This is a genomic window from Ornithinibacillus bavariensis, from assembly GCF_050433565.1.
GTDB classification, from domain to species: domain Bacteria; phylum Bacillota; class Bacilli; order Bacillales; family Amphibacillaceae; genus Ornithinibacillus; species Ornithinibacillus bavariensis.
Genome location: NZ_JBNPWZ010000008.1, coordinates 1 through 57,671, shown reverse-complemented (window position 1 = coordinate 57,671; position 57,671 = coordinate 1). Strand labels below are relative to the sequence as shown.

At 36.1% G+C, this 57,671-nt stretch carries 60 protein-coding genes (1 of these 60 running past the window's edge); 5 read left to right on the top strand and 55 right to left on the bottom strand.

What is annotated here, in order from left to right:
- A protein-coding gene (parE, locus tag HNR27_RS13695; protein WP_429340159.1) for a DNA topoisomerase IV subunit B crosses the window boundary here: on the bottom strand, nt 1-1,089 show its 5' portion. Its footprint begins 864 nt before the window's first position; 1,089 of the gene's 1,953 nt are visible here — the first part of the coding sequence; it begins with the start codon at nt 1,087-1,089; the stop codon falls past the left edge of the window.
- Nucleotides 1,090-1,304: 215 nt separating this feature from the next.
- On the bottom strand, nt 1,305-1,721 hold the full coding sequence (locus tag HNR27_RS13690; RefSeq protein WP_429340158.1) for a CoA-binding protein: 417 nt from the start codon (nt 1,719-1,721) through the stop codon (nt 1,305-1,307).
- 223 nt (nt 1,722-1,944) lie between these two features.
- Between HNR27_RS13690 and plsY the strand changes: the two genes are divergently transcribed.
- The 3 genes from plsY (at nt 1,945) to yidD (ending at nt 3,847) form a co-directional block, all read left to right on the top strand.
- Nucleotides 1,945-2,526 (top strand): glycerol-3-phosphate 1-O-acyltransferase PlsY, encoded by a 582-nt coding sequence (gene plsY / locus HNR27_RS13685; RefSeq protein ID WP_429340157.1) that lies wholly within the window; start codon nt 1,945-1,947, stop codon nt 2,524-2,526.
- A 143-nt stretch (nt 2,527-2,669) separates the two neighbouring features.
- The gene (folE2, locus tag HNR27_RS13680) at nt 2,670-3,587 is read left to right on the top strand and encodes a GTP cyclohydrolase FolE2 (RefSeq protein ID WP_429340156.1); all 918 of its coding nucleotides are present in this window, start codon (nt 2,670-2,672) and stop codon (nt 3,585-3,587) included.
- Between the two features lie 20 nt (nt 3,588-3,607).
- Nucleotides 3,608-3,847, top strand: a complete 240-nt coding sequence (gene yidD / locus HNR27_RS13675) for a membrane protein insertion efficiency factor YidD (protein ID WP_212919742.1) — start codon at nt 3,608-3,610, stop codon at nt 3,845-3,847.
- Between the two features lie 17 nt (nt 3,848-3,864).
- On the opposite strand, the gene HNR27_RS13670 is transcribed toward yidD, so the two are convergent.
- The 7 genes from HNR27_RS13670 to HNR27_RS13640 form a co-directional block, all read right to left on the bottom strand.
- On the bottom strand, nt 3,865-4,164 hold the full coding sequence (locus HNR27_RS13670; RefSeq protein WP_429340155.1) for a hypothetical protein: 300 nt from the start codon (nt 4,162-4,164) through the stop codon (nt 3,865-3,867).
- Nucleotides 4,164-4,589, bottom strand: a complete 426-nt coding sequence (locus HNR27_RS13665) for an acyl-CoA thioesterase (protein WP_429340154.1) — start codon at nt 4,587-4,589, stop codon at nt 4,164-4,166. Before HNR27_RS13665 ends, HNR27_RS13670 begins: the two co-directional genes overlap by 1 nt.
- Nucleotides 4,590-4,688: 99 nt before the next feature.
- A complete protein-coding gene (gene tlp, locus HNR27_RS13660; RefSeq protein ID WP_212919739.1) occupies nt 4,689-4,913 on the bottom strand; it encodes a small acid-soluble spore protein Tlp in 225 nt (74 codons plus the stop codon).
- Nucleotides 4,914-5,083: 170 nt separating this feature from the next.
- On the bottom strand, nt 5,084-5,266 hold the full coding sequence (locus tag HNR27_RS13655; RefSeq protein WP_429340153.1) for an FbpB family small basic protein: 183 nt from the start codon (nt 5,264-5,266) through the stop codon (nt 5,084-5,086).
- A 41-nt stretch (nt 5,267-5,307) separates the two neighbouring features.
- Complete coding sequence (locus HNR27_RS13650) at nt 5,308-5,898, bottom strand: TlpA family protein disulfide reductase (RefSeq protein WP_429340152.1); 591 nt, start codon at nt 5,896-5,898, stop codon at nt 5,308-5,310.
- A gap of 251 nt (nt 5,899-6,149) precedes the next feature.
- Entirely contained in the window at nt 6,150-8,855 is a 2,706-nt protein-coding gene (acnA, locus tag HNR27_RS13645; RefSeq protein WP_429340151.1) for an aconitate hydratase AcnA, read from the bottom strand.
- Nucleotides 8,856-9,090: 235 nt separating this feature from the next.
- Nucleotides 9,091-10,191: an ATP-binding protein gene (locus HNR27_RS13640; RefSeq protein ID WP_429340150.1), complete on the bottom strand. Its 1,101-nt coding sequence runs from the start codon at nt 10,189-10,191 to the stop codon at nt 9,091-9,093.
- A gap of 254 nt (nt 10,192-10,445) precedes the next feature.
- Here HNR27_RS13640 and HNR27_RS13635 point away from each other — a divergent pair, with 254 nt between their 5' ends.
- Nucleotides 10,446-10,925, top strand: a complete 480-nt coding sequence (locus HNR27_RS13635; protein WP_429340149.1) for a DUF2621 family protein — start codon at nt 10,446-10,448, stop codon at nt 10,923-10,925.
- A 10-nt stretch (nt 10,926-10,935) separates the two neighbouring features.
- Here HNR27_RS13635 and HNR27_RS13630 read toward each other — a convergent pair whose 3' ends face one another.
- From HNR27_RS13630 to HNR27_RS13575, 12 genes are all read right to left on the bottom strand, one after another.
- Nucleotides 10,936-11,412 carry a CcdC family protein gene (locus HNR27_RS13630; protein WP_429340148.1) on the bottom strand — a complete coding sequence of 159 codons (477 nt, stop codon included), beginning with the start codon at nt 11,410-11,412 and terminating at the stop codon, nt 10,936-10,938.
- A 29-nt stretch (nt 11,413-11,441) separates the two neighbouring features.
- Entirely contained in the window at nt 11,442-11,813 is a 372-nt protein-coding gene (locus HNR27_RS13625) for a response regulator (protein WP_212920045.1), read from the bottom strand.
- A 35-nt stretch (nt 11,814-11,848) separates the two neighbouring features.
- Nucleotides 11,849-12,283 carry a Na(+)/H(+) antiporter subunit B gene (locus HNR27_RS13620; protein WP_212919733.1) on the bottom strand — a complete coding sequence of 145 codons (435 nt, stop codon included), beginning with the start codon at nt 12,281-12,283 and terminating at the stop codon, nt 11,849-11,851.
- A gap of 53 nt (nt 12,284-12,336) precedes the next feature.
- Nucleotides 12,337-13,041, bottom strand: coding sequence for a cytochrome c biogenesis CcdA family protein (locus tag HNR27_RS13615; RefSeq protein WP_212919732.1), 705 nt, complete (start codon nt 13,039-13,041; stop codon nt 12,337-12,339).
- Between the two features lie 286 nt (nt 13,042-13,327).
- A complete protein-coding gene (locus HNR27_RS13610) occupies nt 13,328-13,489 on the bottom strand; it encodes a hypothetical protein (protein ID WP_429340147.1) in 162 nt (53 codons plus the stop codon).
- Between the two features lie 14 nt (nt 13,490-13,503).
- Entirely contained in the window at nt 13,504-14,322 is an 819-nt protein-coding gene (locus tag HNR27_RS13605; RefSeq protein ID WP_429340146.1) for a FliH/SctL family protein, read from the bottom strand.
- Nucleotides 14,262-14,609: a YHYH domain-containing protein gene (locus tag HNR27_RS13600; RefSeq protein ID WP_429340145.1), complete on the bottom strand. Its 348-nt coding sequence runs from the start codon at nt 14,607-14,609 to the stop codon at nt 14,262-14,264. Before HNR27_RS13600 ends, HNR27_RS13605 begins: the two co-directional genes overlap by 61 nt.
- A 355-nt stretch (nt 14,610-14,964) precedes the next feature.
- The gene (locus HNR27_RS13595; protein ID WP_212919731.1) at nt 14,965-15,186 is read right to left on the bottom strand and encodes a YneF family protein; all 222 of its coding nucleotides are present in this window, start codon (nt 15,184-15,186) and stop codon (nt 14,965-14,967) included.
- Between the two features lie 52 nt (nt 15,187-15,238).
- Nucleotides 15,239-15,691: a sporulation inhibitor of replication protein SirA gene (sirA, locus tag HNR27_RS13590; protein ID WP_429340144.1), complete on the bottom strand. Its 453-nt coding sequence runs from the start codon at nt 15,689-15,691 to the stop codon at nt 15,239-15,241.
- Between the two features lie 282 nt (nt 15,692-15,973).
- On the bottom strand, nt 15,974-17,974 hold the full coding sequence (tkt, locus tag HNR27_RS13585) for a transketolase (RefSeq protein WP_429340143.1): 2,001 nt from the start codon (nt 17,972-17,974) through the stop codon (nt 15,974-15,976).
- 109 nt (nt 17,975-18,083) lie between these two features.
- Entirely contained in the window at nt 18,084-18,320 is a 237-nt protein-coding gene (locus HNR27_RS13580) for a DUF896 domain-containing protein (RefSeq protein ID WP_212919727.1), read from the bottom strand.
- A 101-nt stretch (nt 18,321-18,421) separates the two neighbouring features.
- The gene (locus HNR27_RS13575) at nt 18,422-19,081 is read right to left on the bottom strand and encodes a YneB family resolvase-like protein (RefSeq protein ID WP_212919726.1); all 660 of its coding nucleotides are present in this window, start codon (nt 19,079-19,081) and stop codon (nt 18,422-18,424) included.
- A 270-nt stretch (nt 19,082-19,351) separates the two neighbouring features.
- On the opposite strand from HNR27_RS13575, the gene lexA reads away from it, so the two are divergent.
- Nucleotides 19,352-19,975 carry a transcriptional repressor LexA gene (lexA, locus tag HNR27_RS13570; protein ID WP_429340142.1) on the top strand — a complete coding sequence of 208 codons (624 nt, stop codon included), beginning with the start codon at nt 19,352-19,354 and terminating at the stop codon, nt 19,973-19,975.
- 223 nt (nt 19,976-20,198) lie between these two features.
- On the opposite strand, the gene HNR27_RS13565 is transcribed toward lexA, so the two are convergent.
- The 34 genes from HNR27_RS13565 to HNR27_RS13400 form a co-directional block, all read right to left on the bottom strand.
- A complete protein-coding gene (locus tag HNR27_RS13565) occupies nt 20,199-20,573 on the bottom strand; it encodes a PH domain-containing protein (RefSeq protein ID WP_429340141.1) in 375 nt (124 codons plus the stop codon).
- Between the two features lie 339 nt (nt 20,574-20,912).
- Nucleotides 20,913-22,244 (bottom strand): type I glutamate--ammonia ligase, encoded by a 1,332-nt coding sequence (glnA, locus tag HNR27_RS13560; protein WP_212919723.1) that lies wholly within the window; start codon nt 22,242-22,244, stop codon nt 20,913-20,915.
- Nucleotides 22,245-22,289: 45 nt separating this feature from the next.
- Complete coding sequence (locus HNR27_RS13555; protein ID WP_212919722.1) at nt 22,290-22,688, bottom strand: MerR family transcriptional regulator; 399 nt, start codon at nt 22,686-22,688, stop codon at nt 22,290-22,292.
- 145 nt (nt 22,689-22,833) lie between these two features.
- Nucleotides 22,834-24,069: a methionine gamma-lyase family protein gene (locus HNR27_RS13550; RefSeq protein WP_429340140.1), complete on the bottom strand. Its 1,236-nt coding sequence runs from the start codon at nt 24,067-24,069 to the stop codon at nt 22,834-22,836.
- A 3-nt stretch (nt 24,070-24,072) separates the two neighbouring features.
- Nucleotides 24,073-25,314, bottom strand: coding sequence for a GTPase HflX (gene hflX, locus HNR27_RS13545; RefSeq protein ID WP_429340139.1), 1,242 nt, complete (start codon nt 25,312-25,314; stop codon nt 24,073-24,075).
- Between the two features lie 52 nt (nt 25,315-25,366).
- Nucleotides 25,367-26,302 carry a stage V sporulation protein K gene (spoVK, locus tag HNR27_RS13540; RefSeq protein WP_429340138.1) on the bottom strand — a complete coding sequence of 312 codons (936 nt, stop codon included), beginning with the start codon at nt 26,300-26,302 and terminating at the stop codon, nt 25,367-25,369.
- A gap of 167 nt (nt 26,303-26,469) precedes the next feature.
- Nucleotides 26,470-26,694 carry an RNA chaperone Hfq gene (gene hfq / locus HNR27_RS13535; RefSeq protein WP_212919718.1) on the bottom strand — a complete coding sequence of 75 codons (225 nt, stop codon included), beginning with the start codon at nt 26,692-26,694 and terminating at the stop codon, nt 26,470-26,472.
- Nucleotides 26,695-26,735: 41 nt separating this feature from the next.
- Nucleotides 26,736-27,668: a tRNA (adenosine(37)-N6)-dimethylallyltransferase MiaA gene (miaA, locus tag HNR27_RS13530; protein ID WP_429340137.1), complete on the bottom strand. Its 933-nt coding sequence runs from the start codon at nt 27,666-27,668 to the stop codon at nt 26,736-26,738.
- A 21-nt stretch (nt 27,669-27,689) separates the two neighbouring features.
- The gene (locus HNR27_RS13525) at nt 27,690-28,139 is read right to left on the bottom strand and encodes a Dps family protein (RefSeq protein WP_212919716.1); all 450 of its coding nucleotides are present in this window, start codon (nt 28,137-28,139) and stop codon (nt 27,690-27,692) included.
- Nucleotides 28,140-28,289: 150 nt separating this feature from the next.
- Nucleotides 28,290-30,149, bottom strand: coding sequence for a DNA mismatch repair endonuclease MutL (gene mutL / locus HNR27_RS13520; RefSeq protein WP_429340136.1), 1,860 nt, complete (start codon nt 30,147-30,149; stop codon nt 28,290-28,292).
- A 15-nt stretch (nt 30,150-30,164) separates the two neighbouring features.
- Nucleotides 30,165-32,768, bottom strand: a complete 2,604-nt coding sequence (mutS, locus tag HNR27_RS13515) for a DNA mismatch repair protein MutS (RefSeq protein WP_429340135.1) — start codon at nt 32,766-32,768, stop codon at nt 30,165-30,167.
- A 137-nt stretch (nt 32,769-32,905) separates the two neighbouring features.
- Nucleotides 32,906-33,484, bottom strand: coding sequence for an outer spore coat protein CotE (cotE, locus tag HNR27_RS13510; protein WP_429340134.1), 579 nt, complete (start codon nt 33,482-33,484; stop codon nt 32,906-32,908).
- Between the two features lie 287 nt (nt 33,485-33,771).
- The gene (locus tag HNR27_RS13505) at nt 33,772-34,200 is read right to left on the bottom strand and encodes a YlbF/YmcA family competence regulator (RefSeq protein ID WP_429340133.1); all 429 of its coding nucleotides are present in this window, start codon (nt 34,198-34,200) and stop codon (nt 33,772-33,774) included.
- Nucleotides 34,201-35,769 carry a tRNA (N6-isopentenyl adenosine(37)-C2)-methylthiotransferase MiaB gene (gene miaB / locus HNR27_RS13500; protein WP_429340132.1) on the bottom strand — a complete coding sequence of 523 codons (1,569 nt, stop codon included), beginning with the start codon at nt 35,767-35,769 and terminating at the stop codon, nt 34,201-34,203.
- A 216-nt stretch (nt 35,770-35,985) separates the two neighbouring features.
- On the bottom strand, nt 35,986-36,246 hold the full coding sequence (spoVS, locus tag HNR27_RS13495; protein WP_010093295.1) for a stage V sporulation protein SpoVS: 261 nt from the start codon (nt 36,244-36,246) through the stop codon (nt 35,986-35,988).
- A gap of 121 nt (nt 36,247-36,367) precedes the next feature.
- Entirely contained in the window at nt 36,368-37,165 is a 798-nt protein-coding gene (locus HNR27_RS13490) for a TIGR00282 family metallophosphoesterase (RefSeq protein WP_429340131.1), read from the bottom strand.
- Nucleotides 37,166-37,317: 152 nt separating this feature from the next.
- Nucleotides 37,318-38,886, bottom strand: coding sequence for a ribonuclease Y (rny, locus tag HNR27_RS13485; protein WP_373306325.1), 1,569 nt, complete (start codon nt 38,884-38,886; stop codon nt 37,318-37,320).
- A gap of 251 nt (nt 38,887-39,137) precedes the next feature.
- The gene (recA, locus tag HNR27_RS13480) at nt 39,138-40,184 is read right to left on the bottom strand and encodes a recombinase RecA (protein WP_212919708.1); all 1,047 of its coding nucleotides are present in this window, start codon (nt 40,182-40,184) and stop codon (nt 39,138-39,140) included.
- A 176-nt stretch (nt 40,185-40,360) separates the two neighbouring features.
- Complete coding sequence (locus HNR27_RS13475) at nt 40,361-41,605, bottom strand: competence/damage-inducible protein A (protein WP_429340130.1); 1,245 nt, start codon at nt 41,603-41,605, stop codon at nt 40,361-40,363.
- Nucleotides 41,605-42,183, bottom strand: a complete 579-nt coding sequence (pgsA, locus tag HNR27_RS13470) for a CDP-diacylglycerol--glycerol-3-phosphate 3-phosphatidyltransferase (protein WP_212919707.1) — start codon at nt 42,181-42,183, stop codon at nt 41,605-41,607. Before pgsA ends, HNR27_RS13475 begins: the two co-directional genes overlap by 1 nt.
- An 83-nt stretch (nt 42,184-42,266) precedes the next feature.
- Nucleotides 42,267-43,208 carry a helix-turn-helix domain-containing protein gene (locus HNR27_RS13465; protein WP_429340129.1) on the bottom strand — a complete coding sequence of 314 codons (942 nt, stop codon included), beginning with the start codon at nt 43,206-43,208 and terminating at the stop codon, nt 42,267-42,269.
- 17 nt (nt 43,209-43,225) lie between these two features.
- Nucleotides 43,226-44,017, bottom strand: a complete 792-nt coding sequence (locus HNR27_RS13460) for a DUF3388 domain-containing protein (protein ID WP_212919705.1) — start codon at nt 44,015-44,017, stop codon at nt 43,226-43,228.
- 171 nt (nt 44,018-44,188) lie between these two features.
- Nucleotides 44,189-44,449, bottom strand: coding sequence for a DUF3243 domain-containing protein (locus HNR27_RS13455; RefSeq protein ID WP_212919704.1), 261 nt, complete (start codon nt 44,447-44,449; stop codon nt 44,189-44,191).
- Between the two features lie 93 nt (nt 44,450-44,542).
- Complete coding sequence (gene ymfI / locus HNR27_RS13450) at nt 44,543-45,259, bottom strand: elongation factor P 5-aminopentanone reductase (RefSeq protein ID WP_429340128.1); 717 nt, start codon at nt 45,257-45,259, stop codon at nt 44,543-44,545.
- 11 nt (nt 45,260-45,270) lie between these two features.
- Complete coding sequence (gene yfmH, locus HNR27_RS13445; protein WP_429340127.1) at nt 45,271-46,554, bottom strand: EF-P 5-aminopentanol modification-associated protein YfmH; 1,284 nt, start codon at nt 46,552-46,554, stop codon at nt 45,271-45,273.
- On the bottom strand, nt 46,547-47,842 hold the full coding sequence (yfmF, locus tag HNR27_RS13440; RefSeq protein WP_429340126.1) for an EF-P 5-aminopentanol modification-associated protein YfmF: 1,296 nt from the start codon (nt 47,840-47,842) through the stop codon (nt 46,547-46,549). The genes yfmH and yfmF overlap by 8 nt, the downstream gene beginning before the upstream one ends.
- A 183-nt stretch (nt 47,843-48,025) precedes the next feature.
- Nucleotides 48,026-48,979: an ABC transporter permease gene (locus tag HNR27_RS13435; RefSeq protein WP_429340125.1), complete on the bottom strand. Its 954-nt coding sequence runs from the start codon at nt 48,977-48,979 to the stop codon at nt 48,026-48,028.
- The gene (locus HNR27_RS13430) at nt 48,980-50,029 is read right to left on the bottom strand and encodes an ABC transporter permease (RefSeq protein ID WP_429340124.1); all 1,050 of its coding nucleotides are present in this window, start codon (nt 50,027-50,029) and stop codon (nt 48,980-48,982) included.
- A complete protein-coding gene (locus HNR27_RS13425) occupies nt 50,016-51,557 on the bottom strand; it encodes an ABC transporter ATP-binding protein (protein WP_429340123.1) in 1,542 nt (513 codons plus the stop codon). Before HNR27_RS13425 ends, HNR27_RS13430 begins: the two co-directional genes overlap by 14 nt.
- 214 nt (nt 51,558-51,771) lie before the next feature.
- A complete protein-coding gene (locus HNR27_RS13420) occupies nt 51,772-52,872 on the bottom strand; it encodes a BMP family lipoprotein (protein ID WP_429340122.1) in 1,101 nt (366 codons plus the stop codon).
- A 111-nt stretch (nt 52,873-52,983) separates the two neighbouring features.
- Entirely contained in the window at nt 52,984-53,709 is a 726-nt protein-coding gene (locus HNR27_RS13415) for a GntR family transcriptional regulator (protein WP_429340121.1), read from the bottom strand.
- Nucleotides 53,710-54,007: 298 nt separating this feature from the next.
- Nucleotides 54,008-56,299, bottom strand: a complete 2,292-nt coding sequence (locus tag HNR27_RS13410) for an FtsK/SpoIIIE family DNA translocase (protein WP_429340120.1) — start codon at nt 56,297-56,299, stop codon at nt 54,008-54,010.
- 119 nt (nt 56,300-56,418) lie between these two features.
- Nucleotides 56,419-56,625, bottom strand: a complete 207-nt coding sequence (locus HNR27_RS13405; RefSeq protein ID WP_429340119.1) for a YlzJ-like family protein — start codon at nt 56,623-56,625, stop codon at nt 56,419-56,421.
- A complete protein-coding gene (locus HNR27_RS13400) occupies nt 56,622-57,368 on the bottom strand; it encodes a ClpP family protease (protein WP_429340118.1) in 747 nt (248 codons plus the stop codon). Before HNR27_RS13400 ends, HNR27_RS13405 begins: the two co-directional genes overlap by 4 nt.
- Between the last annotated feature and the right edge of the window lie 303 nt (nt 57,369-57,671).

The window sequence follows — 57,671 nt, the reverse complement described above, 5'->3', positions numbered from 1 at the left end:
AAGGAAGAAATTTAATTTTTCGGATACGACAGCATCAACTGCAGAGCGAGCTTCTGAAGTGCCCAATTTACCTTTCGTTTGACCTTCAAATTGAAGCTTTCCCTCTGGAATACGAACAGATACTATCGCTGTTAATCCTTCACGAATATCTGTTCCCTCTAGATTCTTATCCTTTTCTTTTAACGCGTTAGTTCTTCTAGCATAATCATTGAATATCCTCGTAATTGCAGAGCGTGCACCAGACTCATGTGTTCCCCCATCCTTTGTGCGGACATGGTTAACAAATGAAAGCATGTTTTCTGCGTATCCATCATTAAATTGAAAAGCAAATTCTACTTCAATTCCTTGTTGCTCTCCCTCAAAGAAAATAACCTCATGAAGTGGATCTTTGTCTTCATTTACGTATTGTACAAATGATTTTAAACCATCTGGATATTCATATACCTCTTTCTCCTCTATTCGCTCATCCGTTAATACAATCTTAAGTCCCTTTAATAAAAATGCTGATTCACGCAACCGTTCTGAAATGGTTTCTAGATTAAATACCGTTGTCGAAAAAATAGCAGGATCAGGTTTAAAATGAATTAGCGACCCCGTTTTTTTAGTGTTTCCAATTTTTTTAATCTTTCCTACTGGAATACCTCCGTTTTCGAAACGAAGAAAATAAGATTCCCCATCACGATGTGTGGTTACTTCTAACCATTCAGATAATGCATTTACAACAGATGCCCCTACACCATGCAAACCTCCACTAGTCTTATAACCACCTTGGCCAAACTTACCACCGGCATGGAGGACGGTAAAAATAACTTCCAACGTTGATTTACCAGTACTATGCTTTCCGGTTGGCATCCCCCTACCGCTATCTTCAACTGAAATACTATTATCCTTATGTATTGTTACATGAATAACATTTCCAAAGCCCGATAAGGCTTCGTCAACCGCATTGTCAACAATCTCAAAAACTAGATGATGTAGACCACGATGATCTGTACTCCCGATATACATTCCGGGCCTTTTTCGAACAGCCTCAAGACCTTCTAATACTTGGATGGAGTCATCTGAATAGTGTAAAGATGTCTTGTCCAAAATTAATTGCTCCCTTCACCGATAAATCAAATTACTACATTTATTCATAGTAGAACATGTGTTTGTTATTGTAAAGATTGTAAGGAATTATAACCAAAATAAATAATGTATAAATGGCAATATCTTAATTAGTATACTACAACCTTTTTAAAAAGGTAAGAAAATCTAGTAAGCACAGTCCGATAGGAAAAGGATGACCAGAAGCCATCCTTTTCTCATTTCTTATTTACTAGAACTGCATGTGCTACTTTAATACATAAATCCATAATAACAGTAAAACCACGCTCTTGTAAGTAATTATAGGCTTCCTCATTAACAATTCCTTGTTGCGCCCAGAAAACCTTGCAACTCGTTTGAGCTGCTTCTTTAGCTACTTCCGGCAAGTACTCAGGACGACGAAATACATTAATAATATCAATAGGTTCTGGAACGTCAACTAAGGATTTATATGCCTTTTCACCTAATACTTCATCAATAGTTGGATTGACAGGAATAATTCGGTATCCAACTTCTTGCATAATTTTTGAAATTTGGTAAGATGTTTTTCCGGGGTTATCCGATAAACCAACCACCGCTATGGTTTTTGATGATTCTAGGAGATCTTTAATAATATTATTACTCGGGTTTTGCATGTAGGTAACTCCCTTCCATTTAGCTTATACTTATAATAATGTAGCATGTCCATTGAAATCATACCGTTTTTTTAATTTAATAGCCATCATTTCACACAGCTATGGCCTTTGTAATAAAAAAAGAAATAAGTTTATTAGTTTTAGTACCTTCTATTAATACTTCGTGTTAAAATAAAAAATAAGCTTACATATTGTGATAATAACAAGGAAAGTAGGAATTTTTATGGAATTTGCGCTCTTTGCAGTAATTGCCTATCTTCTTGGTTCTATTCCTTCAGGTCTCATTGTCGGTAAACTCGGTTACAACATTGATATACGACAGCATGGAAGTGGGAATTTAGGTGGAACGAATACCTTTAGAGTGCTAGGTGTAAAAGCAGGCATCATCGTAACACTCGCTGACATTCTTAAAGGAACTCTTGCAACATTACTTCCTCTATTTTTTGATGTCGAGGTTTACCGACTTGGAATTGGGATTTTTGCTGTTTTAGGTCATACTTACCCACTTTTCGCTAAATTTAAAGGTGGCAAAGCAGTGGCTACTTCAGGTGGGATAATTCTAGGTGTTAGTCCAATATTATTTGGTGTAATGGTGTTAACCTTTTTAATCACTCTATACATTTCTAAATATGTGTCACTTTCATCTATGATTACTGGTATTATTTCATTTATCGTTTCCCTTTTTATTGGTGACATCGGATTAAGAATTGTAATTGCTGCACTTACTCTATTTGTCATTTTAAGGCATCGCGCAAACATTAAACGGATTATTAATAAGACGGAACCAAAAATTACATGGATCTAAGACGGGATAATTGAAAAATAACAATAACATGACTTATACTTTGAGAGTAGTGATGTTATACGAGAACTTGGCGTTCGCTTATTGCGGATGCCTTCATTGTATATAACATAATTGTTGGGGACAGAAAAGAAAGGGATTATTTTATGAATGTAAAAGACAATTCGCAAAAAATTTTACCAAATAAAATAGAAAGACTTAAGCTGTTTGGTTCAGTTGAGCCTGGGCCAAAACATAAACCTACAGAAAAGGATAAAATGTCGGATTTGCAAAATTTAGAAAAGGACTTTCTATTTGAGCTAGATGCAGTAGGAATAACGAATGTAAAATATCCGGTCATCCTAAAGAGCAAGTTAAAGCCCTATACACAGAACAGCATTGGTACCTTTACCTTCACCTCAAGTATCAAACAAACTAGTAAAGGAACGAATATGAGTCGTTTTATGGAACAACTCGAGTTGTATAGTAAAAACGGGTTTATTATCGAACTTCATACACTAAAAGAATTTACAAAAGAGCTCGCTGAACGACTTGGACAACGGGATGCTACCGTTGAAATAAACACCACCTGGTTCTATGAACGTAAAGGGCCAAGTAGTCAAATTGCTGGACTAAACCATGCAGACATAAATCTAATCGTATCCTATCATCAAGATTCGGGTTACAAGGTAAGTGCAGGACTTTCAGTATTCGTTACAACACTTTGCCCTTGCTCCAAGGAAATCAGTGAATATAGTGCACATAATCAGCGAGGCAATGTTTCGATTCAGGTCTCGCTTACAGAAGACTTTAACGAAGATGAATTTGATTGGAAATATGCGCTATTAGAAGCAGCTGAAAGTAATGCTAGTTCAAGGCTACATCCAATTTTGAAGCGCCCTGATGAGAAGATGGTCACAGAAGGAGCATATGAAAATCCTAGATTTGTTGAAGATATGGCACGACTTGTAGCAGCTGATTTATATGAATTACCTTATGTGAAAAGCTTTGAGGTTACTTGTCAAAATGAAGAGTCAATTCATATGCATGATGCTATTGCAACAATACGTTATACGAAAGAATAACGTTAAAGAAGGGTACTAAAATGAAATATATTTTTATTGGAATTATAAAGTTTTATCGGAAGGCTATTAGTCCCTTGACACCCCCTTCTTGTCGCTTTTATCCAACTTGTTCGGAATACGGACTTGAAGCGATACGAAGATTTGGAGCATTTAAGGGTGGGTACTTAACGATTAAAAGGATTAGTAAATGCCATCCATTTCACCCTGGTGGTGTCGATCTAGTTCCAGAAAAAAAGGTTAAAAATAAGCGTTCAGAATGAATATACTGAACGCTTATTCACAATTTAAATCTATTTATTTGTTCCCACTGTCCTTCATTCGTTAGTATTTCTTTTTGTCTTTCTCCAAATAAATCAAAGTGAGGATATTTTTCATCACGATGGATCCAACTAGGCTGCAAGCCATATTTTTTACCCCAAGCAACTAAGGCATTAATATCTTTACAACCAACTTTTGTAACAGTGGTACAGCCTGGGAAACGATCATCGAGCCAATAATGGGTTATGAATGCTATCTCACCACTATCAATACTCGCCTTCCATTTTTTCACATCTTGTCTTTTTAAACCGAAAGCCACTATTTTTCACCTTCAACATTCTTTAAATATAGTTCATGCCATGTTGGAAAAGCTTTTCGCAAGGATAAAGGTCGGAAATTGTCCTTTTTTACTATTACATGCTTAGTAGACCCAGTCACGTAAACCTCACCTTGACTATCAATGATTTGATAACCATAAACAGTTCGAATTCCGTCATATTCTGCTAACCATGTTTCGACGAATACCTTTTCCCCATAGCGCACCGGTTTTTTATAGGAAATATGCGCATCTAATACAGGTGATACTATATTATTCTTTTCCATTTCTATGTAGTTTAAACCTAAATGTTCAATGAATTTAGTCCGTCCAATTTCAAACCATACTAAATAATTCGCATGATAAACGACACCCATCTGATCGGTTTCTTGGTATCTAACTTCTATTGGTGTTTGCACGCTTTTCACAATTACTTCCCCCTATCAACTATTGGTAAGTTTATCATATTCTCTTTATTAATTCATAAATTAGGCCTCAAATCTATTTAGATTTGAGGCAATTTATTCCTATTGCTGGTCACGAACTTCATCTTTAATCTCTGCACGAAAACCTTCAATCGCTTCCTCACGGCGTTTATTCTTCTCTACAATCTTTTGTTTTTCTTCACCAGAAGTAATCTGCATGGTTTCATGTGCAGCTTCAATATTTTCAATGGTATCTTGAATCATATCCTGAAGCTTTTCTACATTATCACTACGGTCATCTGGCTTTGGTGAATATTTATCAGTCACTTGACATCCTCCTTGAATCATTGTTGCCAAAGGCAATGTTATTTTTTGATATTACTTCAAGCTCTATACTCAAATAACAACAATTCAAAAAGGAAAAACCTCATTAATATGTAATAAAATGGTTACATTTTAATGAGGCTTACATGTAATTGGATAGGATTATACCTGGACTATGCTTCTCGACGCTTTGATAATTCATCCCTTGCTCGTTTTTCTAAATTTTCCTCAATTCGGTCCAAGAATTCACGGTCTTCTAAAATTTGTTGGCGATTGGCTTGAACCAGCTCTTCAAAAGTAAGAAGTTTCTTTAAAGAAATGGTAATCACTCCCTTTTTACAACTAAGTATTACCATCTCTTATTCTTTTTATAATAATTTTTGCAAAATTATAACCGTTAATTTAAGGAGTTCAGCATGTCAACCATAAAATCATAGGTCATTGGACCAACATGTCTTGGTACTTGTATGACCCCATCTGAACCAATAAAATAGGATGTTGGAATAGTCATTGCCAAATACTGATCAGTTATTTTATTATTCTTATCAATACCTACCGGGAACGTGTAGTCTTTTTCCTCAAGAAAATTCCTTACTACTTGCTCATTACGCTCAGAACCAGTTGCATTTATTGCAATAATTTTAATTTGATCTCCATACTCCTCATAAAATCGCTGTAATTCCGGCATCTCCTCCTTACAGGGTGGACACCATGTAGCCCAAAAGTTCACAAGTACCTTTTGACCTTTTAAATTGGAAAGCTTAATCCTTTCACCATCAATCATTGGAACCTCAAAATCAGGTGCCAGGTCCCCCTCGTTTAGAAATTTAGCATTCGGTGAAACAATGGAAACACCTTTGACTGAGGTATCACCTGTTACGTCAACCAAATTTGGACCAGACTCCTTTTTATTTAAGTCAATTACATTTATGATAAGGATGACTGCTAAAGCTATCATGACAATTATGGCAATATTTTTTTTCAGCATATGGTTAAACTCCCTATAAATTATTGTATATGTTTATAATATACATCTTAGAAGGTATTTATAAAGTGTTTGTACTTTTATTCATAGAGATTTCACATTTGGAAACGATATCTTCAAATAAAAAAATCATTGTAATCATTTACATAGAAAATTTAAGTGCTTTCATAAAAAAAACGAGCCCTGTTAGGAACTCGTTTTTCTTATCATTTGGAGCTAGTGGCCGGAGATTCCGCAACCTCACGATCCCGAGCTTAGTTAGCCAATTTATCACGTAATACCATCTGTAAGATACCACCGTGACGATAATAATCAATCTCAACTTCACTATCAAAACGAACTACTGCTTTGAATTCAGTTATTTTACCATTTTCATCAGTAGCAGTTACTCTTACAAGATCATGTGGTTTAACATTTTCACCTATTTCAAGATTGAATGTTTCTTTACCTGTCAAACCTAACTTGTCAGCGCTTTGCCCTTTTTCAAACTGTAATGGTAGAACACCCATCATTACTAGGTTAGAACGGTGAATACGCTCGAAGCTTTCAGCAATTACCATTCTAATACCTAATAGGTTAGTACCTTTAGCTGCCCAGTCACGGGATGATCCCATACCATAATCTTTACCAGCAAGTACTACTAATCCAGTATTATCTTGCTGATACTTCATAGCAGCATCATAAATAGGCATAACTTCACCAGTTGGCCAATAAGTTGTGTAGCCACCCTCTGTTCCAGGAGCTATTTGGTTACGGATACGGATGTTTGCAAATGTTCCGCGCATCATGACTTCATGGTTACCACGACGTGATCCGTAAGAGTTGAAGTTTCTTGGTGAAACTCCTTTTTCCTGTAAATATAAGCCTGCTGGCATATCTTTAGCGATTGCACCAGCTGGTGAAATATGGTCCGTTGTTACTGAATCCCCAAATTTTCCGATAACACGTAGGTTACTAAGTGCTTCAACCTTACCTGGTTCTTTTGTTAACCCTTCAAAGTAAGGTGGGTTTTGAATATACGTTGAGTTCTCATCCCATTCAAAAATAGGTTCATCAGTTGTTTTAATTTCATTCCATTTATCATTAGAGCTGAATACATTTTCATACTCTTTACGGAAGATTTCAGGGTTTACAACCTTTTGTACTTCTTGTTTAATTTCATCCATTGAAGGCCAGATATCTTTTAAGTATACTGGTTCTCCATCAACGTCTGTACCTAATGCTTCGTTAGATAAATCAATATCTACAGAACCAGCAAGCGCATAAGCAACTACTAATGGTGGAGATGCTAAATAGTTAGCTTTTACTAATGGATGTATACGACCTTCAAAGTTACGGTTACCAGACAGTACCGATGCAACAGTTAAATCATTAGCTGCTATAGCTTCTTCAATTTCAGGAAGAAGTGGACCAGAGTTACCGATACATGTTGTACAGCCATATCCTACTAAGCTAAATCCTAGTTTATCAAGGTATGGCATTAAACCTGCGTCCTCTAAATAACGGGTAACTACTTTCGATCCTGGTGCCAATGATGTTTTAACAAATGCAGGAACTTCAAGACCTTTCTCTACTGCCTTCTTAGCCAATAGACCTGCACCTAACATTACATAAGGGTTAGATGTGTTTGTACAAGAAGTGATAGCTGCAATCGCAACAGAGCCTGTTTTCATTACTGTTTCTTTTCCATTAGATAGCTTAACTGTTACTTCTTTATCAAATTCTGATTTATCTAAGCCAAATCCTTGGTTTCCTGAAGGAGCAGTAATAGCTTTATTAAATTCCTTCTTCATTTGAGAAAGAGGAATTAAATCCTGTGGACGCTTTGGTCCTGAAAGGTTTGGTTCTAGCTCAGAAAGATTGATTTCAACAACCTCAGTATATTCTGGATCTTTAACATCAGAAGAGTACCATAGATCGTTCTCTTGACAATATTTTTCAACTAGCTTAATTTGTTCTTCACTACGTCCAGTTAAACGTAAATAGTTAAGTGACTCCTCATCAATAGGGAAGAATCCACATGTTGCACCATATTCTGGAGCCATATTTGAAATAGTTGCACGATCAGCCAGTGGCATATCCTTTAATCCTGGACCAAAATATTCTACAAACTTACCTACTACGTTTTTCTCACGTAAAACTTGTGTTACTTTAAGTGCTAAATCGGTTGCAGTTGTCCCTTGAGGGAAACTACCTGTAAATTTAACTCCAATTACCTCTGGAGCTGGGAAATATGATGGTTGACCTAGCATTCCAGCTTCCGCCTCAATACCACCTACACCCCAACCAAGAACACCTAAACCATTAATCATGGTAGTGTGGGAGTCGGTACCAACTAGTGTATCTGGGAATGCATCATATTCACCGTTTTCGTTTTCATTTGCATGAACGACATTAGCAAGGTACTCAAGGTTAACCTGGTGTACAATACCAGTTGCAGGTGGAACTGCACGGTAATTTTCAAATGCTTTTTGAGCCCAGTGTAGGAACTCGTAACGCTCACCATTTCGTTCAAATTCAAGATCCATATTTGCTTTCAACGCAGCTGGCGTTCCATATTGATCGACCTGAACGGAGTGGTCAATAACAAGATCTACTGGTACTTCTGGATTAATTTTGTTTGGTTCTCCCCCTAAGTCCACCATTGCTTTACGTAAGGAAGCAAGGTCAACTACTGCAGGCACACCTGTGAAGTCTTGAAGGATAACACGTGAAGGCTTGAATGGAACATCGACACCTTCTCCTTCCTTTGTTCCCCATTTTGCTAGTCCTTTTACATGTTCATCATTAATTACGCGGCCATCATATTGGCGAACTAGAGATTCTAATAGTACACGAATTGAATATGGTAATCTATCAATTTTACCTAATCCGGCTTCTTCTAATGCCTTTAGTTGATAGAAATTATATGTCTTACCATTCAATTCAAACTTCTTTTTTGCATTGAAGTTCTCTCCCATATTCGCTAACCCCTCTCTTTCATTGTTGTACTTTAAAATACATCATCGCTATAAAAGCCTTTCCAAAATCTATTGGATTACTACATTATTCATCATAAAGTAAAATCAGGTATAAAACAATTGTTTTATACCTGATTTTACTATACGAATATCTTATTCAAGGCGATAAGATTTCCTTATCATTATAATATGATATAATTCAGCAAAAATTATTGCGTTAATAAATATGTAAAAATTATAATGGTAATCTAATTCGAAAGGTGCTTCCTTTCATTTCATTTTGTAAGATTTCAAGATTCGCTTGATGTCGTTCTAATAGTTGCTTCGTGATCATTAAACCAAGTCCGGTACCGTGTTGCTTAGTCGTAAAAAAAGGTTCCCCTAATTTGTGTATCACTTCTTCAGGAATGCCTGGACCTTCATCTGCAATATCAATGATAACTTCATCATCTTCCAAACGAATAGTAACGGTGATGCTTCCAGGCTCTTCCATCGCTTCTATCGCATTTTTAATAATATTGATGAATACCTGTTTAATTTGTGACTTATCACAATAAATAGATGGTTCTTCGCCTAATACATCTAGCGTGATATTTTTTAATTTTGCTTGTGGTCTGAGTAGCTCCAAAACATCTTTTATCATTTGAGATAAAGATTCCTCTTGCTTATTATCTGTTAGAGGCTTGGAAATAAACAAGAGTTCTGAAGTGATTGTTTCCATTTTTTCAATCTCATCAATCATAATTTTATAATAAACATCCTTACGATTAACGCCAGCCTGTAATAGCTGAAGAAAACCTTTAATAGATGTTAAAGGATTACGGATTTCGTGTGCAATTCCGGCGGCTAATTGGCCTGCGATTGACATTTTTTCGGAACGAATCATCATTTCTTCTACTTCTTTTTTTTCAGTCATATCACGAATAGTTGACACGTAGTAAACGTTACCATTCATAGGATCAACTAACTTAGAAATCTTGCATTCACACCATATTAATTTTTGATCGAAATTCTTTAATCGAAGCTGAAATGTTTGATTTTTAAAAGATTCTCGAACAAATTCCTTCCTTACATAATTAGCATCCTCATCGACAAAAAGTTCCAAATATGAGCGTCCTACTAATTCATGTGGCTTATATCCGAGCACTCGCTCAATTGCATTTGAAAAGAATATTCCAATCCCATTCTCGTCCCAAACGGTAAAGAAATCACTGCTATTATTTTCAATCCAAACAATGATAAATTCGGGTAAACGTAGTAAATTAGATTGCTCTAAAGAGGGGCCATTTTTTGCCGAAGCTTGGCGCAATATGTAATTGTTTAATTCATTCTCCATGGAATTCGCCCCTTTACTGCAAATTGTAACAAATAAAATCTTTATATTACTATATGTATGTCCAATTACAAATATGAAAGTTTGTTTATTATGTATTTTATATTATAATTATATTAGCATACATCATTACTAATCGTAACATGTTTATCTGAATTATTACTACTCTTCATATGTAAAATTACCGCAATGTTATCATTTATTCAACTAAAAAGATAAAAAAGTCGACACGCGAAGGACTAGAAAAGGTGATATATATGTCATTATTTGATAATTTTCTTATCGTATTTTGGGGTTTCTTTATGATTGGTATAATGGCGATTGGTGGCTATTTCATGTTCCGAAAGTTTTTAAAACAACTTCCTAAGCAGGATGGGAAATCGACGATGGACTGGGAAATCCACTATCTCGAGAAGACGAAACATATGTGGGAAGATAATGAAAAGAATTTACTAGAAGAATTAGTGTCCCCTGTTCCTGAGTTATTCCGAGATGTCGCTAGACAAAAAATTGCCAGTAAAATTGGTGAAGTTGCACTCCATAAGGGTTTGAATAAAATAAATCAGGAAGTATTAATTGAAGGCTATATTCTTGCGACACCAAAGCGTGATCATAAATTTTTACGAAAAAAATTAAAGCAGAAAGAAATAGATATTGAACCCTATGAGGAATTATTTTCACTTTCAAAAGATGATTATCGTTCGAATTGGCAGGCGCAGTATAAAAAGAACAGCTAAAAAGGTGTCTTCATGTAGAAGACACCTTTAACTTTTTTTCAAGCTGTTTATATTTATAGAGCATGGCCAGTCTCCAAGAAACTATCATACCGAATGCTAGTAAAAAGAACATTCCGCTAGTCTCACCTAGGGAAACTGCACTTCCTATTATCAGTTTTAAAATAATACGAACAAATAACAATCCAAACAATATAAATATAAATGCTTTAGATGGAATAAGATAAATATTATTTTCTCGAATTTCAAATTTAGAAAATCTTATTAAGAAAATCGAGAATACAACCCCTACAACAATTGATTCTACCACCTGTGGCCATTCGAGTTGGAATTGGGGGAACAAAAACATTGCTGCCCCAGTACTCATAAACAATGGTGGTAATATAATTGATTTAACCGATGCAGGTCTTCTTGAAGCCTTTAATCTCATAAAAATCATAAATGTAGCCATAAAAAAAGCCAAAACCGTTGTTGCAATAATCCAAAACATATTGACACACTCTTTCTGGTGTAATGAAGTTAGTTAACAGTATATGAGAGAATTCGACTTACTGTTTCTAAAACACGATGCTCGTCAAATGGTTTTACGATAAAATCCTTAGCTCCAAGTTCGATGGCCTCAACAACAACTTTTTGGTGCCCCATTGCCGAACATACAACAACCTGTGCTTTCGGATCCAACTTCTTAATTTCTTTCATAGCATCTATCCCATTCATAACTGGCATAGTAATGTCCATGATAACTAAATCAGGGTTTGTATTTTTATAAAGTGATACAGCCTCTTCCCCATTTTCTGCCTCACCTACAATTTCATGCATGTCCTTCGTAAGAATTGTTTGTAAAGTAGCTCGCATGAATTTCGCATCATCAACAATTAGAATTCTTGCCATTTTCACTCCGCTCCCCCATTACATAAATCAACTACTTACACTTCTTTTTTATCGTTTGCTATGTTTACAATAATTGTTACTGTGACACCAACAACTGTGAGATATACCCCTAAATCAAATAAAGTTGCTGTAGCAAGCTCCACTTCTCCAAAAACAGGAAATTTAAAGTAACCATAAGTATGTGATAAAAATGGAACATCAAAAAGAAATGAACCCATACTAGTCAATAATGCTACCAAAAGGCCAATCGGTATCAACATACGGAAATTTATCGGTATTATCTTTTCTACGAATTTGATCCCATATGCCATGTATAGTAATACAATAGCAGCTGAAGTTACGAGCCCTCCAACAAATCCACCACCTGGGGAATTGTGACCTGCCATAAACAAATAGATGGAAAACCCTAATAGAAGAAAAGCGATTAAAGCTGTAGCGGTTTGCAATATTAAATTATTAGGTTTATCCATGAATTCACTTCCTTTTATCTATCTATTTGATACTATCATAATATAATTTGGTATTAAAATCCATAGAAACCGAACCAGCCCGCTAGAAAAGCAGTAAGTTTAGTCATCCAATCAAAAAACAGCGCAATACCTAAAGCTATCATAATATAGCCACCTATTTTAACTAATTTTTGGCTATTTCGTTTAATCCACCCTAGCTTCCCAATAAAGAAGGATAAGACAAGGAATGGAATTGAAAAACCAAGGATATAGGCAATCATCATCACCATACCTTTACTTGGTTCTGTTGCGGTTAAAGTAAAGACCACGCCTAAGATTGGGCCAGTACATGGAGTCCAACCTAATGAAAAAGCAAGTCCAATTAAAGTAGATCCTAAGTATCCTGATGGACGATTCTTAAATGTTATTTTCTTATCCTTCATTAAAAATTTAAAATTAAATATACCAACTATTACAAGTCCAAAGAATATGATTAATAATGCCCCAACCTGTCTTATTATATCCTGGTATGCAATTAGAAACTGTGACAAGGCTGAGGTAAAAAATCCAAAAACAATAAAGATACTAGAAAAGCCTATTAAAAAACAGATTGTATGCAATAGACTTTTTCGATTTAACATGGTATTTTCTTCTTTTATTTCACTAACACTCATACCGGTTATGTATGATAGGAAGGCCGGATATAGTGGTAATACACATGGTGAAATAAAAGAAAGAAATCCTGCACCAAATGCAAGAAAAATATTAATTTCTGACATAGTATGCCTCCTGATTACATTCTTTCATCCTATTATAGCAGAAAGAAAACGATTACCAATGACAGGAATATGACAATTAGCAAAACAAATCAAGATTAGATAATCTTAAAAAAACACCCCATACTCCATAGTACGGGGTGTTTGTGCAATGTATTCATAAGTATAGTAATTCATGATTCCTGTACAATACTATTTATCCATGTATTGTCCTTTTTGAATTCCTAGACTTGTATTTCTATTTAGTTTATTTATATGGTTTACTCTCCTAATTTCATCCATTTGTTATCTAATATTTACTGTTCTCTAGCTTATTTCTTTGTCTCTCATTTTCCTTTTGATTCCTAAAAGCTACAACCTTTTGTTTAACCTCATCAGAATTTTGGTTGTGCGTCATCATTTTAATAAAGACATCTTCCACCTTATGACAAACTGTTCTGTATATCCCCATTTTCGTCCTCACCTTTAATTTATGATTGTTTTCCTTGCTACATAGAACCTCCTAGCTAACCAACTTAAAACAATTACACCTATTCCACCAGTAGCTTTTAGAGTGTTTTTTCTTTGTTCCTTTTCGTATTCATGTTTACCAATTTCATAATAGTGACTGAATAATAACTCAGATTCTTTATATTCAATTGGAAGTTCATACGCTCCACCATTCAAACCCAATTCATATGCCTCTTTTTTAATTTCTTCTACTTCTTCATTTGAATCAAAACCCTTTTTGTACCAAATAATGTATTTTTCTTTCTCTAATTTAGGTTCTTTGTATTCTAATATAGTAAAAGTAGCTTCATATCCTAGTTTTATATATTTTTCTTCTAGTTCTTGTTGCCCCTTTTTGTAACCTTTTTTATATGAATCTACATAAATATTTTTTATATCGTTTGGTTCGTTGTTTTCATCTTTTTTTCCATCTTCATAACCAATATTGTAATATTCCTCTTTTCTTGCTGCATCAATCTCAGCAGTTGCCTTTTCATATCCCTCTTTATAGGAGGAGTGAACTAAATCATTCTCTGAATAATTGGCTGGTACAACAGCATTTAAATCTTCCTTAGCTGCATCATAACCTGCCTTATAGGCGTTTTCTCTTTCAGAGACTAATTTCTTTTTACCTTCTTCAAATCCTTGTTGATAACCAGTAGAGTAACCCTCTTGATATGCATTAGAACCAGTAATAACAGTTTCATTTTCCTTGGTATTATTGTATCCATCAGTCAAGCCTGCTGCATACCCAGCTTCTTTACCTTCAGATTTCTCTTGAGCAGCAATTTCCATTTTAGAAGGTCCAGTCGGTTCTGATGTTCTTGTTCCTTTTGATGTACTACCGCCCGATGATGAATTACTCCTGAGGGTGAACTACCATTTGATGATGAACTACTGCCTGATGATGAACCCCCTCCACCATTATGATAATGGTATCCTGAACAAAGTCCTTTGGCTTTCGATTTTTCGGAACAGTTATGTCCACCCCTACTATCCGTTCTTCCTGAATGAGCTTCAACAATGCTTTGAAACGGAATCAACAGAAGAATAATGATTAACGAAAAACAAGCTTTCTTCACACTTCTCCCCCTTAAATACTCATTTTATGTACATTTTATCATATATTTTGCAATATTTTGTCACGAAACCAAAATATTATTTGATTTTGCTTATCAAATCGAAAATATACATTTTATAGTTGTTTTCTTCTCTTTAACAAAAACAAAAACTCCCCTATAATTGAGAAATATTAACCAAAGATCCTTTATAAACATGAAAAAACCACTTTTTCTGCATTATTCTTAAACAGAAAAAGTGGTTTTTGAGAAAAATTAACCAAATTATGTGTATTATTGCAAAGAAAAATCAAGCCGACAACATTTTTCAGTAACCTACTTGATTACAAAGTTGCTAAATACATTGATATATCAACGTCTATTTATCCATTTGATTATTCATTGCACGCATCATTTGATTGATTTTCTTCTGCGAAGGCTTTTGGCCCATTTGCATCATTAGCGTACGAAGCATTTGCTCATTGATAGGTGGATTCTTTTTCAAGTAACTCATCATATACTTTCTTGCAATAAAAAATCCAAGAGCAACACCGGCTATTAAAGCTGCTAAAGCAATTAGTACAACCCAAATTGTGCCCATCTTTCCATTTTCCTCCTTCGTGTTGTCTCTTATCCAGTATAGTAAAACAGTTCTAAGAATACAATACCTCATCATTATTATACACAGAACTTGTCCTTACAGGCGAGATCCAACCATAATTTTCATAATGATTATCCACGATAAAAATATATGGATAGATCCGTCGTAAGGTAGCGAATAATAATTCCTCAGCATCCTGTAATGTTTCACAACGAAATTTTATATGTTTTTCATAAATATGTAAAGCAATATAGTAATGCCTATTACCTAGTTCAACAAATTCACTTCTTTTTTCCTTATATAAAGTGTTCTTAGGTTGTCTGATTAACTGTGACGTTAACGATTCTTTTGGGAAGCCTTTAGTAATAAAATTAAATTGCATCCTTAAGTCATTTCGAGATTGTTCATCATGATATTCCTGTAAAAAACGATATAAAATATCACTTTTATAGTAATAATGTATGGCAAATTCTTCTTTGATCAAATAAACCATATACTCTTTCATTTCAACAACCCCTTCCCTTTTCTACTATAATATACGTAGTCTATTAAAAATAGTGTCATATCCTGTAAGGATTTCGCACTAGTTTTGTCGAAAAGGAAATAGCTTGCCTCTTTTACCGTACTAAATACTGAAACTTCTTTTTTCAATCTGGACCGGGTATTAACTTTAACTTGCAATGCATTGAATACAGTGCAAAAATATTCTTTCCTTATGAGTAAACATAAAAATGCCAATTAATTCGGAGAAAAATTAATTGGCATTTTTATGTTTACTACATTCTGTTTATTTAGATAATGATTTTACTTGTTTAACAACATTATCAACAGTGAATCCATATTCTTCTATCAGCTTCTCACCATTTGCTGAAGCTCCAAACGTATCAATTCCCATTACCTTCCCGTCTAGTCCAACATAGCGTTCCCATCCGAGAGGTGAACCCATCTCTATAGCGACTCTATCTTTTACAGATTTTGGAAGAACTGTTTCTTTATAGCTTTCATCCTGTGCATCAAATAGATCCCAAGATGCCATACTTACAACACGAACATCAATATTATCTTTACGAAGTTCTTTTTGTGCCTCAACAGCAAGTTGAACCTCAGAGCCAGAAGCGATTAATATTGCGTCTGGTGTATCCTTCTCAGCATCACTTAATATATAAGCTCCACGCTTAACACCTTCATATGCTTTTTCCTTCGTACCCACAAGTGTAGGTAAATCCTGTCTTGTTAAAACCAAAATAGTTGGCCGATCCGTTGATTCAACCGCTAATCTCCACGCTGCCTGTGTTTCATTACCATCTGCAGGTCTAATAACAGATAGGTTTGGTAATGCACGAAGCGAAGCAAGCTGTTCAATCGGCTCATGTGTTGGTCCGTCTTCACCTACTGCAATGGAGTCGTGAGTAAACACATACGTTACAGGCATTTTCATAATAGCTGACAAACGGATAGCCGGACGTAAATAATCACTAAATACAAAGAACGTTCCTCCGAATACCTTCAAGCCACCATGTAACGCCATTCCATTAAGTGCAGCACCCATGGCATGCTCACGCACACCAAACCATATATTTCTTCCAGCATAATTATTTCTTGAAAGATCATCCTCATCTTTGATGGTAGTTTTATTAGAACCTGCTAAGTCAGCACTACCTCCTAAGAAATACGGTACAGCTGTAGCAATAGCATTTAGCACTTCTCCAGATGAAGAACGTGTTGCTATAGATTTCCCAGGTTCATATACAGGTAAATTGTTTAACCAACCTTCAGGAAGCTCACCTTTCATTGCTAGCTCAAATTCTCTTGCTTCTTGCGGATACTTTTCCTTATAAGCAGCAAATAATCGGTTCCATTCCTCCTCTAGCTGTTCACCCTTTACCACAATTTTTTCTTTGAAGTCTGCATATACTTCCTCAGGTACATGAAAATCATCATGTCCCCATTGATAGAATTCTTTCGTTAAAACTACTTCATCCTTTCCAAGTGGTGAACCATGGGAAGCAGCTGATGCGGATTTATTTGGTGAACCATACCCAATAACCGTTTTAATTTCAATTAATGTAGGCTGTTCTGTATTTTCTTTTGCTGCTTTAATAGCTGAGCGGATTTGAGTAATATCATTACCATCTTCCACTCGAATAACCTGCCAGCCGTAAGCCTTAAAGCGCTCCTCAGTATTGTCAGAAAATGCCCGGTTTAATTCTCCGTCTAAAGAAATATCATTCGAATCATATAATGCAATTAGCTTACCTAATTTTAAATGACCTGCAAGAGATGCAGCTTCATGGGAAATTCCTTCCATTAAATCCCCATCACTAATTAAAGCATATGTATAGTGATCTACAATGTTCAGATTGTCCCTATTATATTTTGCTGCTAAATGAGCCTCAGCTAATGCCATACCAACAGACATCGCAATACCCTGCCCAAGTGGACCAGTGGTAGCCTCTACACCATCTGTATGGTGTACCTCGGGATGACCTGGCGTTCTTGAGCCCCATTGACGAAACTCCTTAATATCCTCTATCGTAACATCATACCCCGAAAGATGAAGCATTCCATATAATAGCATAGAACCATGACCTGCTGATAATACAAATCGATCCCTATTAAACCATTTTGAATTTTTGGGATTGTGATTCATAAAGTCCGTCCAAAGTGTATACGTCATTGGTGCAGCTCCCATTGGTAGACCTGGATGCCCCGAATTAGCTTTTTCTATGGCATCAATAGCCAATGTACGGATTGTGTTAATCGATAATTGTTCAACATTATTTACCATGATGTAGCTCCTTTCTCTTGCAATCGATTTATTTTTAAACCATGTTTATCTTATACTGAAAATGGTTGGTAAACAAGTAATACTATAATCGTTCATATATTCTCCACGCTTAGTGATTTCTATTTCTTTCTTGCATATCACGTAACTTTTGAGGTGTTACATCATTTCCAGTGGGATCAATAACTGTTAAGGTTTTTAATTGGTTTTTAAAGGAGCTACGCACATTCTTCAAATATTCTCCACGAAGCTTCTCTTGCTCCACCTTTTCTTTCTCTGTTAAACCTTCTTCACTCTTTGCCTTTTTTGCAAGTTCATTTATCCTTAAAAGTTTTTCCTTTGATAACAAAATAAATTTCCTCCTTCATCTTTCCTGCTAAAACAGAAACCCAACACGGGTCAGAATTCACATAGAAAAAGCAAGAACATTGATCTGTCCTTGCTTAAATATTACCTGTTCGTTTTGTCGGAATCAATTAATTGATACTCCTGATATCTTCTATGTACGGTTGCCTTTGAAACCTCATACCCTAACCCTCTTAATGTTGCGGCAATCTCGCTAAAGGTCAATTCCTTCTCACGGAGTCGAACTATTTCTTCAATCGGCACTTCCTTCCTTTCTCTTCCTGGTGCAAATTGGTGATTGGAAAGATTTTTAGTAGGATTATATCCATTGGCAACAGCCCTTTTCATTCCCCGTTTAATTTTAGCATTATGTATTTTCCGTTGATACTCTTCAACAATTCCAACAATTTGCAAAATCATGGAGTCTGCTTCTGCGATTTCAAGTTTCCCTTCATGTATGGCTGTATAAATAGAAATATTATGCTTTAATAATTGATGAAATAATGCAATCTTCGTGTTTCCTCTTCCAAGTCTTGTTTCATCTTGAATCAATAGACAATCCGCACGACCAGCTTCAAAATCCTGCAGCAATTCAAAAATGCCTTCCCGTTCGATTTCGAATCCACTTGCTTGTTCCTCTATACATTTGACTACTTCGAAGTGATAACGTTCCGCTAAATCATAAAGCTCTTCTTTTTGTCGTTTTAGTGAGGTTTCCTGTGATTTCTTTTCTGTACTTACTCGGCAGTATATAATAGCTCTCAAATTTAAAAACTCCCATTATGCACTAATTAGTGAAAGGTATAAGAATCCTAATGTCACAGCAAAAGCAGCAATATAAAACAAATCTGTCTTGTTAACTTTTCCAAACATCTCTTCATCACCCTTTCCTATCGTATAAGAACCTTTGTTCGCTAAATTTATTATAGCAGAACATACGCTCTTGTCAACACTTTTCTCGAACGAATGTTTGCGTTTTAATTTGATAGATGATAAACTAGCATTAATAAATAATATGAGCGAGGTGTTTAATAGATGACAAAAATGTCAAAAAGGCAACAGGCGATATTAGATTACATAAAAGATCAAGTTAGATTAAAGGGATACCCGCCATCTGTTCGAGAGATAGCAGAAGCTGTGGGACTTGCCTCCAGTTCCACTGTTCACGGCCATCTATCGCGTTTAGAGAGTAAAGGATATATTCGTAGAGACCCTACAAAGCCACGGGCGATTGAAATACTAGATTTAGAAGAGGAAAGTACTATTCCAAAAGATGAAGCTCGTTATGCACCGGTTATTGGAAAAGTAACAGCGGGAATACCGATTACCGCTGTGGAAAACATAGAAGAATATGTTCCAATCCCAAGTTCAACTGCTGGACCTGATGAAAACCTATTTGTTTTAGTTATTGATGGAGAAAGTATGATTGAAGCAGGTATATTAGATGGGGACATGGTTATTGTCAAACAACAAAATACAGCGCAGAATGGCGATATTGTCGTAGCGATGACAGAGGACAATGAAGCTACTGTCAAACGCTTCTTTAAAGAAAAAGATCATGTGCGCTTACAACCTGAAAATGCAACAATGGAACCATTAATTTATAATAATGTATCCATTCTAGGCAAGGTTGTTGGATTATACCGTCATATTCATTAGAACATTGAATTGAAAATCCGATAAGCTAATTAGCTTATCGGATTTTTTGAACTTTGCTGGTTATTAATTTAACTCTACTTATAATTTTTCTTTTAAATGCAAAGAGGTAATGAATTCGCCTAAAGCGGAACAACATTTGAATTATAGGACCTAGTCTTCTACAGTTAGAAAATAGAAAATAAAACATATAAAACGGAAAAAGGCACTCCCTGAACGGATGCCCCTATAAATCATATTTGTACGATATTCCAGCTTTTTCAGTAGCTGCTTTAGCTGCACTTCTTATTTCTTCTTTAACTTCATGCGGATTTTTGACCTTTTTCAAGGTAATCCGACGGTTGGATTCATTAGCACTAATAACTATAATGTCACCTACGTTTCTCACTTTATCTGTCAATGTCTGATTGACAGATATATCTTTTACTTTGAATAATTCGATATCATTTAAGGTTTTAGTCATCACGCCCTGTTTCCTAATCAGTATTCGCTCGTTAGTTAAAGTGTAATGCTCTTTCGGAATTTTAAGTACTCCTTCTTTATTCCCTTTGATTCCAAAATAATCAGTCTCAAACTCTAGCAAAGTTTTTTCCTCGCTCACACTTACCACTCCTTTTAATTAATAACTCCCTTAAGCCTAGAAAAAATAACAAAATTATTACAATATTACTCATTATTATAATATCTTATTTCGACTATAAATAAAATTACTAGTTTTGACATAAACGAACTTTATCCCAACTATGGGAACATCTGTTCAGACGTTTATTCCAGCGTACTACTAAAAACAGAACAAAAAAATACTGCCCTATTTAAAGACTATAAGGACAGTATTTTAAAATAATATTTTTTCTAACTTTGGGGGTGAAATAGGGGTAATTAGCATACAGTCGACCCAAAATCACCTACCACCCCAGACAAAAACATTGATATATCAAGCTTAATACATTGTTAAGTATTGTTCTCTTTCCCAAGGATGAACGGTTGTTCTAAACATATTCCACTCAATTTCCTTCGCTTCAATAAAATGCTCAAACAGGTGTTCACCCATAGCATCTACGATAACAGCATTCTTTTTAAGCTCTGTTAATGCATTCATTAGTGTAGATGGTAAATCTTCAATATGATTTTCCAAGCGTTCTTCTTTCGTCATTACATATATATTTCGGTCTACTGCTGGCGGAGGAGTTAGTTTGTTCTCAATTCCATCAAGTCCTGCAGCAAGCAACACAGATAGTGCAAGATATGGGTTTGCAGATGGATCGACACTACGAACCTCAACACGAGTACTTAGGCCACGGGAATTCGGAATACGTAATAATGGACTTCTATTCATCGCTGACCAAGCCACATAACTAGGTGCCTCGTAACCAGGTACTAGTCGTTTATAGGAATTAACGGTCGGATTAGTAACAGCGGTAAAGCTAGTTGCATGCTTCATGATTCCTGCTATAAATTGATAAGCTGTATCACTAAGCTGTAGTTTTCCTTTCGGATCAAAAAACGTATTCTCACCATCTTTAAATAGGGACATATTTACATGCATGCCTGAACCATTCACGCCAAATAGAGGCTTTGGCATAAATGTAGCATGAAGATTATGCTTTCTAGCGATTGTCTTAACAACTAGCTTAAAGGTTTGGATATCATCCGCGTGCTTAACTGCATCGGAATATTTAAAATCGATTTCATGTTGGCCGGGAGCCACCTCATGGTGTGATGCTTCAATTTCAAAGCCCATCTCTTCTAATTCTAATACGATGTCACGACGGCAATTTTCTCCTAAGTCTGTTGGTGCAAGATCAAAATAACCACCATGGTCATTCAGTTCTAGCGAAGGATCACCATTCTCATCCAATTTAAACAAAAAGAATTCCGGTTCTGTTCCAATATTAAACGCATCATAACCTAGCTCAGCCATTTTCTTAAGGTTGCGTTTAAGGTTATATCTTGGACAACCTTCAAAAGGTGTTCCATCTGGATTGTAAATATCACAAATAAAACGTGCAACCTTCCCTTTTTCAGATGTCCACGGGAAGATAACAAAGGTATCCAAGTCAGGATATAAATACATATCTGATTCTTCAATTCGAACAAATCCTTCAATGGATGAACCATCAAACATCATTTTGTTATCAAGTGCCTTCTGTAGTTGACTCAGAGGTATTTCTACATTTTTAATCGTCCCTAACATATCAGTAAATTGGAGGCGAATAAATCTAACATTCTCGTCTTTAATTTTTTGCTCAATTTCTTTTCGTGTGTAGCTCATAAAATCTCCTCCTACATTTTTAGAGCTGTACCTACGCACCATTCCTTAGCGTTGCGTAAAAAAACGTGCTAATTCTCCTTGGCGGAGGCTTGCTCTTCCGAATCTTCCAGCATCATTAATTTCTCTTCTCAAGATTTCTCTTAGCTCACGTTCAGATAGTTTGGGTTGCTTATTACTCACTTCTTGCTTTTCTTCTCTCTCTTCTTCGCCTGTAAGTAAAAGCTTAATTCCTGCAAGGTTCAAACCCTTATCCAAGTAGTTTTTAATCTCAAGAAGACGATCAACATCATTAAATGAAAACAATCGTTGATTTCCAGAAGTTCTTTCTGGAGTAACTAGCCCATGCTCTTCATAATAACGAATTTGTCTAGCGGTTAATTCCGTTAGCTTCATAACAATTCCAATCGCAAATAGAGGCATGGAACGACGATCCTTATCATTCATGACTAAGACCTCCCTTTAACATTCAAAATTATATTACGTGTAAGGTATTCTGTCAATAACATGTTAGATAACTTAACATAAGAATAAATTCTGTAAAACTTATGTAATAGAATAGTCAGCAGGAACTATTCCTACTGACTATTCATTATGCTTTCATTTTCTCTAGCATTACCTGAGCAGCCTCTGTAATCGCAATTTTTACATGTGCATAGGTTAATCCACCTTGCACAAATGCTGTGTATGGCTCTCTAATCGGCCCATCGGCAGACAATTCAATACTTGAGCCTTGAATAAATGTTCCAGCTGCCATTATGACTTCATCCTCATAGCCAGGCATTTCACTTGGATATGGCGTCACATATGAATTAACTGGAGAGTTCTTTTGTATTGCCTGACAGAAAGCAACCATTTGCTCTGCGGTTTGGAATGTTACAGACTGTATAAGATCCGTTCTTTCCGCTTGATAGTTAGGTTTTGTCATAAAACCTAACAGTTCAAGAAAACGTGAGGTAAAAACAGCTCCCTTTAATGCCTCTCCTACAACATGTGGGGCAAGGAAAAACCCTTGGTACATTTCCTGCAAAACATTAAATGTAGCACCAACCTCTTTCCCTAAACCAGGTGCGGTTAAACGATAAGCACATAATGTAACCAGATTTTCTTTTCCAACAATATATCCACCAGCTCGTACAATGCCACCGCCTGGGTTTTTAATTAATGAACCTGCAATAATATCTGCTCCAACATGTAATGGCTCTCTATCCTCCACAAATTCCCCATAGCAGTTATCGACAAATATTATAATATCGTTTCGTATACTTTTAACAAATGTTACCATTTCCTTTATATCCTCTATTGTAAAGGAAGGGCGATCTGCGTATCCTTTAGAACGCTGAATAGCTACGACCTTAGTATGTTGATTAATCTGTTCTTTCACCTTTGGATAATCTATTCTTCCCTCACTAGTTAGGGAAACCTCTTTATAGGAAATCTGGTATTCTCTTAGAGAGCCTGTATTCTCTCCTCTTGTCCCGATAACTTCCTCTAATGTGTCATATGGTTTGCCAGTAATGTACATTAATTCGTCACCTGGTCTAAGCAAGCCATATAAAACCGTTGTGATGGCATGCGTTCCAGATACTAACTGCGGCCGAACGATAGCGGATTCCCCGCCAAATACCTCAGCATATACAGATTCTAATGTATCTCGTCCTATATCATCATAGCCATAGCCACTTGTCGAATTAAAGTGGCTATCACTAACTCGATTGTTTTTGAATGCTTCTAGTACCCTTTTCTGATTTTTCTCTACCGTGCGATTTATATTGGCATGAATATCTGCAATGTCTTGTTCTGCTTTTAATACTACCTCTTCCAACATCTCTTATGCTTTCTCCTTTACAGTGCCTTGTAGTGGATGATCCATCCGGATATATCCACTTACTACATATGTTTCTGTCTCATTATCAAATTTTTTCTCGGTAATTATTGTCTCATGCCCTAAACGATTTAGCAATTGGCCATTATCTGCTTTCACTCGAATCTGGTAGGATTCCCATTCCTCTTTTAATACTTCTTCCACTTTTTCACGTAACCGTAATAAATCTTCGTTATTATAAGCACTTATCATAATATAAGGATGATTCATTGGGATAAAATCCTTTTCGAGTAAATCCTTTTTATTGTATACAGTTAGCATTGGAATGGTACTACTATCTAACTCTTCCAATAGTCTTATAACGGTTTTCTGATGCTGCTCATGGTCAGGATGGGAACTATCCACGACATGTAATATGAAATCAGCTTCCTTTACCTCTTCAAGCGTAGAACGAAACGCAGCAATAAGTGTTGTAGGTAAATGTTGAATAAATCCAACCGTGTCAGTAAGTAATGATTCAAAGCCAGACGGAAAATGAATTTTTCTTGTTAATGGATCTAGTGTAGCAAATAGTTTATTTTCTTCTAATGATTCACTATTTGTTAAACGATTAAACAAGGTCGATTTTCCTGCGTTTGTATAACCAACAATGGCGATTTGGAAAACGTCATTTGTTTTTCTCCGTTTACGATATTGATTACGCTGCTTTACAACTTGCTTTAATCCCCGTTTAATATCGTCGATTCTTCTGCTAATATGACGCCTATCTGTTTCAAGCTTTGTTTCCCCTGGACCTCTTGTTCCAATCCCTCCACCGAGTCGAGATAGCGCTACTCCTTGACCTCGTAATCTCGGAAGTAAATATTCCAGCTGAGCCAATTCTACCTGGAGCTTCCCTTCCTTTGTTCTAGCTCTACCAGCAAAGATATCTAAGATCAATTGACTTCGATCGATTACCCTAGTATTAAGAAATTGGCTTAAATTTCTTGATTGGCTAGCAGATAATTCGTCATTCGCTATAATTAATTCAATATCTAGCTGGTCAATTATTTCCTTAATTTCTGCCATTTTACCTTCACCAATATAAAAAGCAGAATGTATTCGTTCCCTATTTTGCGTAACCACTTCCAGAACCTCTCCACCTGCCGTATCGGCTAGAGATATCAATTCTTGAAGGGAGGACTCAAATAAATCATCCTGCTGGTTTGGCTTCTTAACGGCAATGATTAGAATTTTTTCCTTCGACATGTATTACAACCTTTCCTAAGATGATTCTACAATAATTATTCGTATATTGACATTACCATATTGCGTCCATATCTTCTAACTTTAAATCATTACCAGTCAATAGTATTAGTTCGTCTGGAGATATACTGTCCTTGTATAGTAGACGTACCGCTTGCATTCGAATGGCATGTTCCATAACATTTCGGATAAACCTAGCATTGGAAAAATTTCTTCCAGGATTATTACGTTGCTTATATAAAAAGTTCCTCAGCTTCCATTCCGCATCCTTGGATAGTTTATACTCTCGATCAGAAGCCATTTGCCTTGCGATTTCCATCAATTGATCAACCTCATAATCTGGAAAATCTAAAATAAATGGGAATCTGGATTTAAGTCCAGGATTAAGAGTTAAAAATCGATCCATCTCATACGGATAACCAGCTAAAATTAAGACAAAGTCTCCTCCACTATCCTCCATATGTTTTACTAGGGTATCGATGGCTTCTTTACCAAAATCTCTTTCTCCACCTCTTGCAAGAGAATATGCCTCATCGATAAATAGAATTCCCCCCATTGCCTTTTGAATTAGTGAACGAGTTTTTTGGGCAGTTTGACCAATATATTCACCAACTAAATCAGCCCTCTCCGCTTCGATAAAATGTCCTTTAGACAAAAGATTCATATCAAAATATATTTTAGCCAGCTTTCTAGCTACAGTTGTTTTTCCTGTACCAGGGTTCCCTTTAAATAACATATGCAAAACCTGCTTTGTATTGGATAGACCCATCTGACTCCGTTTTTCATTAATAATAATTGTTGCATAGATCTCTTTAATTTTTCGCTTTAAACTCTCCATCCCAACAAAGGAGGAAAGCTCTTGATCGATGTGAGCAAAGGGGGCTTTTCCATGATAATGTTGATTGTTATGTTCTTCCGCTTTCGTTACCTTATTATCATGTAATACAATATTTATTTGACCATTTTTTTGATGAATCTTTTGAGATGCCAACTTTATCACTCCTTAGTCAACATATTATACGTCTGGAAGTAATAAGTTGTGACAAATGCCTATATACTTAACTTAGAAAAAGGTCTGTATCCCACCGTACAATAAATTGTAATGTACTGGAGGGAGAACAGACCTTTTATGCACTACTTAATTGGTGTAGCTATTACTTATTCTTTATCAAGATTTACATTTTTAGCTGGTGCAAATGTGGAAATAGCATGCTTAAAGATGAGCTGTTGCTTTCCTTCAGACTCTAACAATACCGTAAAATTATCGAATGCCTTGATGATACCTCTTAGCTGAAATCCGTTCGTTAAAAATACAGTGACTGAGATATGTTCTTTTCGCAATTGATTTAAGTATTGATCCTGGATATTTACCGTTTGTGCCATCACATTTCCTCCTCTTTTCTATCTATACTATATAATTCTACTTATCTTTTTAGAAATCCTGCTAAAGCTGTAAAAATCTCAGCAAATTTCTCATTTAATGTTAATGGTTCAAGTTTATACCAATTAACATCCATTTTATTCTTAAACCAAGTAAATTGCCGCTTAGCATATCGTCTTGAGTTCCGCTTCAATAACTCAAGACATTCCTCTAAGCCTTTCTCACCCTTTACATAAGGGATTAATTCCTTATAACCGATTGCTTTCATTGATTGATAGTTTTCATAACCATTCTCCAGCAATTTTCGAACCTCATCTATTAACCCATTCGATACCATTTCATCTATTCGGTTATTAATACGGTTATACAGAATGTCACGTTCCATTTCAAGCCCGATTAACATGCTATCATATGTACTTTCATTCGATTGTCTCTGCTGATATTCAGTCATGGTTAAACCGGTTTTTTCATATATTTCCAGTGCCCTAATCACTCTTCTAAAATTGTGAGGATGAATTTTCGCTGCTTGAATTGGATCAATTACTTCTAAACGACGAAACAATGGTTCAATTCCTAGGGTATTCATTTCAGCTTCTAGTTTTTGTGTTAGAACGTCATCCCTCTTTTCATCAGAAAAATTATAACCTTGAAGTACTGCTTGTATGTACAGACCGCTCCCTCCCACAATAATTGGAAGACGGTTTCTCGATGCAATTTCCTCTATATATTGTTGAACATAATACTGGAAATCTGCCACAGAAAAACTCTCATCAGGGTTTTTAATATTAAGCATATGATGTGGAATACCTTGCATTTCTTCTTCTGTAATTTTAGCAGTGCCAATATCCATGCCCCGATAAACTTGCATGGAATCGCCACTAATTATTTCTCCATTAAACCTCTTTGCGATCTCTATACTTAGCATTGTTTTACCAACAGCTGTTGGTCCAACAATAGCTATCACTTTTTGTTTCATTCTCTTTCCCCTAAATATTACTTATTTATATGCACGATATGCGGAAAGCATCCAAATAAATTTTTCGTAGCTTCCTAGTAGTGTAATTAATAAATCCTTTGTTGGTTCATCCTGTCGCTCATCAGCAAGCTTGAAGCCTTGTTCCCGAATTTCCGAAGCTAATTGCTTATAATCCTCATGTAGCTGATCTATCATTTCATCTTCTTTATCGTCAGCATTCGCTTCTACTAGTGTGGCTTCTTTTAAGTATTTAGACATCGTTGCTAAAGGCTTCCCATCAATCATCAAAATTCTTTCTGCAACAGCATCAAGATCTTCGGCGAATTTTGTATACATCTCTTCAAACAATGCGTGGAGCTGATAAAAATGGCGACCTTGCACAAACCAATGATAGCGATGAAGTTTTACATACATGACAAATTGATTCGAGAGTAATTGATTCAAAAAATTTATTAAGCTTTGATTTTCCATGAGCACTCCACCTTTTCTAGATATCTAGCTATAGGCGCCAATGAAGCTTCCTGAACATACTTCATTGCTCTTTGTCTCGAATAATTGTAGGCAGAAGACACCCTAAGCTGTTCTTATTATCATTTGCGAAGTGCTCTGGTTTTATACCTATTACATCACTCGTTTGAACATTTTTTCCAGTTCGTACGTAGAAAAATGGATGATGATTGGTCGTCCATGAGGACATGTGAATGGATCAGTAGTTTTACGCAAGTCCTCTAATAATCGAAACATATCATCGTTATTCAAATAATGATTTGCTTTAATGGACCGTTTACAGGACATTAAAATAGCTGCTTCCTCACGTATCGATTCAATATCAATTTTTTCACCCTCCATGATTTGCTCAATCATTTCGCGGATAACCTCTTCCTCAAAACCCTTTGGAAACCAATTTGGATGTGCGCGGATAATATACGTTTGATTCCCAAAGCTTTCAAAAAATAAGCCAACCTTTTCTAGTGAATCTTTATAGTGTTCTATAAAAATGGATTCTTGTTTCGAGAATTCGAAGGTCAACGGAATAAGAAGCTCTTGAACTTCATTAGTCGTTTGACCTAACTTTTTCTTGAAAAATTCATATTTAATACGTTCCTGAGCAGCATGCTGATCAATCATGTAAAAACCATTTTCATTCTGGGCGAGGATGTAAGTACCCTGTAGTTGGCCGATTGGATACATCATTGGTACTCGTTCATTTTCAGTAACTACAGCTTCTTCATGAACAGAAGGAATATCATTAATTTTTTTTGTATCTTCTTCTGTTAACATACTGTCAGCGGTATTCTGTATTTCTACGGGAGTATTTTCTAACTGATTTCCAATTGTATTGTCATTAACCTGTGAATCTATAATAGGCTGCTGGTAATACGTGTCTGGAGCGGACACAGTTTCTCTAGCAATCTGTTCGGACTTCCCAAAGTCCATTGTATGTTGAATGGATTGCTTCGGCTTTTCCATCCGCTTCCCTTCAATTTCTGGTATTAAACGAGTTTGTCGAAAACTTTCTCGTATCATATCTTCAACTAATGCAAATAACTCTTTATCCTTGCTAAATCGAGCTTCTAATTTCGTTGGATGTACATTCACATCAACTAATATTGGATCCATTTGAATAGTTAGAACCACAATAGGAGAACGTCCAATAGGTAGAAGCGTATGATAGCCTCTTATTATCGCCTGATTTAATGGGATACTCTTAATGTATCTTCCATTTAATATTATCGAAATATAAGATCTAGATGCCCGCGTAATTTCCGGCTTTGCAATATAACCATAAATCTTAAAGTCTAGTGTTTCTTTTTCAACCTTTAGCATTTTTCTCGCTACACCCATCCCATAAACCTGAGCAATCACCTGAAGTATATCTCCAGTTCCAGGTGTTTTAAACAATGGTTTTCCATTATGGGTCGCCTCAAATCGAACCTCTGGGTGTGATAATGCTAATCGATTTAAAAGGTCTGTTATATGGCCTAATTCAGTATGAATGGTTTTCATATATTTTAAACGAGCAGGCGTATTATAAAATAAATCAGAAACCGTGATTTCTGTACCTTTTCTAGCATCGCTTCTACCCCTTTCGGTAACAATGCCTCCTTCTAGTGACAAAAAGGTACCAGCCCCGTCTCCTTGTGAAGTTTTAATTGTTAAACGGCTAACAGAAGCAATACTTGCCAATGCTTCACCACGAAAACCTAATGTCTGCACGTGAAATAAATCTTGTTCGTTACGAATTTTGCTTGTAGCATGGCGGAGAAAGGCATTTTCGACATCTTCCTCTGCCATTCCTTCTCCATTATCCGTTATTTTAATTTCTTGTAATCCTGCTTCCTCTACATCGATTTTGATCCAGGTACTACCTGCATCAATACTATTCTCAACTAACTCTTTGACTACGGAAGCAGGTCTTTCGACTACCTCTCCCGCTGCTATTTTGTTCGCTAACGCATCAGGCATTTGAAAAATTTTCATTAGAAAGAACCCTTTCTATTCTTGCAAGCTAGCTTTCACCTTTTGTTTTGCAAGTTTTTGTAGTTGATGAAGCTCATTCATCGCTTCAAGTGGTGTCATATCAAATAGGTCTAGTCCTGTTAATTGACGAATTAGTAATTCATCTGTTTTATCAATCGTTTTTGATTTCTTAGGCTCCACTTCTTCCTCTACAAAGAAAGATAGCTGATTGGTTTCTTCTACTTCCGTGTAGGTAGTCTGTGAATCATTGTTCTCCAGCTGGTTTAAAATAATGCTGGCGCGTTTAATTAATTTATCCGGAAGATTAGCCAGCTTAGCTACATGTATTCCATAGCTCTTATCTGCTGCACCATCTTTTATTTGGTGGAGAAATACAACATTCCCCTCATATTCCTCTGCTCGCACATGAATATTTCGTAATCTAGGCAGATTATCCTCTAGGGCTGTTAATTCATGATAATGAGTAGAGAATAATGTCTTTGCATGAATATGATCGTGAATATACTCGACAATCGCCTGTGCAAGGGCCATACCATCATACGTACTTGTACCTCGACCAATTTCATCCAGCAAAATTAAGCTTCTTTCGGTAGCATTTTCAATCGCATGATTCGCTTCTAACATCTCCACCATAAAGGTACTTTGTCCTGAAACCAGATCATCTGCAGCACCAATTCGCGTAAATATCTGATCAAAAATAATAAGCTCTGCCTCATCACAAGGCACAAAGCAACCAATTTGTCCCATAATAGCAATTAGGGCAAGCTGCCTCATATAGGTACTTTTACCAGACATATTTGGACCAGTGATTAATAAAATACTTTTTTCATCATCAAGTACAATATCATTTGGTACAAACGTATCATTTTCCATTACTTGTTCAATAACAGGATGACGACCGTTTTTAATTTGTAGCTTCTTCTCTACGAATGTTGGACGTTTATAGTTATTAGCCTCACTAACCGTAGCAAATGCTTGTAAAACGTCTATCTTACTAATCACATCTGCAAGATACTGAATTAGTGGTATTTGTTCCTTAATTTTCTCGCGGATTTCAGTAAAAAGCACGTATTCTAAATCAACACTTTTTTCCTCTGCTTCTAGAATTAACTGCTCCTTTTCCTTTAGCTCAGGAGTTATAAACCGTTCTGCGTTCGTTAACGTTTGCTTCCGTTCATATTTACCCTCTGGTAACAGATGGAGATTTGCTTTTGTTACTTCGATATAGTATCCAAAAACTCGATTATATCCGATTTTTAAGGATTTAATATTGGTCTCCTGCTTTTCTTTTTTCTCGAGTTCAGCAATCCAACGTTTACCATTACGTGAAGCATCTCGGTATTGATCCAATTGCTCATGGTAACCATCTTTGATAATAGATCCTTCCTTGATGGACATTGGTGGATCCTCCATAATACTTGTTTCCAATAGGTTAACCAATTCCTCTGGGTATTCGATTTGAGAAGCTAGTCCATTAATCTGTTTATGATCAAACTGATTCAATAATCCCTTGATATCGGGAAGTCGTTTTAAAGACTTTTTTAATTGAATCAGGTCCTTAGCGTTCACGTTGCCAAATGCTATTCTACCTGCAAGTCGCTCCATATCATATACAGATTTTAGACTTTCTCGTAAAGAATCCCGTTCTAAAAAGGCGTGGAAAAATCCTTCAACTACTGATAAGCGCTCTTCGATTACCCGCTTATCTAATAGCGGTCGCTCCAACCATTTCTTTAATAGTCTAGATCCCATTGCAGTCACTGTTCTATCTAAAACCCATAATAAACTACCATGTTTACCCTTACGGAGTATTGATTCGGTTAATTCTAAATTACGCTTCGAATACATATCAAGAGATAGGTATTGATCAAGCTCAATTATTTCTGCTTGCTTTAAATGATCTAACGAACGCTTTTGCGTATATTGTACATAATTTAGTAGTCTACTAAACGACTTTACAAGCCTTTCGTCGTTCAAATTTTCACATAAATCTCGATATTCCCCATTAAATGTAACCTCATCTTGAAAAGACAATGTTACCTGTAATCTGTCCTTTAACTGGCTTTGTAAATCCTCAGGTAGATTAGAAGAAATGACTATTTCTTTAATCGGTTGATTATACAATTCATGAATGACCCGATCAAAACCTAATGTAATATGGGCAACCCTACTTTCTCCTGTTGAAAGATCACAATAAACCACAACAAAAGAACCGTCTTTAAAATGCGAAAGACTAGCTATAAAATTATTATTCCGTTCGTTTAACATTGTACTATCCATGACAGTTCCAGGGGTAATGAGCTGAACAACTTCTCGCTTTACTACTCCTTTAGCTGTCTTCGGATCCTCTACCTGCTCACAAATGGCAACTTTATACCCCTTCTCAACCAATGTTCTGATGTAATTTGTAGCAGAGTGATATGGAACTCCGCACATTGGAATAGGTTCATCCTGTCCACCATCTCGCTTCGTTAAGACTATTTCTAATTCCCTAGATGCCTTAATAGCATCTTCAAAAAACATTTCATAGAAATCGCCCAGCCGAAAAAATAAAAAAGCATCTTGATAATCTGCTTTAATTTTCAAATATTGCTCCATCATTGGTGTATATTTTGCCATTACAAAATCCTCCAAAAGCCTACATTTTATTCTATTATTATAGCATAAAATGAATTAGAACCAATGAAATGATTTAGCTATTGTAACCGATAGGACCTATAAAAAAAACTTACGAGGAACACCCCCTCGTAAGCTAATTAGTCTTTACTTCTACTGCTACTTTCAAGAAAGTCAGGATTTACATCAGCTAACTCATCTTCTGTCACGACATAATCCCAGCTCTCATCGTCATCATCAGCCATTTTATGGCTTTTTGGTTTTACCTTCACATAAACTTTTGTCTCACCAACGACTTGAACTAAAAACTCTCGTTCAATATCTACTAGAATTTTATTACCCTGATTAGAAATACGGCACTCAAGGCAATTTGGTTGTTGAAGCACTTTACAAATAACATCATAATCATCGTTAATGCAGTTCTCATCCAGAACTCCTAAAGGGATGTAATCACAATATGTTACTCTTTCAGTGACAACCTCCGTTTTTGTATTATCATTATAGGAATACCAAATGTTAATGTCGTAGCTCCCATTAACTTCAATGGTATCTTCTGATTTTTTCTTTGCATTATAGAGATGATTAATTACCCAGCATCCTAGAATACTGGTCGGTCTATGTGATGGCGTAACGGAATGAGTAGCTTGCGTGAATTTTTTACCTTTTCCAATAACCGCTTTTGTAATTACTTCTCGGTAATCTTTATCTAGAAAACTCATAATTACGTTTACCTCCTCTTTTTTCATAGTCATTTTATGCAAGACAAATACCTAAAGTGCATAACGTTTCTAGGAAAGGTTGAGGAGAAAAAATAATGCTGGGTGAGAAGCTGATAGGTAGCAGTTTTTTCAAAGGTTTGGACCAAAATTTCCATTTAAAAATTTAATATTATTTATTCAAGTGACCTATTAGGGGTATACTTTTTGTTAATTGAAAAAGTAACTTTAGCCGATTTGCATTCACTTCATTCACATCATAAAAAAGGCGAGAAAACTCTCGCCTTTTTTTAATGGTCGCAGCCAATACTGTGTTTTTCACCTGAAGCCGTTTTACCGGTTAAAGGATCTCCACCCGTTGATTCTATTACACGGTTTGTCACTTCTCGAGCAATAGTAGTAGAAACTAATTGCAATACATCATTTACAACTATTTGTGTTTCTTTAAATTCTTGTACCACTGGAATTTCATCAATTTCCACTTGCAAACGGTCAATTTCTTCTTCAATGCGCTTTAAGGCTTCCCTTTTTTCATATGCTTGGAAATTGACTGCTTGCTTTTGTAAGGTTTTAATTTTTTGAATCGTCTTTTGCACCTTTTGATTCTCATTTAACTTTGCCTCTACTTGCTTAAAACGATCTATTTCCTCTGTATTAGCAAGCATTTCAGCTAGCTTTTTCGCTTCCGCAAGAACTTCTGAACGTGTATATTCCGCCATTTATTTCACCTCAACTGTATTTTCAACCATAATACCATTTAAAGACCATGTTTTAGCATCGGTTATCTTAACATCAACAATTTTACCTATTGCAGACTTAGGTCCAACAAAGTTAACTAATTTATTCTTCTCGGTATAACCAGCAAGAATATTTGGATCTTTCTTACTTTCTCCTTCAACAAGGACTTTTACTATTTTATCCTTATAAGTCTTCATGGAGTCAGCAGATTGCTTGTTTACTAATTCATTTAAACGATAGAGACGCTGCTTCTTCACTTCCTCTGGTACATCATCCTTCTTCATCGCTGCAGGAGTACCTTCACGTGGTGAATAAATAAATGTATATGCAGCCTCAAAGCCTACCTCTTCTACTAAGGATAAGGTCTCCTCAAATTGTTCCTCTGTCTCATTAGGGAATCCTACAATAATATCTGTAGTTAATGTAGCATTTGGAATGGCTTTTCGGATTTTACGAACTAATTCCAAATAATCCTCACGCGTATATTTACGATTCATGCGTTTTAAAACTTCACTACTACCGGACTGTACTGGTAAATGAATATGGTCTAACAGATTACCGCCTTTTGCTAACACTTCAATAAGGTGATCATCAAAATCTCTTGGATGTGAGGTCGTAAAGCGCACCCTTGGAATGTCAATTTTTCGTATGTCATCCATTAAATCTCCAAAACGATAATCAATGTCCTCAAAGTCTTTACCGTAGGCGTTAACATTCTGTCCAAGTAGGGTAATTTCTTGATAACCCTGTGCCGCTAGTTGACGAATTTCTTGGATAATATCCTCTGGTCTACGACTTCTTTCCTTACCACGAGTCATTGGTACGATACAATATGTACAGAATTTATCACATCCGTACATGATATTTACCCAGGCCTTAATTTTACCATTTCTAACCTTAGGAAGGTTCTCAATAATATCTCCTTCCTTAGACCATACTTCTACAACTTGGGCTTTACCAAACATAGCTTCTTTCACTAAATGTGGTAAACGGTGAATATTATGGGTACCGAACACCAAGTCTATATGCTGGTGTTTTTTCATAATACGGTCTACCACAGACTCTTCTTGTGACATACAGCCACAGACTCCAAGAATTAAGTCGGGCTTCTCTACCTTCAGTGGTTTTAAATGACCAATTTCTCCAAATACTTTATTTTCTGCGTTTTCACGAATAGCACAAGTATTTAATAGGATAAGGTCTGCCTCATTCGTTTCTGAAGTTGCTTCATATCCCATTTCAGTTAATATTCCTGCCATTACCTCTGTATCATGCTCATTCATTTGACAGCCATATGTACGAATCAAAAACTTCTTTCCTTTTCCTATTTGCTGCATGTCCTCAGGAATGGAAAAATCATAATGAAATTGTACCTCTTCACGACGACGTTTTCTTGCTTTCTTTAAATCCGGTGGCTGATAACTAGTTTGAAAATATTTTGCAATCATTTCATCACTAGTCATATTCTTAATCCGTTCCATATTATCTTGAGCAGATGGGTTATCTACTTGATTTATCTGAGCTTGTTCAAGCCGTTGTTGTTCATTCACATTACATACTCCTTTCTAATCAGGAAAAAATCTTATGTATAGGTGTACATTATAACAGTATATAGCCTTTTAACCATTTTAACAATATTTGTGAATATACGACACAATATTTTCGGTTATTTATATACAATCCTTATTATCATTTGGTAGTAGACCATACTTGATAAAATAAAAAGTGCTACGCATTTTCGCGTAACACTATCCCAAGTATATTCCCTATCGGGGTTCAACAATCAATTTTATCGCTGTTCGTTCTTCGTTATCAATCATAATGTCGGTAAAGGCTGGTATACATATTAAATCTACACCACTTGGGGCAACAAATCCTCTAGCAATTGCAACTGCTTTTACGGCTTGGTTTAATGCTCCCGCACCGATTGCCTGTATTTCCGCTGTGCCACGTTCACGTAATACATTCGCGAGTGCTCCTGCTACTGAATTAGGATTTGATTTTGCTGAGACTTTTAATATTTCCATTACTAGTACCTCCCTTATATCCTATTATAGTTCTATAGCTACTATATTCTTTTAGGCGTTTGCTTATAACCTTATTATGCATCAATAATTCAAAAAATTCAAATTTCCTTAAGGTATAATACTAGTTTATGAATGGATGGTCATCATTTATCATAATGCGTTCTATATTCGTTGCTTTACCACTAACTTGATCTAATGTAACTAAGACAGCATTAAGCTGTGCTCTTCCTGTTTTATCCGGCTCAAATCGTACCGGTAGACTTGTTAAAAATTTCTTAATAACTGAATCCCGCTCCACTCCAAGAATTCCATCGTACGGACCTGTCATACCCACATCAGTAATATATGCAGTTCCATTCGGTAAAATGCGATTATCTGCTGTTTGTGTATGGGTATGGGTTCCGACAACTGCACTAACACGCCCATCTACATACCAGCCCATTGCTTGTTTTTCGCTTGTTGCCTCTGCATGAAAATCTAAAAAGATTATATTTGTCCTTTTTTTGGCTTCCAAAATCAGTTCATCCACTTTTCTAAACGGGTCATCAATAGCAGGCAAGAAGGTTCTTCCTTGTAAATTTAAAACTGCAACCTCAGTTCCATTAATATTAATATAGGTTAATCCTTTTCCTGGTGTTCCTACGGGAAAATTAGCGGGACGAATCAAATTTTTGGCATCATCAATAAACTCAAAGATTTCCTTTTTGTCCCAAGTGTGGTTACCCATTGTGATGACCTGTGCACCCCATTCCATAAATTGTTTGTATATCTTCTCAGTAATCCCTTTTCCTGAGGCACTATTTTCACCATTAATGACAATAACCTGTGGCTTATATTTCTCTTTTAGCTTAGGAAGGTATTCTTGTACCATATTCCTTCCAGGAGAACCAAAAACATCCCCAATAAATAATATTTTCATTAATCTCATCCTAACATTCATTCTATAATTAGTTTTCCATATATTTCTATGAAAGTCAAAGCAGTAAAATATGATAATCCAATATTGTTTATTCATGAACCGCGCAAAGAAACACAAAAGTGGAGGATGTTCATCCCCCACTTTTCACGTTTTTATTTCGCATATTCTACTGCTCTTGTTTCACGAATGACAGTCACTTTAATATGACCAGGGTAATCTAGCTCACTCTCAATACGTTTTCGAATATCACGAGCAATGCGTGCGGAATCAATATCATCTATTTCATCCGGCTTCACCATAATTCGAATTTCTCTTCCTGCCTGGATTGCATACGATTTTTCAACACCTGAGAATGATTCAGATATTTCTTCAAGCTTTTCTAAACGCTTGATATAGTTCTCCAAGGTTTCACTTCTTGCACCAGGGCGCGCTGCAGATAAAGCGTCTGCTGCGGCAACTAGGACTGAAATGACGGAAGTTGGTTCTTCGTCACCGTGGTGTGATGCAATTGCATTAATTACTACCTCGTGTTCCTTGTATTTCATCGCTAGCTCTTTACCGATTTCAACGTGGCTACCTTCTACCTCATGATCAATGGCTTTACCAATATCATGTAGTAATCCGGCTCTTCTTGCTAATCTTTCGTCTTCACCTAACTCAGCAGCTAATAAGCCTGACAGGTACGCTACTTCTGTTGAATGCTTTAATACATTTTGACCATAGCTTGTACGATATTTTAAGCGACCAAGAATTTTAATCAAATCAGGATGTAGACCATGTACGCCAACCTCAAATGTTGTTTCTTCACCGACTTCTCGTATATACTCATCCACTTCACGTCTAGCTTTATCCACCATTTCTTCGATCCTTGCAGGGTGAATTCTACCATCTTGGACAAGTTTTTCTAATGCTATACGAGCTATCTCTCTTCGAATCGGGTCAAAACCAGATAGTATTACCGCTTCTGGTGTATCATCAATGATTAAATCGATTCCTGTTAATGTTTCTAATGTTCGAATGTTTCGACCTTCACGACCAATAATACGACCTTTCATTTCATCATTTGGAAGATTTACAACAGATACAGTTGTTTCAGCAACGTGGTCTGCAGCACAGCGTTGTAACGCCATAGATAAGATACTTTTCGCTTTCTTATCTGCTTCTTCTTTTGCACGATTTTCTGCCTCTTTTATCATAATGGCTGATTCATGTGCCAATTCTTTTTCAAGCCGCTCTAAAATAATTGTTCTTGCCTGATCAGTAGTATACCCAGAAATGCGCTCAAGCTCTGTCTGCTGCTCTTGTAGCGTTGTTTCCACTTTGCTTTCCATTTCTTCAATTTGTTGTTGTTTTTCTGCTAGTGATAGTTCTCGCTTTTCAAGCATGAGCTCTCGCTTGTCTAAAGTTTCACTTTTTCTATCCAGATTTTCTTCTCTTTGCATCAGGCGATTTTCTTGCTTTTGTACCTCAGAACGACGTTCACGTAATTCCTGCTCTGTCTGCTGGCGAAGCTTATGATTTTCGTCCTTCGCCTCAAGAAGCGCCTCTTTTTTGGCGGCATCTGCATTTCGATGTGCTTCTTCAACTATTTGCTTTGCTAATGTTTCCGCACTGGAAATTTTTGCTTCCGCAATAGATTTACGAATCAGATAACCAACAAACAAACCGACTATAAGGGAAATTACGACAAGCAAAATGGAGATGAGAAAGTTTTCTCCCACGTTTTCACCTCCTCTTGCTATAAAATTGTTTCGGCTCATTCATTTAAATTTGTCGGTGTGTACCATATTCAATGAATAAATTTGTCTTCGTATAATAAAATTATAAAATTATACATACTAATTTTATCTTTATGGAAAAATAATGTCAAGGAATCGACATAAAAAATATCTTTGCAATAAAAGAGGTCTATCACTCAAAATATACTACCTAAAACGGTTGTAATTTTGAATGATAGACCTTTTAGAGATTATTATACATCTAGTGTTTCTTGTGTTGGTTCTTCTAGATCATCTTGTGGTATCTCTACTTCACCATCTAAATTGTAATGTTCACGAATAGCTTCTTCAATTTCAGCAGCCATATCTTTATTTTCAATTAGGAAAGCCTTAGCATTTTCTCTACCTTGTCCAAGCCTTTCTCCTTGATAGGAATACCATGCTCCACTCTTTTGAACAATATCAAGTTCAGCACCGATATCAATTATTTCTCCTTCTTTTGAAATACCTTCACCGTACATGATATCCACTTCTGCTTGTTTAAAAGGAGGCGCTACCTTGTTTTTCACAACCTTAATCTTCGCTCTGTTACCAACCATGTCATTGCCTATTTTTAAGGTTTCAGCACGGCGCACTTCCAGCCTTACTGATGAATAGAACTTCAATGCACGACCACCTGGAGTAGTTTCAGGGTTACCAAACATAACACCAATTTTTTCACGTACTTGGTTAATGAATATAGCCGTAGTTTTTGATTTGTTTATTGTTCCAGATAACTTTCTTAAAGCCTGGGACATTAGTCTCGCTTGTAATCCTACATGGGAATCTCCCATTTCTCCCTCAATTTCTGCTTTCGGTACTAGTGCTGCTACTGAGTCTATAACGATAACATCAACAGCTCCACTACGAACTAATGCTTCTGCGATTTCAAGTGCTTGTTCCCCAGTATCTGGTTGTGACAATAATAGTTCATCAATATTAACACCTAATGCTCTTGCATAGGTTGGGTCTAATGCATGCTCCGCATCAATAAATGCAGCTTGACCACCATTTTTTTGCACCTCTGCAATGGCATGTAATGCTACTGTTGTTTTACCCGAAGATTCTGGACCATATATTTCGATGATTCTTCCTTTAGGGTAACCACCTATTCCTAATGCAATATCTAATGCAAGCGACCCACTTGAGGTTGTTGCTAATTTTACATCTGCCTGTTCACCAAGTTTCATGATGGAACCTTTTCCGAACTGCTTCTCTATTTGCCTTAATGCCATCTCTAAAGCTTGTTTTCTATCACTCAACGAAACTACCTCCTTATATTAACTATATCTATCATACATGGTTTTTAATATTTTGCCAAGTAAAATCCGAATAAATGTTCCCCTATTTTGTTAGGAAATTAGTTTCTATTTTCCTATTTTTATAATAAATTACTTGCTATTAGTGATTTTTACAGGAAAAAACCTACGTAATTATATCATTTTAAGAGATTATATAGAAGTTCATAACCCTTCAATACCGCACGATGTCTTATTCCCTCACGATCACCAGTAAGCTCATACTTATTCACGATATGTTTCCCGTCTTTGATATACACTGAAATATAGACAGTTCCAACCGGCTTCCCTTCGATTGAATCAGGTCCTGCAATACCAGTAAAGCTAATTCCAACAGATGCATGCAGTAATTCTGAAACTTTTTTAGCCATTTCTAGTGCACATTCACAACTGACAGTACCAAAGGTGTCAATTATTTCATTCTTTACTTTTAAGACATTTCGTTTTACGGACTCGTCGTAACACACGATTGATCCTTGGCAAACCTGTGACACTCCTGGAACAGAAATCAATTTTTCAATAAACTTTCCGCCTGTAAGACTTTCAGCAGAAGCAATTTTAAGGTTATTTTCTATTAGTCTGGAAACGATCGTCTGTTCAATTGTTTCATCATTTGTTCCAAAATAATATTCTCCTACCTTCGATAGAATTTCTTCCTTTGTCTGATTAAGAAGCAGCATAGCTTCTTCCTCTGAAGATGCCTTAGCAGTTAACCGTAAAACAACACCATCGTTTTGTGCCAATGGAGCAATGGTTGGGTTGACCTGGCTATCTATAAGTTCTTTAAGCTCATGCTCGAGCTGTGATTCACCAATCCCAATAAATCGTAGAACTAAGGATTGAATAATATCCTTCTGTTTTAGTTGTTTACGCAAATATGGAATAACATCCTCAAGCATCATAGCCTTCATTTCACGAGGAACCCCGGGTAGGAATACCCATATCGTTCCCTCGTAATGAACAATCATTCCAGGAGCCATTCCCATGCTGTTTCTAATGACCTTTGCACCACTGAATATTCTTGCTTGCTTTCGATTGTTTGGGGTCATAGTAACGTTTATTCTAGAAAAATAAGCTTCTATTTTATCCATGGATTCTTGATGCTCATCTATACTTAATCCACTAAGTAATTGAAATGCTTCCCGAGTTAAATCATCATCCGTAGGTCCAAGCCCACCAGTGACAATAACTATATCTGAGCGCTCTTGCGCTAACTGAAAGGTATTCTGAACACGGTTGAGATTATCACCAACTACTCCGTGATAATATACATTTATACCGTGAAAAGCCAAATGCTCAGATATCCACTGAGCATTTGTATTTGCAATTTGACCCAACAGAAGTTCTGTACCAACTGCAATGATTTCTGTTTTTATCGTTTCCATTATTTTGAATCCCTCATTACATGCCAATTTTTAGCAAAATAATCATATCCAGAAAGAACCGTAAAGAATAGTGCGATATATAGCATAATTGTACCAAACGGAATAGCTATAAACGAGAACGGGAAATTATGTAGTAATAAACATGCAATTGCGATCATTTGTGTTGCTGTTTTTAATTTACCCATTTTACCTGCCGCTAACACAATTCCTTCTCCTGCCGCTACTAGTCGTAAACCAGTGATAGCAAATTCTCTACTAATGATAATTATGACAATCCATGCTGGAGCAAGCCCCATTTCTACAAGTAATATAAGTGCAGCCGATACTAAAAGCTTATCTGCTAAAGGGTCTAAAAACTTCCCTAAATTGGTCACTAAATTATGTTTTCTAGCATAGTGACCATCAATCCAGTCTGTGGCGGAAGCAATAATAAATAGTACAGCACCAACAAAATGAGAAATTGGTAATGTCGTATTACCTATATCCCATTCTCCCCAATTAAATGGTACAGCCATTAATATAATAAAGATTGGTATTAATAAAATTCTAGAAAAGGTTATCTTATTCGGTAAATTCATTATCCGATTCCTCCCATTTGATTCGAAAGAAAGAAAGGGAATGTCCAAGGAGGGCCCTCCTTTACTAAGACATCCCCTTCTGCTTATTCATTTTCTTTAATTACATTTAACCAAATTTTTTGATGATCAGCACCTCTTTGACTTGGGTCAACAGGGTATTCTAGTGTTTCATCATTAATCGTTATCGTTAAATTTGGTGCAGAACCAACATTCAAATAGATTTGCTCCTGGCCAGTCATATCGACAGTAGTTTTTTCAGTTGGCTTAACAAACCCACTAAAAAACTTTTGCCCATTACCATTTTCGACATCAAGCCATACTTGGACATTAGCAGCTTCAAATTCGAAGGTTAATGAATCACCCACATTAGATAACTCAATGGTAGAAGTTGGCTTAGTACCAGTGCCAGCTTCTACTACATCCATCGAAAGAGTCGAATTTTCATCAGTTTCGGCTGATGAATCCTCATCATTATTATCCGTATCTTCCGTTGCATCACCAGTATTCTCATCTGTATCCTGATTTTCTTTATTATTTGTATCGTCATTTGTATTTTTATTTTTATTTTCTGTTTCTCTCGTAATGTAATCATCTGAATTTGCATTAGGAGTTGTTTTATTTTCATCATTTGCTTTGGAGATTACAAACCACCAAACTACAAAGATTATACCAAAGATTAATATAATGACAAATAATGTAGGAACGATAGAAAAAATAGCTGAGTTTTTTGTTGGCATATTATCTTTTCGAGAACGATGAATTCTCGTATACTGAGTAGTTGTATCCTCACTAGGCGAAGGTATTTCTTCACTAAACTCAGCCATCAACTCGTTTGGGTCTAAACCAACAGCAATAGCATATTCCCTAATAAATGCTTTTGTATAAAACTTCCCTGGCAAAATAGAAAAATTTTCCTCTTCGATTGCCACGAGATATCTTTTTTGAATTTTAGTCGTTTCTTGTAAGCTATCTAACGATATTTCTTTAGCTTCTCTTGCATCTCTAAGTCTTGATCCAATACCCATATCTAACACCATCCAGTTTAATAATCGAACATAGAAAATCCACTACCCTGGTTAAATTGTGCTCTTTCCACTACATCATAAGTTATTTCTTCATTTTCGTCACTTCGGAGTTCGATAATATAATCAAAATCGTCGATATTATACTCAGTCGCCTGAACAAAAATATCTGGATGCTCCACCACTTTTATTGCGGGAAGTTGCATAATCTCCCGAATTAATTGCCAATGTCTCTCATTTGCCTTTTGTTTGGAAACAATCCCGTCAATAATGAAAATATTATCACTACTATATTCTCCCTCAATCAATTGATTGCGTACCGTTTGTTTGATGAGCGTACTTGATACAAATAACCACCGCTTATTTGCACACACACTGGCGGCAACAATGGATTCTGTTTTTCCAACTCTAGGCATACCTCGTATTCCAATTAATTTATGCCCATCTTGTTTGTAAAGCTCCGCCATAAAATCAACTAGTATCCCAAGCTCGTCTCGTATAAACCTAACTGTCTTTCTATCGTCCGCATCTCTATGTATATATTTGCCATGCCTAACAGCCAATCTATCACGTAATTTTGCTTTTCTTAGTTTTGTTAATCTTATCGTATCCATTGTATTTAAAATCAATTTTAATCGAGTAATCTGTTCGTTATTATCAGCTAGCAACAGCATTCCTCTTCGGCCATTTTCAACACCATTTATGGTTACAATATTTATTGATAACATACCTAGTAAAGAAGATATTTCACCTAGTAGTCCCGGGCGATTTATTCGTATTTCATATTCTAAATACCATTCTATCTTCCCCACTAAGCTCTCTCCTTTGTACATAAAATCCAATTTTAAAGTACGTATACATTTATAATAAATGATTTTCACATTTGTTTAAAGACATTCGTTGAAATTTATTTTCTAAAGTTTTCCTTTAGAAAGGAAAAGAAGCTACGACACACACGCAGCTCCTTTTTTCACTTGTTAGTCTTAGCCATTATTAGCTTCGTTTTGTACCAATTTCACCATTGAATTGGCAATTGCCTGCTGTTCTTCCTTAGAAGCAGCATTCCATAATTCACGTAAAACAGCTTCTTCACTATTTTTAGCATCAACACTTTTTGCAAGATAGTCTCCAACCTCATATGCAACTTGAGAAATCGTTTGTTGTGACATCCCCTGTGCTTGAGCTTGCTCTAATCTATTTGCTAAAAATTGCTTCCAAGAATCGAAATTTTCAAGAACAGACATTTTTCATTCCTCCTTCTCGTTATACAACTATAGTATTTGAAGTTATTTTTTGATTATACATGCTGTAAACGAGAAGTTAATATATATATCAGATCAATGCCATCCGCCTGTTACTCTTATTATTTCACCGTGAATGTAGTTTGATTTATCACTCAGTAAGAAGCTTACTGTATTAGCAACATCCTCAGGTAAACCGGGCCGATTTAGGGGAATTTCTTCTAGTAAAGCTTCCTTTTCATCGGCACTTAGTGGATTCATTTTTGTATCAATAAAACCAGGGCTAACAGCATTAACTAGTATTCCACTTGGACCAACTTCCTTTGCTAATGCTTTTACAAAACTATTTTGGGCACCTTTTACAGTGGAATATAAGACCTCATTGCTAGCTCCTACCTCTCCCCAAATAGAGGAGATAAAAATTATTTTTCCGTTTTTCCGCAGTAGCATATCTCCAAGAAGAGTCTTCGTAATTAAAAGAGGAGCTCCTATATGAATAGAAAACATCTCTTCCATTACCTCATCTGGTGTTTCTTGAAATAAGCCATAATACGCAATTCCACTTGCAAAAATAATCGCATCTACTGGATACGCTATTTTTTCCAAAAAGTCACTAATATTAGCCATATTACTTAGATCGGCCTTAATGAACCCTAATATTGATTCAGCTTTAGCATTCTCCAGTATAGTATCAATTGCATCTCTATTTTGATGATAATGAAGGATCAATTGGTGACCATCCAATATTAGCTGCTCTGTAATGGCGCTACCAATAGCTCCACTCGCACCAATAATTAAAATGTTTTTCCCCATCGCAGTTTCTCCTACTCCGCTACAATTTTACAAACGCCTAAACGCTCTTCATCAATCCAGTCCTTTAGATACTGATTGGCATCTTCAACAGATAGGTTTTGAATGGTTGGTATTAACTCAAAAAAATCAACCCCAACCGTATGATAATGAATATATTTGCCCGCAATATTTTCAAGCGAATTCATTGAACGTAGCAATTGGCCAATTTTCTTACGCTTCATACGCTCAAAATCCTCTGTCGGGATTTCCATTGTTTTAGTTGAAAGTAATAATTCTTTAATCTTCGCTGTAAATTGGTCGGGATTATCCGTATTTCCACCAATAATCGAATACCCAAAGTTTTTTTCTAAATTAGTCTCAAAATAGAAACTAGAATCAATTAGTTTCTCCTGATAGAGATCGTCATAGAATTGCCCACTCTTTGAGAAGAAGTATGTCATCATAATGTCCTGTAAAATATCTTTACGAATAAAGTCTTCTCCTTCAAGCTCTTGAATGGATTCCTTTATACCCACTGTACATTTTGGAACAGATACTGACATAGTAAGTTTGTATTCTTTATGAGCAACCTCTTCAGGCTCTTTCGGATAATCTCGTTTGCTATCTTCTAGCCTAGCAAATTCTTTTGCTTGTTGATTTTCTTTCACGAATGACATCATTTGTTCTGGATCAAAATTTCCTGCTATAAATAAGGTCATATTTCCCGGATGATAGAAGGTATTATAGCATGTATATAAATCATCCTTGGTAATTTCCGCAATAGATTCCACTGTTCCCGCAATATCAATATTTACCGGTAAATTTGTAAACAAACTTCGTAAAGTCCCCATAAAGGACTGCCAATCAGGTTGGTCATCATACATTTTAATTTCTTGGCCAATGATTCCTTTTTCTTTTTCTACAGAGGCTTCGGAAAAATAGGGATCCTGTACAAAGTCAAGTAATGTTTTCACATTTTGATCGATATTGGTGGTAGCAGAAAAAAGATAAGCTGTTTTTGTAAAGGAGGTGTAGGCATTTGCCGATGCACCTTGCTTTCCAAAATCAGTAAACACATCACGATCTTCCTTTTCAAACAGCTTGTGCTCTAAAAAATGGGCAATTCCGTCTGGAACGGTAATTATTTCCTTTTCACCTATCGGTACAAAGCTTCTGTCGATAGCACCATAATTTGTCGAAAAGATAGCATAAGTCTTAGACATGGCTGGTCTTGGTAATAAAAAGACAGTTAATCCATTATCTAATTTCTCGTTATACATTGTCTCTTTAATGTGACGATAATCTTTTTTACTCATTCGCAGAAACTCCTTCACTTGTTAATAGGTAGACCGTATCCTCTTCGATTTTCTTGCCAACCTCTATAACCTCATCTATAGAAACGTTCTTAATTTGTTCAATTAATTGATCAGGTGTTAATTCTTTTTCCGAAATTACTTGTTGATACAGCATTTCGATAATACCTTGCGGATGATCTAATGTTTCTAAGAGCTGATTTACAATTAATTCTTTTGTCTCAGATAAATCGTCTTCCGTGATGTCTCCTTCTTTCATCGCTCTCATTTGTTCTTCCATAATATCTTTTGCTTTTTGATAATTTTCGGGAGCAATTCCACTAAACACAAGGAGTAGGCCCTTATGACTTTCTATTCGAGATGATGCATAATAGGCTAAACTATTTTTCTCGCGTACATTAATAAATAGCTTTGAATTCGGAAATGCACCTAATATCCCATTGAATACCTGTAAAGCCGGATATTCTGCATCCTGATATCGAATATTGGTGCGGTAACCAATATGCAGTTTTGCTTGTTGGACATTTTGTTTATCCACCACTTCTCTCGGCTCTTTTCTCTTTGGTGTACTCTCCTCTTCTACATCATTTTTAACAGAGATGGTTCTTTTCTCTTGCTCAATAATTGGAGAGATAATTTTTTCCATTTTATTGGAGTCAAAATCACCTAATACATATACATCTATTTGGTCCTCTTGAAGAAGCTCGGTGTAATATGTGTATAAATCTTCTGGAGTAATCTGATCTAAATCTTCTTCATAACCATGGACATGAAGCTGATATAGCTCTCCATCGCACATTTCATCAATTAATCGCATATTTGCATATCTCATCTTATCATCTATAACAGACTTTATCTTCTGTCTAAGCGTTTCACGCTCTCTATTAAATATCGATTCGTTAAATGCTTGATCCTTTGTATTAGGTTTAAAAATCACCTCATTTAAAAGCTTAACCGCGTCCTCAACAATACTTGATTCATTTGGTATGAATTTTTCATTTGCAACTTCTAATCGAAAACTTAGAATATGATGGTTTCCTTTTTTTCCACCATCAATCGATAATACTGCACCATATAAATCATCTAAAGCGATTTGCAGTTCTTTTCTACTAGGATACTTGCTTGGCCCTTGCTGTAGTACGTAAGGCAATAATGCTCTTTTCGTAATAGTTTCTCTACTTAGTCTCGCTTTAAATTTCACTACAATATTAACAGTCTTAAATTTTTCATTTGGAATCAAATGTAACGTAATGTCGTTCTGATTTTTCACTTCTTCATTTATCGTCACCATACTATTTCCTCCAATTATCGATATACATTTGTGGGCTACCCTTTAGTTTGTACGTATTTTCTCAAATCCATTAATTTTTTATTATCCATAGTTTACCATTAATCGTTTTTAGTAGCTATTGACAACGATAAAAAAGGCCTGCCTCTTCTGTATGATATACAGAAAGGACAGACCTTGTTAAGTTTATCTACTACCTTTAACGTAAGGTATACCATTTGCACGTGGTGCATCTGCGCGACCAATAAATCCTGCTAAAGCAAGAATTGTTAGTACATAAGGTGCAATTAGTAAATAGATTTGCGGAATATCCTCTAAGAAAGGTATTCCAGTGCTTACTACACTTAAGCTCTGTGCAAAGCCAAAGAACAATGCTGCTCCCATTGCACCAAGCGGATGCCATTTCCCGAAAATAACTGCTGCCAGAGCCATAAATCCTTGCCCAGCTATTGTTGAGTGTGAGAAATTCGCCACAATGGTTAACGCATATACAGATCCACCAATTCCACCTAAAGCACCTGAAAGTAAAACGGCAATATATCGCATTTTATAAACATTAATACCATTCGTATCTGCGGCCATTGGGTGTTCTCCTACAGCACGTAATCGTAGCCCAAATGCAGTTCGATATAACACGAACCAAGCAATAAATGCAACGATAATTGCAATATAGGAGGTTATATATACACCTTTAAAAAAGATTGGACCAATGATTGGAATATCCGATAAGAACGGAATACTTTTTGAGAAGAATGGTTGTGTAACCATATCTGTTTGCCCTTTACCATACCAAACCTTGGTTAAGTAAAGTCCTATACCAAGAGCTAACATATTTATCGCAACACCACTAACCGTTTGATCCGCACGAAATGATACAGCTGCCACCGCATGAATTAGGGAAAACAAAGCACCAACAATTGCAGCAACTAATACAGAAACAGTTGGTGTCCATGTTCCAAATACATCAGCAAAGGTCAGGTTAAATACAATCCCAACAAAGGCACCCATAACCATCAAACCTTCTAAGCCGATATTAATTACACCAGATCTCTCACTAAAAACTCCGCCTAACGCTGTAAAGATAAGGGGCGCTGCATAGAATAATATAGTTGGTACAATAAATTCTAACATATGAAGCATTTATTTCCCCTCCTTATTAAAACGCTGTAATGCCCAGCGGATAATATAACTAGAAGCAATGAAGAAAATGATTAATGCAATGATGATATCAACCAGTTCAGTTGGAACACCAGCACCAGTTGGCATTTCACCTGCTCCTTCTTTCAGTGATCCAAAAAGAACAGCTGCAATGACAACACCTAATGGATTATTAGCACCAAGTAGTGCAACAGCAATACCATCAAAACCAAGATTCGTAAAAGCAGATAAGACAGACACATTACCATATGTTCCTAGACCTTCCATTGTACCTGCCAGTCCAGCAAATATACCTGCAATAACCATTGAAAGGATAATATTCTTACTTACATTCATCCCTGCATATTTTGATGCATGTTTATTAAATCCAACTGCCTTTATTTCATAGCCAATCGTAGTTCTTTCAACTAGAAACCACATGATTGCTGCTGCGAATAATGCTATTAGTATTCCAAAATGCATACGAGAATAAGATGTTAAACTTTGTAGCCATTCAGAACCTAGGGATGCTGTAAGTGCAATGTTGTCAGTTGTTGTACCATGGTCGGTCAATACAGAGCGGACAATTTCATTCGAAACAAACATCGCTATATAGTTCATCATTATGGTTACAATTACTTCATGGACCCCAAGCTTTGCTTTAAGTAGGCCGGGGATAAAACCCCATAGTCCACCTGCTAAAGCACCTGCAATTAGGGCTAAAGGAAGATGTACAATCATTGGGGCATCTATTGTTAAACCAACCCAAACAGACGCTAACCATCCGACAATAACCTGACCCTCTGCTCCGATATTAAACAAACCAGCACGAAATGCAAAGGCAATTGAAAGACCTGTAAGGATATACGGTGTGATTCGACGAACCGTTTCTCCGATAGTAAAAGTATCACCGAAAGCTCCGTTCCATAAAGCACCATACCCTTGTATTGGATTATGCCCCGAAACAATCATAATAATTGCTCCAGCAATCAAACCTAAAATAACAGAAATGATAGGAACAAGAATACCAAAAAGACGATTATTGGATGTCATCTGAATCACCTGCCCCGTTTAATGTACTACCAGCCATTAATAGTCCTAACTCTTTTTCATTTGTCTCTTCGGGCTTAAGATTTGCCACAATCTTACCATCGAACATAACAGCAATACGATCACTTACATCTAATATTTCATCTAACTCAAAGGAAACGAGTAAAATCGCTTTACCTTTGTCTCGTTCTTCAACCAGTCGTTTATGAATAAATTCAATAGCTCCTACGTCTAAGCCACGTGTAGGCTGAGCTGCAATTAATAAATCTGGTGAACGATCGATTTCTCGTCCGATAATTGCTTTTTGTTGGTTACCTCCAGATAAAGCCCTTGCAGGCGTATATTCACTAGGAGTTCTTACGTCATATTCCTGAATTAGTTCATTGGCTTTCTTATAAATTTCTTTATAATCCAGAATAGAGGCTTTCGAATAAGGTTTATGATAATACGTTTGAAGAACCATATTTAGTCCAATTGGATAGTCTAGTACTAGACCATACTTATGCCTATCCTGTGGAATATGACCAACCCCACTTTTAGTTACATTTCTAGGACTAAGATTTGTAATCTCCTTATCTTTTAACATAATTTTTCCAGATTGCGATTTACGTAGACCTGTTATCGCCTCAATAAGCTCTGATTGACCATTTCCGTCAACGCCAGCAATACCAACAATTTCTCCAGCACGAACGTCTAAATTTAACCCTTTTACTAAATCTACTTTTCTTGCATCTTTGACAAATAAATTCTCAATATGTAGAACAACTTCTTTCGGATCTGCTGGTTTTTTCTCTGTTTTAAAATTAACCTCTCGCCCTACCATTAAAGAAGCTAGTTCATCTGGATTTGTATCGTTGATTTCCACAGTTTGAATACTTTTACCCTTTCGAATAACAGTACAACGATCACAAACTTCCATAATTTCTTTTAATTTATGTGTAATCAGGACAATGGATTTTCCTTCATTAACCAAAGAACGCATTATCTCAATAAGTTCATTTATCTCTTGAGGAGTGAGTACAGCTGTAGGTTCGTCAAAAATTAGGACTTCAGCACCTCTGTATAATGTTTTTAAAATTTCAACACGTTGTTGCATCCCAACGGAAATATCACTTATTTTAGCAGTAGGATCCACACTTAAACCGTAACGATCGGAAATTTCTTGAATTTCAGCTTCCGCTTTTTTTATATTTATCGTTCCAAGCTTACTTTTTGGTTCACTACCTAGAATGATATTTTGCGTTACCGTAAATGGCTCCACAAGCATGAAGTGCTGGTGAACCATTCCTATCCCTAAATCATTAGCTATATTAGGATTCGTGATATTTACCTTTTCACCTTTAACACGTATTTCTCCTGCTTCTGGTTGGTATAATCCAAATAGCACGTTCATTAGGGTAGATTTTCCTGCACCGTTTTCACCTAAAAGTGCATGAATTTCCCCTTTTTTCAACTGGACTGTAATGTTATCATTTGCTACAATACCCGGGAATTCTTTTCGAATATTTAACATTTCAATCACATAATCCACTAATGTCACCCCTCTTATATTCTACGATTCTAGATTCTTTATGTATTTTAATAGTTTAATATGATTTCATAAGAATAAAATCATTAAATGAAAAAGACGAATTTCATCTTCTTCATTTAAGGATTTTAGACTAAAATTAGCGAATTGTCCCATAAGGGCCTGTTTCCACTTATGGAACAGACCCTTACTTCCAAGACAATTCTACAATTTTTTCTTAAAGTGATTTTTCAAATTCTTTTAAATCGTCACGAGTTGCAGGAACCTTTACTTCACCTTTTAGAATTTTGTCCTGCCATTCATTTACAGTATCAATGATATCCTGTGTCATTGCATCTTTGTTTGCTGTTGAGAATGAAATACCTTTTTCTTCAATACCAAACTCTAGTTGCTCTCCACCAGGGAATTCACCATTTAATGCTTTTGTAGCAACTTGTTCTACAGCAACGTCAACACGCTTAACCATAGAAGTTAATGTTACGTTTTGATCACCAATTTGACCTTCTTCGTGTTGATCACGGTCAACACCAATTACCCAAATTTCACGATCAGCATCGCTTTGTTTTAAATCTCTTGCTTGTTGGAATACGCCATTACCAACTCCACCTGCTGCATGGTAAATTACATCAATTCCATTATCATACATGTTTGCAGCAATAAGTTTACCTTTTGCTACATCATCAAAACTTTCTGCATATTTTACATCTACTTCAATATTAGGATTAACTGATTTTGCACCAGCAATAAATCCTGCTTCGAATTTGTTAATTAGTGGAGAATCAATTCCGCCGATAAAGCCAATCTTATTAGACTTCGTTTTAAGTGCTGCTGCAACACCTACTAGGAAAGATCCCTCATGCTCTTTAAAAGTTATGCTAACTACATTCGGAGCATCAATAACTTCGTCAACAATACCAAAATGCTTGTCACTATTTTGCTCTGCTACCTTTGTTAAGTCATTTTTTAATTTATAACCAATACCATAGATTAGATCAAACTTATCACGAACTAAGCGTTGTAGGTTAGGGATATAATCTGCTTCACTTTTTGATTGCGCATAAGCATAGTTTTCATTTTCTTTCAAGCCATTTTGATCACCAAATGCTTTTAAGCCTTCCCAAGCTGATTGGTTGAACGATTTATCATCAACTCCACCAGTATCTGTAACTAAACCAACTTTGAAATCTGATGCTTCCCCGCTTTTTGCATTGTCACCAGCATTTTCTTTATTGCCTTCTTCTTTTTTATCGCCAGATCCACATGCTGCTAGAAATAATCCTAGACCTAAAATTAACACTAGTAAGCCTAATTTTTTCATGAACAAAGCCCCCTAAATAAATTTTTTTAAAAAATAGTAATGTTATTATGTAACCACATTAAATTCCTCGACAGTAAAAAATCACCTCCTAAAATGCGTGTTTCCATCCTGCTATAAACGTTTCCGGAAGACATGAAAACTAAACACATCTGAACGAAAGTAGTTAAGAGAATAAAGAACTGGTTCGTCATCATCCGTATAATGCATTTGTTTTAACAATAACAAGGATTGTTCGAAATCACAGTTTAATATTCCATAAATCTTTTCATGATAAGTTACTGGTTCTATATAGGTGATAGCATAGCTAATTCTTTTTCCCGTATGTTGTTCAATTACCTTAAACAAGGAATCCTCTGTATGGGCAGCTTCAATAGGAATTAGGTCTTTTGGCACCTTATCAATACAATATACGACTGGTATTCCGTCCGCAGTACGGACACGTTCAAGTTTTGCCAATTCTCTTACTTCTAAAGGCATAAATTTAGACTTTTCTTCCTCAGTTGGTTCGATAATATCCGTTAGGAAGAACTGTGAACCTGGTTTTTTACCAGCCTGCTCAATCATATAAGTCACACTTGTTAGCTCTTCAATACCAGAAGATACAATAGGTTTAGGATTTACAAATGTCCCCACCCCGTGCTTTCGAATAACAACATTGTCTTCTTCTAAAAGCCGAAGTGCTTCACGTAAAGTAGCCCTTGATACACCTAATTGCTTTGATAATTCAAATTCAGATGGAAGCTTTTCATTTGCTTTATATTTACCGCTTTCAATATCTTGTTTTATTCTATCGATTACCTGTAAATATAAATGCCTTGAGTCCACTTTTATAGACATAAGAGCCCCCCTGCTTTTTACCTAGAAAAAATTCAAGGTAAAGGAATTACGACAAACTCTGACAACCATACCTTGAATAATATATCATTATTTTATAAACAAATAAATAGTTTTATTTAAAATTTCGAGTCTTACCACATTTTTATTCTTTTTTTCTAACAAAATAGCCAACAGACTAATAGTTAGATAGACAAAGTATGGAAAAAAGTGGAGTTTTAACACTAGTTTACAAAAAAAAGCAGGGGAAACACTTATTCATTCCAATGTAACCCCGCCTTAAAATTACACAAATGGTGCATTATGACGATTTTTCTTCTGTTTGAGTTATTAAAACTGCTCGAGGTTTACTTCCTTCGTACGGTCCAACAATTCCTCTTAATTCCATTGCATCGATAAGTCTTGCTGCTCTTGTATAACCAATTCTAAATCTTCTTTGTAGCATCGAAACACTTGCACTTTGCATTTCCATTACAAGCTGAACTGCATCATCAAACAATTCATCATCTACCTCTTCAACAACTTCATTCGTATCCTCAGGTATCATTTCTTCTTGGTAGCTTGCTTTTTGTTGCTCAATACAATGATCAACAACCCTTTCAACTTCATCATCAGATAAGAATGCTCCTTGTACACGAGTAGGCTTCGAAGAACCAACTGGAAGAAATAACATGTCCCCTCTTCCTAACAATCTCTCTGCCCCACCGGAGTCTAAAATTGTACGTGAATCTGTTGATGAGGACACACTAAAGGCAATTCGCGATGGAATATTCGCTTTAATAACCCCAGTAATAACATCCACTGAAGGACGCTGTGTTGCAATAATTAAATGAATTCCAGCAGCTCTAGCCATTTGCGCCAGTCTTGTTATAGAATCCTCAACATCGCTTGAGGCAACCATCATTAAATCTGCCAATTCATCTACTATAACAACGATATAAGGTAAATTTGGATGTTCATTTTCGTTATTTGAAGAATGATTATATTTTCGAACATATTCATTATAGCCTTCGATGTTACGTGTTCCAGTTTCAGAGAATAACTCATAGCGTCGCTCCATCTCAGCGACTACTTTTTTAAGTGCACGAGAAGCCTTCTTTGGATCTGTTACAACAGGTGCAAGTAAATGTGGAATACCGTTATATACATTTAATTCTACTTTTTTCGGATCAATCATCATCATTTTAACTTCATGGGGTTTTGCCCGCATTAATATGGTTGTGATAATCCCGTTGACACAAACACTTTTCCCACTTCCAGTAGCACCAGCAATTAACAGATGGGGCATTTTATTTAATTCTGCTAAAACTGCATCACCTGAGATATCTTTTCCTAAAGCGACAAGGAGTTTAGAAGATTGATTACTAGATGTACTATCTAATACTTCCCGTAGTGAAACCATGGCTATCTCTTGATTTGGAACCTCTATTCCAACAGCTGATTTTCCTGGAATAGGTGCCTCTATACGAATATCCTTGGCTGCAAGTGCTAGGGCTAGATCATCATGTAAATTAACTATTTTACTTACCTTAACGCCTGCCTCTGGATAAACCTCATATTTCGTGACTGCTGGGCCAACATTTACCTTCGTAACACGTGCTTTCACACCAAAACTGTGAAAGGTTTTTTCTAGCTTGCGAACTACCGCTTGTATCTGTGCTTTATCATGCTGTTGAGCATTATTTATCGGCTCTGATAATAGATTTGGTGATGGTAGAATATATTCTGGGTTTTCGGCTTCTGCCATCGGCATTGCCTGCTCTAAATCTATTTCATCGTCTTCAGCTTCTTCTAATGCTTCTTCTGGAGTTGAAGGCTCTTCAATAGATGACATCCTTTGCTGCTGCTCGAAAGCATAGGTTACCGCCGGATAATCCTCTTCTTTATTTACTGTAAGTGGCTCTGGCTCAATCAATACCTCAACAGTATCAGTATCAGTATTAGTATTAGCTCTCTTAGCTTTCTTCTTTTCCTGCCCAGCAATTTTTTTTCTTGTCTTTTTCCATAAAGACTTTACATCATTGATTAGCTTGATTGAGAAATCACCTAATGAAAATTCTGTTAAAAACATTACACCAATTAACACAGAAAATATAGCAACGATCTTTGCTCCTACAGATGAAAATAAATAGTAGCAGAACGCAAAAATCATAGCACCAATCATTCCTCCACCTGTTTGTCCAGTTGATGCTTGCCCTGCAACATAATCAAAAAAAGTATTCCAAGTCGCTTTCATAATAGAGGTGTCAGAAGCAACCTTAAGAATATTTTCATAGACCTGTATATGGGTATATAAAAGTATTCCAGCAATTACAATATAAAGTCCTATCATTTTTTTATGTAAGAAGTTCGGCGTACGCCTTTTTACTACTAGGAACAAACCAGTTGCTAATAGGAACAGGGAAGCAATAAAATACCAAATTCCCAAAAAGAATTTAAAAATATGCTCCAAGCCTCCTGGGATTGCTCCACCACTAATAGCACTAGCACCACTACCAAAGATTGCTAGAAAAATAAACAATAAACCAATAAGTTCCAATTTGACTTGTTTTTTTAATGCGCTTTTCTTCTTTTTTCTTCTTTTTTTAGCCATTTTCTCACCTCTTAAAACTTGCGCGGCAACTAGTAATAAACCCCTGCCTTTCATTTGGCAAGGGGTATAATGTTCCATCATATATAGTATATCATAGTGTTGTCCATATGACATTCTCATTATGGAATAATTGTTCCAGGATTAAACTTTTCATTTAAATAATCCTGAGGATCTGTTGAGAGTAATTGCACTAATTGATACTCACCATTTGTGTTTTTTTCGACAAACACTGTTTTGCCTTCATAGGTGACACACTTTCGATTTGTATAAGCCACTTCGTCAATTGGATAAATATCTGATTCTGACAATGGCGTATAATGGATCATTGAATGACCTCCTGTTGTTCGTTTCCTTTACCTTCGTTGATTAATTCATTTAACTTTGTCATCGCTTCTTTTACTCCCCCAACCTCATCAATCAATCCATATTCTACCGCATCTTCTCCAACTACATTTGTTCCAATATCTCTCGTTAAATTACCTTTTGCAAACATTAGGTCTTTAAACTTTTCTTCTTTAATATGGGAATGGTTGACTACAAAGTTAATTACCCGCTCTTGCATCTTATCTAAGTATTCAAATGTTTGTGGCACACTAATCACCAGACCTGTTAACCGTACAGGATGGATAGTCATGGTTGCAGTAGGAACTATAAACGAGTAATTGGTCGATACTGCTATCGGAACCCCAATGGAATGACCGCCACCAAGCACAATAGATACTGTTGGCTTCGAAAGTGATGCAATCATCTCTGATAGTGCAAGTCCAGCCTCTACATCGCCACCAACCGTGTTTAATAATAGTATTACGCCTTCTATTTTAGGATTTTGTTCAATAGCAATTAATTGAGGTAGTATATGCTCATATTTAGTTGTTTTATTCTGTGGAGGTAATTGGATATGACCTTCAATTTGGCCAATAATAGATAACACATGTATGTTAGAGTCCGGTGCTTGTGGGATGTTTGTTTGCCCAAGCGCTTGAATTTTTTGAACGATTGACGATGGTGATTGTTGTTCATCACCTTGTTCTTGTTCCTGTCCATCTTTCTTCTCGGTGTCTTTTTCCACTATTCGTACACTCCTTTTAAAAACTTACTGTCTTCGGTTCAGAACTCCTATTACCACTAGGGAAGGAAGCCTTTGTATCCTTGTCCTCAAATAGGCTATAGCTATAGTATGGGCTAATAGAGCAAATACATTCTTTAGAAATTTGCCAACAACTAAGTTAAACCAATAGTGATATGCTTATTTCCCACTTTTTAATTAATTCGTTTAGAAATAATTATCCGCCCGTAAAACGGGCGGTTTTAGTTTCGCCCTATAAGGGCACTTTACCAACGTGGCCCCTAAAGGGGCTTTTTGAATTGACCG

Bases quoted from the DNA above. Each gene is read 5' to 3' on its own strand.
- HNR27_RS13690 (WP_429340158.1), bottom strand. From the start codon at position 1,721: ATGCAAAACCCGAGTAATAATATTATTAAAGATCTCCTAGAATCATCA.
- plsY (WP_429340157.1), top strand. From the start codon at position 1,945: ATGGAATTTGCGCTCTTTGCAGTAATTGCCTATCTTCTTGGTTCTATT.
- folE2 (WP_429340156.1), top strand. From the start codon at position 2,670: ATGAATGTAAAAGACAATTCGCAAAAAATTTTACCAAATAAAATAGAA.
- yidD (WP_212919742.1), top strand. From the start codon at position 3,608: ATGAAATATATTTTTATTGGAATTATAAAGTTTTATCGGAAGGCTATT.
- HNR27_RS13655 (WP_429340153.1), bottom strand. From the start codon at position 5,266: ATGGTAATACTTAGTTGTAAAAAGGGAGTGATTACCATTTCTTTAAAG.
- HNR27_RS13650 (WP_429340152.1), bottom strand. From the start codon at position 5,898: ATGCTGAAAAAAAATATTGCCATAATTGTCATGATAGCTTTAGCAGTC.
- acnA (WP_429340151.1), bottom strand. From the start codon at position 8,855: ATGGGAGAGAACTTCAATGCAAAAAAGAAGTTTGAATTGAATGGTAAG.
- HNR27_RS13640 (WP_429340150.1), bottom strand. From the start codon at position 10,191: ATGGAGAATGAATTAAACAATTACATATTGCGCCAAGCTTCGGCAAAA.
- HNR27_RS13635 (WP_429340149.1), top strand. From the start codon at position 10,446: ATGTCATTATTTGATAATTTTCTTATCGTATTTTGGGGTTTCTTTATG.
- HNR27_RS13630 (WP_429340148.1), bottom strand. From the start codon at position 11,412: ATGTTTTGGATTATTGCAACAACGGTTTTGGCTTTTTTTATGGCTACA.
- HNR27_RS13625 (WP_212920045.1), bottom strand. From the start codon at position 11,813: ATGGCAAGAATTCTAATTGTTGATGATGCGAAATTCATGCGAGCTACT.
- HNR27_RS13620 (WP_212919733.1), bottom strand. From the start codon at position 12,283: ATGGATAAACCTAATAATTTAATATTGCAAACCGCTACAGCTTTAATC.
- HNR27_RS13615 (WP_212919732.1), bottom strand. From the start codon at position 13,041: ATGTCAGAAATTAATATTTTTCTTGCATTTGGTGCAGGATTTCTTTCT.
- HNR27_RS13610 (WP_429340147.1), bottom strand. From the start codon at position 13,489: ATGGGGATATACAGAACAGTTTGTCATAAGGTGGAAGATGTCTTTATT.
- HNR27_RS13605 (WP_429340146.1), bottom strand. From the start codon at position 14,322: ATGGAAATTGCTGCTCAAGAGAAATCTGAAGGTAAAGAAGCTGGGTAT.
- HNR27_RS13595 (WP_212919731.1), bottom strand. From the start codon at position 15,186: ATGGGCACAATTTGGGTTGTACTAATTGCTTTAGCAGCTTTAATAGCC.
- sirA (WP_429340144.1), bottom strand. From the start codon at position 15,691: ATGAAAGAGTATATGGTTTATTTGATCAAAGAAGAATTTGCCATACAT.
- tkt (WP_429340143.1), bottom strand. From the start codon at position 17,974: ATGGTAAATAATGTTGAACAATTATCGATTAACACAATCCGTACATTG.
- lexA (WP_429340142.1), top strand. From the start codon at position 19,352: ATGACAAAAATGTCAAAAAGGCAACAGGCGATATTAGATTACATAAAA.
- glnA (WP_212919723.1), bottom strand. From the start codon at position 22,244: ATGAGCTACACACGAAAAGAAATTGAGCAAAAAATTAAAGACGAGAAT.
- HNR27_RS13555 (WP_212919722.1), bottom strand. From the start codon at position 22,688: ATGAATGATAAGGATCGTCGTTCCATGCCTCTATTTGCGATTGGAATT.
- HNR27_RS13550 (WP_429340140.1), bottom strand. From the start codon at position 24,069: ATGTTGGAAGAGGTAGTATTAAAAGCAGAACAAGACATTGCAGATATT.
- hflX (WP_429340139.1), bottom strand. From the start codon at position 25,314: ATGTCGAAGGAAAAAATTCTAATCATTGCCGTTAAGAAGCCAAACCAG.
- hfq (WP_212919718.1), bottom strand. From the start codon at position 26,694: ATGGCACAAACGGTAAATATCCAGGATCAATACTTAAATCAATTGCGA.
- miaA (WP_429340137.1), bottom strand. From the start codon at position 27,668: ATGAAACAAAAAGTGATAGCTATTGTTGGACCAACAGCTGTTGGTAAA.
- HNR27_RS13525 (WP_212919716.1), bottom strand. From the start codon at position 28,139: ATGGAAAATCAAAGCTTAATAAATTTTTTGAATCAATTACTCTCGAAT.
- mutL (WP_429340136.1), bottom strand. From the start codon at position 30,149: ATGAAAATTTTTCAAATGCCTGATGCGTTAGCGAACAAAATAGCAGCG.
- mutS (WP_429340135.1), bottom strand. From the start codon at position 32,768: ATGGCAAAATATACACCAATGATGGAGCAATATTTGAAAATTAAAGCA.
- cotE (WP_429340134.1), bottom strand. From the start codon at position 33,484: ATGAGTTTTCTAGATAAAGATTACCGAGAAGTAATTACAAAAGCGGTT.
- HNR27_RS13505 (WP_429340133.1), bottom strand. From the start codon at position 34,200: ATGGCGGAATATACACGTTCAGAAGTTCTTGCGGAAGCGAAAAAGCTA.
- spoVS (WP_010093295.1), bottom strand. From the start codon at position 36,246: ATGGAAATATTAAAAGTCTCAGCAAAATCAAATCCTAATTCAGTAGCA.
- HNR27_RS13490 (WP_429340131.1), bottom strand. From the start codon at position 37,165: ATGAAAATATTATTTATTGGGGATGTTTTTGGTTCTCCTGGAAGGAAT.
- HNR27_RS13475 (WP_429340130.1), bottom strand. From the start codon at position 41,605: ATGGAAACGATAAAAACAGAAATCATTGCAGTTGGTACAGAACTTCTG.
- pgsA (WP_212919707.1), bottom strand. From the start codon at position 42,183: ATGAATTTACCGAATAAGATAACCTTTTCTAGAATTTTATTAATACCA.
- HNR27_RS13465 (WP_429340129.1), bottom strand. From the start codon at position 43,208: ATGGGTATTGGATCAAGACTTAGAGATGCAAGAGAAGCTAAAGAAATA.
- HNR27_RS13455 (WP_212919704.1), bottom strand. From the start codon at position 44,449: ATGTCTGTTCTTGAAAATTTCGATTCTTGGAAGCAATTTTTAGCAAAT.
- ymfI (WP_429340128.1), bottom strand. From the start codon at position 45,259: ATGGGGAAAAACATTTTAATTATTGGTGCGAGTGGAGCTATTGGTAGC.
- yfmH (WP_429340127.1), bottom strand. From the start codon at position 46,554: ATGAGTAAAAAAGATTATCGTCACATTAAAGAGACAATGTATAACGAG.
- yfmF (WP_429340126.1), bottom strand. From the start codon at position 47,842: ATGGTGACGATAAATGAAGAAGTGAAAAATCAGAACGACATTACGTTA.
- HNR27_RS13435 (WP_429340125.1), bottom strand. From the start codon at position 48,979: ATGCTTCATATGTTAGAATTTATTGTACCAACTATATTATTCTATGCA.
- HNR27_RS13430 (WP_429340124.1), bottom strand. From the start codon at position 50,029: ATGACATCCAATAATCGTCTTTTTGGTATTCTTGTTCCTATCATTTCT.
- HNR27_RS13420 (WP_429340122.1), bottom strand. From the start codon at position 52,872: ATGAAAAAATTAGGCTTACTAGTGTTAATTTTAGGTCTAGGATTATTT.
- HNR27_RS13415 (WP_429340121.1), bottom strand. From the start codon at position 53,709: ATGTCTATAAAAGTGGACTCAAGGCATTTATATTTACAGGTAATCGAT.
- HNR27_RS13410 (WP_429340120.1), bottom strand. From the start codon at position 56,299: ATGGCTAAAAAAAGAAGAAAAAAGAAGAAAAGCGCATTAAAAAAACAA.
- HNR27_RS13405 (WP_429340119.1), bottom strand. From the start codon at position 56,625: ATGATCCATTATACGCCATTGTCAGAATCAGATATTTATCCAATTGAC.